At 65.1% G+C, this 43,483-nt stretch carries 36 protein-coding genes; 15 read left to right on the top strand and 21 right to left on the bottom strand.

Features of this window, described 5'->3' with window-relative positions; genetic code table 11:
* Positions 1-254 precede the first annotated feature (254 nt).
* On the bottom strand, positions 255-1,274 hold the full coding sequence (locus tag F6X61_RS23950; RefSeq protein WP_153788826.1) for a LacI family DNA-binding transcriptional regulator: 1,020 nt from the start codon (positions 1,272-1,274) through the stop codon (positions 255-257).
* 208 nt (positions 1,275-1,482) lie between these two features.
* Between F6X61_RS23950 and F6X61_RS23945 the strand changes: the two genes are divergently transcribed.
* The 3 genes from F6X61_RS23945 to F6X61_RS23935 all read left to right on the top strand — a co-directional run bounded on the left by F6X61_RS23945 (position 1,483) and on the right by F6X61_RS23935 (position 3,887).
* Positions 1,483-2,022 (top strand): gluconokinase, encoded by a 540-nt coding sequence (locus F6X61_RS23945; protein WP_153788825.1) that lies wholly within the window; start codon positions 1,483-1,485, stop codon positions 2,020-2,022.
* Positions 2,023-2,135: 113 nt separating this feature from the next.
* On the top strand, positions 2,136-3,488 hold the full coding sequence (locus F6X61_RS23940) for a GntP family permease (RefSeq protein WP_110994462.1): 1,353 nt from the start codon (positions 2,136-2,138) through the stop codon (positions 3,486-3,488).
* Positions 3,489-3,593: 105 nt separating this feature from the next.
* A complete protein-coding gene (locus F6X61_RS23935; protein ID WP_153788824.1) occupies positions 3,594-3,887 on the top strand; it encodes a hypothetical protein in 294 nt (97 codons plus the stop codon).
* Positions 3,888-3,997: 110 nt separating this feature from the next.
* Here the strand turns inward: F6X61_RS23935 and F6X61_RS23930 are convergent, their stop codons facing one another.
* The 4 genes from F6X61_RS23930 to F6X61_RS23915 form a co-directional block, all read right to left on the bottom strand.
* Positions 3,998-5,425: a sigma-54 dependent transcriptional regulator gene (locus F6X61_RS23930; RefSeq protein WP_153788823.1), complete on the bottom strand. Its 1,428-nt coding sequence runs from the start codon at positions 5,423-5,425 to the stop codon at positions 3,998-4,000.
* Entirely contained in the window at positions 5,394-6,887 is a 1,494-nt protein-coding gene (locus tag F6X61_RS23925) for a HAMP domain-containing sensor histidine kinase (RefSeq protein WP_153788822.1), read from the bottom strand. The genes F6X61_RS23930 and F6X61_RS23925 overlap by 32 nt, the downstream gene beginning before the upstream one ends.
* Before the next feature lie 239 nt (positions 6,888-7,126).
* Positions 7,127-8,575, bottom strand: coding sequence for a PAS domain-containing sensor histidine kinase (locus F6X61_RS23920; protein WP_153788821.1), 1,449 nt, complete (start codon positions 8,573-8,575; stop codon positions 7,127-7,129).
* Positions 8,576-8,693: 118 nt separating this feature from the next.
* Positions 8,694-9,308 (bottom strand): lytic transglycosylase domain-containing protein, encoded by a 615-nt coding sequence (locus F6X61_RS23915; RefSeq protein ID WP_153788820.1) that lies wholly within the window; start codon positions 9,306-9,308, stop codon positions 8,694-8,696.
* 174 nt (positions 9,309-9,482) lie between these two features.
* Between F6X61_RS23915 and gspG the strand changes: the two genes are divergently transcribed.
* Both gspG and F6X61_RS23905 read left to right on the top strand, forming a co-directional pair.
* Entirely contained in the window at positions 9,483-9,908 is a 426-nt protein-coding gene (gene gspG, locus F6X61_RS23910) for a type II secretion system major pseudopilin GspG (protein WP_110994457.1), read from the top strand.
* Positions 9,909-9,919: 11 nt separating this feature from the next.
* Positions 9,920-11,110, top strand: coding sequence for a type II secretion system F family protein (locus tag F6X61_RS23905; protein ID WP_153788819.1), 1,191 nt, complete (start codon positions 9,920-9,922; stop codon positions 11,108-11,110).
* 4 nt (positions 11,111-11,114) lie between these two features.
* Here F6X61_RS23905 and xerC read toward each other — a convergent pair whose 3' ends face one another.
* Entirely contained in the window at positions 11,115-12,029 is a 915-nt protein-coding gene (xerC, locus tag F6X61_RS23900; RefSeq protein ID WP_153788818.1) for a tyrosine recombinase XerC, read from the bottom strand.
* Between the two features lie 210 nt (positions 12,030-12,239).
* Between xerC and F6X61_RS23895 the strand changes: the two genes are divergently transcribed.
* Together F6X61_RS23895 and F6X61_RS23890 are read left to right on the top strand one after the other, a co-directional pair.
* Positions 12,240-13,421: an NnrS family protein gene (locus F6X61_RS23895; RefSeq protein ID WP_153788817.1), complete on the top strand. Its 1,182-nt coding sequence runs from the start codon at positions 12,240-12,242 to the stop codon at positions 13,419-13,421.
* Positions 13,422-13,569: 148 nt separating this feature from the next.
* Positions 13,570-14,217 carry a DUF1345 domain-containing protein gene (locus tag F6X61_RS23890; RefSeq protein ID WP_153788816.1) on the top strand — a complete coding sequence of 216 codons (648 nt, stop codon included), beginning with the start codon at positions 13,570-13,572 and terminating at the stop codon, positions 14,215-14,217.
* Here F6X61_RS23890 and F6X61_RS23885 read toward each other — a convergent pair.
* Positions 14,143-15,372, bottom strand: coding sequence for a pyridoxal phosphate-dependent aminotransferase (locus tag F6X61_RS23885; protein ID WP_153788815.1), 1,230 nt, complete (start codon positions 15,370-15,372; stop codon positions 14,143-14,145). The two genes, F6X61_RS23890 and F6X61_RS23885, sit on opposite strands and share 75 nt — an antisense overlap.
* Positions 15,373-15,671: 299 nt before the next feature.
* Between F6X61_RS23885 and F6X61_RS23880 the strand changes: the two genes are divergently transcribed.
* Entirely contained in the window at positions 15,672-15,935 is a 264-nt protein-coding gene (locus F6X61_RS23880; protein WP_153788814.1) for a DUF1652 domain-containing protein, read from the top strand.
* Here the strand turns inward: F6X61_RS23880 and F6X61_RS23875 are convergent.
* On the bottom strand, positions 15,932-18,010 hold the full coding sequence (locus F6X61_RS23875) for a bifunctional diguanylate cyclase/phosphodiesterase (protein ID WP_153788813.1): 2,079 nt from the start codon (positions 18,008-18,010) through the stop codon (positions 15,932-15,934). The two genes, F6X61_RS23880 and F6X61_RS23875, sit on opposite strands and share 4 nt — an antisense overlap.
* Before the next feature lie 328 nt (positions 18,011-18,338).
* Here F6X61_RS23875 and F6X61_RS23870 point away from each other — a divergent pair, with 328 nt between their 5' ends.
* Positions 18,339-18,626, top strand: a complete 288-nt coding sequence (locus F6X61_RS23870) for a hypothetical protein (RefSeq protein ID WP_153788812.1) — start codon at positions 18,339-18,341, stop codon at positions 18,624-18,626.
* Between the two features lie 4 nt (positions 18,627-18,630).
* On the opposite strand, the gene F6X61_RS23865 is transcribed toward F6X61_RS23870, so the two are convergent.
* From F6X61_RS23865 to F6X61_RS23820, 10 genes are all read right to left on the bottom strand, one after another.
* Complete coding sequence (locus F6X61_RS23865; protein WP_153788811.1) at positions 18,631-19,314, bottom strand: alpha/beta hydrolase; 684 nt, start codon at positions 19,312-19,314, stop codon at positions 18,631-18,633.
* A gap of 124 nt (positions 19,315-19,438) precedes the next feature.
* Positions 19,439-20,245 (bottom strand): ABC transporter substrate-binding protein, encoded by an 807-nt coding sequence (locus F6X61_RS23860; RefSeq protein ID WP_153788810.1) that lies wholly within the window; start codon positions 20,243-20,245, stop codon positions 19,439-19,441.
* Between the two features lie 170 nt (positions 20,246-20,415).
* Positions 20,416-21,906 carry an efflux transporter outer membrane subunit gene (locus tag F6X61_RS23855; RefSeq protein ID WP_153788809.1) on the bottom strand — a complete coding sequence of 497 codons (1,491 nt, stop codon included), beginning with the start codon at positions 21,904-21,906 and terminating at the stop codon, positions 20,416-20,418.
* Complete coding sequence (locus tag F6X61_RS23850; RefSeq protein WP_153788808.1) at positions 21,903-25,013, bottom strand: efflux RND transporter permease subunit; 3,111 nt, start codon at positions 25,011-25,013, stop codon at positions 21,903-21,905. The genes F6X61_RS23855 and F6X61_RS23850 overlap by 4 nt, the downstream gene beginning before the upstream one ends.
* Positions 25,010-28,108 carry an MdtB/MuxB family multidrug efflux RND transporter permease subunit gene (locus F6X61_RS23845; RefSeq protein ID WP_153788807.1) on the bottom strand — a complete coding sequence of 1,033 codons (3,099 nt, stop codon included), beginning with the start codon at positions 28,106-28,108 and terminating at the stop codon, positions 25,010-25,012. The genes F6X61_RS23850 and F6X61_RS23845 overlap by 4 nt, the downstream gene beginning before the upstream one ends.
* Positions 28,105-29,394, bottom strand: coding sequence for an MdtA/MuxA family multidrug efflux RND transporter periplasmic adaptor subunit (locus F6X61_RS23840; protein WP_153788806.1), 1,290 nt, complete (start codon positions 29,392-29,394; stop codon positions 28,105-28,107). The genes F6X61_RS23845 and F6X61_RS23840 overlap by 4 nt, the downstream gene beginning before the upstream one ends.
* Before the next feature lie 293 nt (positions 29,395-29,687).
* Entirely contained in the window at positions 29,688-30,188 is a 501-nt protein-coding gene (gene tpx, locus F6X61_RS23835) for a thiol peroxidase (RefSeq protein WP_153788805.1), read from the bottom strand.
* A gap of 169 nt (positions 30,189-30,357) precedes the next feature.
* Positions 30,358-31,638, bottom strand: coding sequence for a serine/threonine transporter (locus F6X61_RS23830; RefSeq protein WP_153788804.1), 1,281 nt, complete (start codon positions 31,636-31,638; stop codon positions 30,358-30,360).
* Positions 31,639-31,918: 280 nt separating this feature from the next.
* Positions 31,919-33,118 carry an amino acid aminotransferase gene (locus tag F6X61_RS23825; RefSeq protein ID WP_153788803.1) on the bottom strand — a complete coding sequence of 400 codons (1,200 nt, stop codon included), beginning with the start codon at positions 33,116-33,118 and terminating at the stop codon, positions 31,919-31,921.
* 193 nt (positions 33,119-33,311) lie between these two features.
* Positions 33,312-34,337: an Ldh family oxidoreductase gene (locus F6X61_RS23820; RefSeq protein WP_153788802.1), complete on the bottom strand. Its 1,026-nt coding sequence runs from the start codon at positions 34,335-34,337 to the stop codon at positions 33,312-33,314.
* Between the two features lie 142 nt (positions 34,338-34,479).
* Here F6X61_RS23820 and F6X61_RS23815 point away from each other — a divergent pair, with 142 nt between their 5' ends.
* From F6X61_RS23815 to F6X61_RS23790, 6 genes are all read left to right on the top strand, one after another.
* Positions 34,480-35,355 (top strand): MurR/RpiR family transcriptional regulator, encoded by an 876-nt coding sequence (locus tag F6X61_RS23815; protein ID WP_153788801.1) that lies wholly within the window; start codon positions 34,480-34,482, stop codon positions 35,353-35,355.
* Between the two features lie 26 nt (positions 35,356-35,381).
* Positions 35,382-36,134 (top strand): transporter substrate-binding domain-containing protein, encoded by a 753-nt coding sequence (locus F6X61_RS23810; protein WP_153788800.1) that lies wholly within the window; start codon positions 35,382-35,384, stop codon positions 36,132-36,134.
* 194 nt (positions 36,135-36,328) lie between these two features.
* Complete coding sequence (locus F6X61_RS23805) at positions 36,329-37,048, top strand: ABC transporter permease (RefSeq protein WP_153788799.1); 720 nt, start codon at positions 36,329-36,331, stop codon at positions 37,046-37,048.
* Positions 37,045-37,755 (top strand): ABC transporter permease, encoded by a 711-nt coding sequence (locus tag F6X61_RS23800; protein ID WP_153788798.1) that lies wholly within the window; start codon positions 37,045-37,047, stop codon positions 37,753-37,755. The genes F6X61_RS23805 and F6X61_RS23800 overlap by 4 nt, the downstream gene beginning before the upstream one ends.
* A gap of 16 nt (positions 37,756-37,771) precedes the next feature.
* A complete protein-coding gene (locus F6X61_RS23795; protein WP_153788797.1) occupies positions 37,772-39,016 on the top strand; it encodes an FAD-binding oxidoreductase in 1,245 nt (414 codons plus the stop codon).
* 24 nt (positions 39,017-39,040) lie between these two features.
* Entirely contained in the window at positions 39,041-39,832 is a 792-nt protein-coding gene (locus F6X61_RS23790) for an amino acid ABC transporter ATP-binding protein (RefSeq protein ID WP_153788796.1), read from the top strand.
* A gap of 30 nt (positions 39,833-39,862) precedes the next feature.
* Here the strand turns inward: F6X61_RS23790 and F6X61_RS23785 are convergent, their stop codons facing one another.
* From F6X61_RS23785 to F6X61_RS23775, 3 genes are all read right to left on the bottom strand, one after another.
* Positions 39,863-41,965: a bifunctional diguanylate cyclase/phosphodiesterase gene (locus F6X61_RS23785; RefSeq protein WP_153788795.1), complete on the bottom strand. Its 2,103-nt coding sequence runs from the start codon at positions 41,963-41,965 to the stop codon at positions 39,863-39,865.
* A 125-nt stretch (positions 41,966-42,090) separates the two neighbouring features.
* Positions 42,091-42,591, bottom strand: a complete 501-nt coding sequence (locus F6X61_RS23780) for a GNAT family N-acetyltransferase (RefSeq protein ID WP_153788794.1) — start codon at positions 42,589-42,591, stop codon at positions 42,091-42,093.
* A 113-nt stretch (positions 42,592-42,704) separates the two neighbouring features.
* Positions 42,705-43,121 (bottom strand): RidA family protein, encoded by a 417-nt coding sequence (locus tag F6X61_RS23775; RefSeq protein WP_153788793.1) that lies wholly within the window; start codon positions 43,119-43,121, stop codon positions 42,705-42,707.
* Between the last annotated feature and the right edge of the window lie 362 nt (positions 43,122-43,483).

The following is a 43,483-nucleotide window of genomic DNA, read 5'->3' as shown; positions in this document are numbered from 1 at the left end:
GCAAGTCGGAGGCCGCGCGGGCCCGGAAGACGCCGGAGCGAAGGGACCCCGAAGCGCAGCGTAGGGGCCGTATGATGGAGCGAGCGGTTTTTGGTTACTTTTTTCCAAGAAAAAAAGTAACCCGCCGTAAGGGCGGAAAGGTGACTACGCGTCGACATCACAAATGAATGCACATACAACTATCAAAACCAACAAAAAACAAAACCCAAAAACTTAAAACCTGAAACTTGAAACTTGAAACTTGAAAGCAACGGTCAAGAACTCTCCCGCTGCATCAACTCAAACCCCAGATCCTGCTGCTCAGCCACCACCCGCTTACCATCAAGCATCGCCAGCAACGCCTGCGCCGCCCCCCGCCCAACCGCCGCCCGCGGCGTACGAATCGACGTCAACGGCGGCACCATGTGCGCCGAAGCCGGCAAATCGTTGAACCCGATCATCGCCACCCGCCCAGGCACCGCAACCCCCTCACGCAGCGCCTGCAGCACCGCCCCCTGCGCCAGGTCATCGTTACAGAAGAAGACCCCATCGACATCCGGCGCCTGCGCCAGCAAACGGCTGAACAACTCACCGCCCAAACCAATCGACGAAGGCTGCGGATCGAGCATCTCCAGCTCCGGCGCCTGCAACCCAGCCTCCGCCAGCGCCTGACGGAAGCCCTCGGCACGCTGCATCACCCTCGGGTCCAGTTGCGCCGCGATGAACCCCAGGCGTCGCCGCCCACGCGCAATCAGATGCTGCGCCGCCGCACGCCCGGCCTGATGCTGGGAAAACCCAACCGACAAGGCGCCCTCTTCACCGCCCAGCTCCATCATGTGCACGCACGGCACATGGCTGGCCGCAAGCAGCTGTCGCGAACCCTCACTGCGCTCGAAACCGGTGAGCAACATGCCACAAGGCTGATAGGCGAGATAGTTGCGAATCAGGTTCTCTTCCTCGGCAATATCGTAGTGATAGTTGCCGATCAGCACTTCCAGACCACGCGGGCGCATGACCTCGTGAATGGCTTCGAGGGTGTCGATGAACAGCTGGTTCGACAATGACGGAATCAGTACCACCACCGATTGACTGCGCGCCGAGGCCAAGGCCCGCGCCGCCGGATTGGCAACGTAGCCCAGGCTGCCAGCTGCCGCCACGACCTTGGCCACCAGCTCCGGGGCCACAGTGCTGACCCCGCGCAGGGCGCGGGAAGCGGTAATCGGGGATACCCCGGAAAGCCTGGCGACTTCCGCCAGAGTGGGACGACCTGTGGTGCGCGAGCCGATGCGAGACATGAATGTTGTAATTTTACTACTTGCAGGAATGGGGAACGGTCACTAAGGTAGCGCTGTCTCTGGACGCAGGCAATGCAATCTTGGTAGCAGCCATGCAGGTAGCGTCCATACTGCCTAAGACAAAATCAATAACACCCGGGAGGGTGGCGCTCGCACTCTCGTTTCGCCTTGGTCGAGACAGCGCTATCTCACCCAGCAGGAGGTACCGATGAACTTTCCCCTGTCCGCGATAGTGGTGATGGGTGTAGCTGGATGCGGCAAAAGCAGCATCGGCGCCGCCATCGCTGCGCGCAGCGGCGGTCGCCTGGTCGAAGGCGATGCCTTCCACCCCGCCAGCAACATTGCCAAGATGAGCGCCGGCATCCCCCTGGACGATGACGACCGCGCCGGCTGGCTGGTGCGCCTGGGCGAAGAGTTGCAGGCCATCATCAAAGCCGGCGAGCGCCCGATCCTCACCTGCTCGGCACTCAAGCGCCGCTACCGCGAAACCTTGCGCCTGGCCGTGCCCGAACTGGGTTTCGTCTTCCTCGAGCTGACCCCGCAGGAAGCCGAAAAGCGCGTACTCGCCCGCCCCGGCCACTTCATGCCGGCCAGCCTGATCGACAGCCAGTTCGCCGCCCTGGAATCGCCGATCGGCGAACCCCTCACCCTGGCGCTGGATGCCACCCGCCCGATCGAGGCCCTCGCCGAGACCGTGCATGACTGGCTAAAGCCTTGCGGTGAGCGGCCCCTGGCGCGGACTGCCTGACCCGGCGGTTTTCCGGCTCACCAAAGATAGCGCTATCTCGCCACCTGAAAGCGGCGAACGCTCAAAACCAAGCTACGCCAAAACAACAACGACAAGACCGAGGCTTACGAACCATGTTCGGACTGGCTACTGATACCTTCCTGCTGCTCGACGCGATGGTCACCATCATCGGGCTCATCCTGCTGATCACCCATTTCAAGGTCCACCCCTTCGTTGCCCTTACCCTGGCCGCAGGCTTTCTTGGCCTGACCTCCGGCATGCCGGTGGCCAAGGTGATGAAATCGTTCCAGGACGGCTTTGGCGGCGTGCTGGGCTTTGTCGGCATCGTCCTTGCGCTGGGCACCATGCTCGGCAAGCTGATGGCCGACTCCGGCGGCGCCGACCAGATCGCCCAGACGCTCATCCGCGCGTTCGGCAAGCAGAAAGTGCACTGGGCAATGATGTTCGCCGCCTTCCTGGTGGGCATCCCGCTGTTCTTCGAAATCGGCTTCGTGCTGCTGATTCCCCTGGTGTTCATCGTCGCCCGCCGCTCCGGGGTGTCGCTGGTGAAGATCGGCATCCCGCTGCTGGCCGGCCTGTCGGTGGTGCACGGCCTGGTGCCGCCGCACCCGGGGCCATTGCTGGCGATCGGCATCTTCCATGCCGACATCGGCAAGACCATCTTCTACGGCCTGCTGGTCGCCCTGCCCACCGCCGTCATCGCCGGCCCGCTGTTCGGCAACTTCATCTCGCGCTACATCCCCGGCAACCCTTCCCAGGAGCTGATGGACCAGATCGCCCGTGAATCCGACCAGAAGAACCTGCCCAGCTTCAGCGTGACCTTGATCACCGTGCTGCTGCCAGTGGTGCTGATGCTGCTCAAGACCTTCGCCGATGTGGTACTGCCGGCCGAGCACATCGTGCGCCAATGGATGGACCTGATCGGCCACCCGATCACCGCCCTGCTCGCCGCCCTGCTGCTGGCCTTCTATACCTTCGGCTCGGCGCGCGGTTTCAGTCGCCAGCAGATCATGAAGATGCTCGACCAGAGCCTGGCCCCCACTGCCGCGATCGTGCTGATCGTCGGCGCCGGCGGCGGCTTCAAACAAATGCTGGTGGATACCGGTGTGGGCAACGTGATCGGGCAAATGGCCGTGCAGGCCGATATTTCGCCGATCATGCTGGCCTGGCTGGTGGCGGCGGTGATCCGCATTGCCACAGGTTCGGCGACAGTCGCCACCATCACCGGCGCCGGCATCGTCGCCCCGGTGATCGACCTGGTGCCGGGTGTCAACCGCGAACTGCTGGTGCTGGCCACCGGCGCCGGCTCGCTGATCCTGTCCCACGTCAACGACGCCGGTTTCTGGCTGGTCAAGCAGTACTTCAACATGACCGTGGCCGAGACCTTCAAGACCTGGAGCATGATGGAGACCATCCTCTCGGTGGTCGGCATCATCTTCATCATGTTGCTGGCCCAGGTGGTGTGACCGTTGATCAGGTTCATGGCAACTTGCTGACCAGGGCATGGCCCAAGTGAGACAGCGGCCCCGCGCAAGCGGGGCCTATGCCTTTGTGTCGCAAGGAGCTGCCCGATGAACCGTTGCTTCCTGTTTGCCGCCCTGCTTGCATCGCCCCTGGCGCTCGCCGCCGGCACCGGTGCCACCTACCCCGACGATCCGCACAACCCGGCACCACAGCCGGGCGTGGATAGCACCCTCAATCCGATCGAGAAGCCCATGCCACGGGATACCGACCCACGGATCAAGGGCAAGGACCCGGACAGTCCCGCAGCCCGGCAGAATGATGATCGCGATCTTCCGGGGCTGGGGGAAAGCGGCTCAGAGGGCATGGGCCGCCAAGGTGAAGGCGCCAGCGGCAAGCCCTGAGGCAACAGCCTGCCCCGCAGCTTGCTTGGCATGGCCCTGAGTCAACCAGTAAGGCCCATATCGCGGGGCAAGCCCGCTCCCACGCTCTCTGTCAGGGCCCATATGCCACCTCACCACTGCCGCTTGTCCGGCCGTGTCAGCCCCAGTTTTTCGATCTTGTAGCGCAGCATGTCCCGCGACAGCCCCAGCAGGCGTGCCGATTTGGTGACATTCCAGTCGGTGCGGTCGAGGGTGCGGCAAACCATGTCGCGCTCCATGTCCGGCAGGCTGCCAGCGGTTTCCGGTTCATGCCGGGGCAGTTCGAAGATGGTCGCTGACGCCGGTTGGGCCACGGGTTCGTCAACCAGGGTCAGGCACAGGTTCAACTGGTGCGCACCGATCACCTCGCTGGGTGCCAGCAATACGGTCTGCTCAAGCATGTTGCGCAGTTCGCGCACATTGCCCGGCCAGCTGTAGCCGAGCATCATCGCCTCGGCCTCGGCGGAAAAACGCAGCCCTGGCTTGCCGTAGCGCCGCCCATGGTGGGCAAGGAAGTGCCGCGCCAGGCGCAGGATGTCCTGGCCACGGGCATACAGCCGGGGCACCTTGAGGGCGATGATGCGCAGGCGGAAGAACAGGTCGCGACGGAACTTGCCCTGCTGCACCATCTGTTCGAGGTTGCAGTTGGTGGCGCTGATCACCCGCAAATCGACCTTGCGCTCCTTCACCGCGCCAATGCGGCGAATACTGCGATCTTCGAGCAGCTTGAGCAGCTTGGCCTGCAGCACCAGGTCCATCTCGCCGATCTCGTCGAGGAACAGGGTGCCGCCATCGGCCGCCTCGACCAGGCCCACGCGGCGGTCCTTGGCATCGGTGAAGGCGCCCTTTTCATGGCCAAACAGCTCGGCTTCCAGCAAGTTGGCCGGGATCGACGCGCAATTGAACTCGATGAAAGGCCCCTTGGCGCGGCTGCCGTCGAAATGCAGGGCGCGCGCCACCAGCTCCTTGCCGGTGCCCGTCTCGCCTTCAACCAACACGGGCGGAAGATCGTCGCTGGCCATGCGCCGTTCGGCATCGAGCACCTGGCGCAGGGTGTGCTTGAGCTCGAGCATGGCCGGTGACTCGCCGATCAGCGCCTGCAAACCGGACTTCTGTGCCTCGCGCTCCTGATAGAACGACAGCGTGCGCTCCATGCGCTCGGTAGCCAGGGCCTTGTCCAGCATCAGCTTGAGCTCGGCCAGCACCACCGGCTTGGTGAGGTAGTGGAAGGCGCCCTCCTTCATGGCCAACACGGCGTCCTCGACGTTGCCGTAGCCGGTCATCATGATCACCTTGAGCTCCGGGGCCTGGGCCACCAGGGTGCGCAACAGGTCATGGCCGCTCATGCCGGGCAACGAGTTGTCGGTGATGACCGCGTCTGGCTGGGCCCGCTTGATCTGCTCCAGGGCCAGCTCGGCGCTGTGGCACACCGTCACCTCGAAACCTTTGAGTTTCAGGTAGGTGCAAATGTTGTCGGCGAGGATTTCATCATCCTCTACCACCAGGATGCTGTGATCCATGGTCCCCTCCCGCTGCAAGGTTGAAAGTAAGGCTGACGCGGGTTCCTTCCTCTTCGCGGCTGCTCAGTTCGACCGAGCCGCCAAAGCGCTCCATGATGCGTTTGACCAACGCAAGGCCCACACCCAGGCCGCCCTGCTTGGTGGTGAAAAAGGGTTTGAACACCATGCGTTTCTGCTGCTCGGTCATGCCTTTGCCGGTGTCGCTGAGCAGCAGCCGGGCCTGCTGCCCATCCAGCATCAGCACCTCGGCACGCAACGCGCCACCCAGCGGCATCGCTTCCAGCGCGTTGGCGAACAGGCTGTTGAGGATCTGCGTCAGCTGCAACGGCTGGCTGGCCACCCACTGCTCGGCGGGCCCGATGAAGCTGAAGCACACACCGTTACGCTGGATCTGTGGAGTGAACGCCTGCCGTGCATCCTCGATGGCGGCAACCAGGTCGACGGCTTCGGGCTCGTCACTGGCCGGGCGCAGCGACACCAAAAGGTCGCGTACCCAGCGTGACATGCGGTCGACCTGGGTAACGATGTCGCCGATATTCTTCTGCGCCGCCGGGTTGGCGATCTCCTGGGCCAGCTCGGCGCTCGAGCGTATGTTGGCCAGCGGATTGCGCAGGCTGTGGGCCAACGCCGAGGACATCTCGCCCAGGGCGGCATAGGTCTCGCTCGCCACCAGGCGGTCCTGCTGGTGGTGCAGCATGCCCGCAGCCCGGCGCACGATCCAGAACAGCCCGAAGTAGATCAGTGCCCCGCCTGCCAGGGTCGAGCCCCAGATCAGCACGTAGCCACGCTGGATGCGCCGCACCAGGTCCTGGGGCTCCTTGTAGATCTCGACCATGGCCAGCACCTGCTCGCCCTGGCTGTCGAACAAGGGAATGTAGTTCTCGATGAACAGGTGGCGCGGCTCGCGCTCGAACTTCTGCTCTTCGCGGTCCTCGTCTGCCTTGTGGTAACTGGCCGAGACCGATTTGCGCGAGCGGAAGGCATGCTCGAGGTCGTCATCTTCATCGATGCGCTTGCCGATCAGTTGCACATTGGTCGACCAGACCACCGTACGGTCCCGGGCATAGACGTTGGCCAACAGCGTGTCGGGCAGGTGCTCGACATGGTCGAGGAACTCCACCCGGGTCGACTCGGCGAGTTGCGGGGTGAACTGCAGGTGCTGCTGGTCGAGCCGTGGGTCGAGCAGCTCGCCCATGGTGATGCCCGGCGGCAATTGCGAATGGCGTACCTCGGCCTGGGCCATGGCCTGGATGAACTGGGCGGTGAGCATGGCATCGCGCTCGACGCTGTCACGCACCACAAAGCGTGTCGAGGCATAGCCAAGGCCAATGGCCACCGAGGCGATGATCAGCAGGCTGACCAGCGAAAACCAGCGCAGCAGGTTGAACTCGCGCAGCGGCGCAGCCTGCCCGGTCGAGGGCGCAGCGGATTTGTCGGGGGCTTCGTCCTGCAGTGTCTGCATCGCCTGGTTCCCGCCTGGAGACTGCCGAGGATGGCCTGCGCTACGCGCGGTAGCACATTGATAACTGCCGACCAAGATGACGGCCTTGGCCGATGGTTGGATGATGGGAAAGCAAGATCTTGGCCAGCACTCGGCTTATTTGAGCAATCGTTAATAATCAGTCAGTTATCAATTATTCTTAAAGTAAAGTAGATAAATATTCCCCACATCTGGGTAATGTTCACCCACCGGTCCCCGTGTCATGGCTGAGCCAGGCGGAAGTTGAGCGACACCCGGGTGCCGACACCTTCATGACTGCTCAACCTGACCGAGCCGCCAAAACGCTCCATGATCCGCTTGACCAGCATCAACCCCACCCCCAGGCCACCCTGCTTGGTGGAGAAGAACGGCCGGAAAGCCAGGCGCTGTTGCTGCTCGCTCATCCCCCGGCCAGTGTCTGAAAGGCGCAGCGTCAGGCTGCGCCGATCGTGGCGCACCAGCTCAACACGTAGCTCGCCGCCCTGCTCCATCGACTCCAGGGCATTGGCGATCAGGCTGTTGAAAATCTGCCCGAGCAACACCGGCTGCCCAAGCACCTGCACCGCCGGCAATTCGGCCAGGCGCACCTGCACGCTGCTGCGCCGCAGCGCCGTGTCGTAGGCTTGCAGGCTGGTCTGCAGGGCCTGGCCCAGGTCCACCGGCACCGCCTCTTCACTCAAGGGGCGCAGCGACTGCAACAGCTCACGCACCCAATGCGACATGCGGTCGACCTGATTGATGATGTCGTTCACATGCTTTTGCGCCGGGCCCTCGTCGAAGGCCTGGGCCAGCTCGGCGCTGGAGCGGATGCTGGCCAACGGGTTGCGCAGGCTGTGGGCCACCGCCGAAGACACTTCGCCCAGCGCAACGAACGTCTCGTTGCCGATCAGCCGCTTCTGCTGCACGGCCAGCAAGCGCGCGGCCCGGCGCATGATGCCGTACAACCCGGCATAGACCAGCCCGGCGCCCACCACCACGGCCAGCCAGATCAACAACAGGCCATGCTCGATGCGCACGATCAGGTCGTGGGGCTCCTTGTAGATCTCCACCATGGCGGTGACTTGATCGTTATCGGCATCGAACAGCGGGATGTAGTTTTCGATGAACAGCTGTTCAGGCGGGGTGACGAACTTCTGCTCACTGCGCGCTTTATCGAAATCGTGGTAACTCGCCGACACCCGCATCTTGTACTCGAACGCCCGGTCGAGGTCGTCGTCACCCTCGATCAGCTTGCCCACCAGCGCCGGGTTGCTCGACCAGATCACCGTGCGGTCGGGGGCATAGATGTTGGCCAGGAGCATGTCCGGCAGGTGGGCGATATGGTCGAGAAATTCGCCTCGGGCCTTGCGCCGGGCCTCAGGGTCGACATCCGGCAGGCCGTGATCGGTACGCGCGTCGAGCAGCTCGCCCATGGTGCGCACATTGGGGATCGACACATGGCGCACCTCGGCGTCGGCAATCGAGGTGATGAACTGGGCGGTCAGCAACGCATCGCGCTCGACGCTCTCGTCGATGATGTAGCGGCTGGAGATCAGCCCCAGCCCCACGGCCACCGAAACGATGAACGCCAGACTGACCCAGGCATACCAGCGCAGCAGGTCGAATGGCCGGCGCGCCGCGCTGGCCTCGGCGGCAGGCATGAGTGTGTCGGGACGGGGGGCGAGGTCCATGGCGGGCTCCGCGGCTGGGCACCTGTTTCAAGGTTATAGCCCAGAGTTGGGGAATCCATGATGGTTTTACGCCACTGCCCGGTACTTTCGCGACCAAGGGGCCCGCCAGGCCAGCTGGCTACAGCGGCGAATCTTCGGCCAAGCCCCGCAACAGGCGGTAATCACGCAGCACGTTGGGCACATAGCGCCGCGTCTCGGCAAACGGCGGCACCACCTTGCCGCGGCTGAGCACAGCTTCGGGCCCGGCGTTGTAGGCGGCGACAGCCAGGGTGATGTCGTTGTCGAACAGGGTCAGCATGCGTTTGAGATAGCGCGCCCCGCCCTGCACATTGGACTTCGGGTCGAGCACGTCCTTGACCCCCATCTCCTTGGCCGTGTCCGGCATCAACTGCATCAGCCCCGCCGCGCCCTTGGGCGAACGCGCCTTGGGGTTGTAACCCGACTCGGCCTTGATCAGCGCATGCAGCAGTGCCTGGGGCACATCGTTGGCCAAGGCAGCAGCGGCCACCAGATCGGCGTAGGGTCGGCCCGTGACCAGTTGTGCGTTGGCCGGCCCGCCGTCCGCCATCGACTCACTGATCACCCGCTCGTACTGCCGGCCTGGCCGGTGCACATTGGACAGGATGAAGCCGCCCTTGCCGTCGCTGGCGATGTACACGTCGGCTATCGCCTCCGGCATCACCGCTGACGCCATCAATCCCGCTGCCAGGCCAAGAACACTCAGTCCACGCATGTCGTTCGCCTCCCACCGTGGCCCCCGATGTGGGGGAAATGCCCCGGAAAACCCGGGTGTACGAGGCATGACGCAAGCAGCGTGCCGCTTGCCATCCCGCATGGCGCAAGGCCCCGGCGCAGACGTGCACGGCTGTTGCATGGCAGCTGTTCACACGCAACGGAGGGTTTCCCCATGCAGCGCAGAATCCATGCCCAACAGGGTTTCACCCTGCTCGAACTGCTGGTGGTGCTGGTGGTACTCGGCCTTCTGGCCGGTATCGTCGCGCCCAAGTACTTCAGCCAGCTCGGCCGTTCCGAGGCCAAGGTGGCGCGGGCGCAGATCGAGGGCCTGGGCAAGGCCCTGGACCTGTACCGCCTGGAAGTCGGCCATTACCCCAGCAGCGAACAGGGCCTGCAGGCGCTGACCGTGGCCCCCAGCGGCGAGGCGCGCTGGTCCGGGCCTTACCTGCAGAAAGCCGTGCCGCAGGACCCCTGGGGCCGCCCCTACATCTACCGGCAACCCGGCGAGAACGGCGGCGAGTACGACCTGCTGTCGATGGGCAAGGACGGCCAGCCGGGCGGCGATGGCGAGAACGCCGAGATCACCAGCTGGCAATAAGGAGCCCGGCCATGCGCTTTCAGCTCAAGGCCCTGGGCAGCCAGGGCGTGGTGCAACTGCAGGTGGAGGCCGAAGACCTCGAACAGGCGCGGCGCCAGGCCGAAGACCAGGGCCTGAGGGTGCTCAGCGCGCGCAGCATGGGCCTTGGGCTGCGCGCCCTGCCCTGGCGTCGCGCGCCGGCGTTCGACCTGGTGCTGTTCAGCCAGGAACTGACCACCCTGCTCAATGCCGGCCTGCCGCTGATCGACGCGCTGGAAAGCCTGGCCGAGAAATCGCCCGCAGGCGGCGCGCGCAAGACCCTGGAACAGCTGGTGCGCCAGCTCTATGAAGGGCGCTCGTTGTCCCAGGCCCTGGCCCAGCAGCCACGGGTATTCCCCACGCTATATGTGGCGCTGGTGCAGTCCAGTGAGCGCACCGGGGCACTGGGCGATGCGCTGACGCGCTATATCGGCTACCGCCAACGCCTGGACCTGGTGCGCCAGAAGCTGGTGGGTGCCTCGGTCTACCCACTGCTGCTGTTGCTGGTGGGCGGTGGCGTGGTGCTGTTCCTGCTTGGCTACGTGGTACCGCGCTTCAGCCTGGTGTTCGAGGGCATGGGCACCGAGCTGCCGTGGCTGTCACGCGTGCTGATGCAGATCGGCCTGTTCCTGCACGCCCAGCAACTGCCCCTGGGGCTCGGCACGCTGGGCGCCATCACCCTGCTGGTCACCCTGCGCCGCCATCCGGCCGTGCGCCGCTGGGCCAGCCGCCAACTGCGCCGTGTCCCGGCCCTGCACCAGCGCCTGGTGATGTACGAGCTGGCGCGTTTCTACCGCTCGCTGGGGATTCTGCTGCAGGGTGGCATCCCCATCCTCACCGCCTTGGGCATGGCCCAGGGGCTGCTGGGCAGCGCCGCCGCCGAGGGCCTGGAACAGGCCAGCCGGCGCGTGGCCGAAGGCTTGCCGCTGTCCGATGCACTGGAAGCCGGGCAACTGGTGACACCGGTATCACTGCGCCTGCTGCGGGCCGGCGAGCAGTCGGGCAACCTCGGCGAGATGCTGGAACGCTGCGCCGACTTTCACGACCAGGAGATCGGGCGCTGGGTCGAGTGGTTCGTCAAACTGTTCGAACCGCTGCTGATGACCTTCATCGGGTTGTTGATCGGCCTGATCGTGATCCTGATGTACATGCCGATCTTCGAACTGGCTTCGAGCATTCACTGACGATTCAATAGTCGAAGCGCTCCACCGCCCGGCGCCGCTCGTTGTCATCGCGTCGGTCATAAATCGCCGTGGTCTGGATATTCGCGTGGTGCGCCAGCTTCTGGGCGATCGAAAGGTCATGCTCCTCGATCACCCGGGTGATGAACGCCCGGCGAAAATCGTGGGGCATGATCTTCGCCCCCACCTGCGCCCCGCGCTGGCGGGCGATGTAGTAGATGGCGTGCTTTGTGATGCGCGCGCGGGTGATGTGGCTGCCGCGGCGGATGCGGTTGAACAGGAAACTGTCGTCGCGCTCGCCGGCCGGCAGGTGCTGGCGGCGCAGCTCGAGCCAGGCCGACAGCTTGTCGAAGGCCCAGGCCGGGGCGTACTTGAGCAACTGGCGATTGCCCTTGCCCAGCACCTGCACGCAGCGCTCCTGGAAGTCCACCTGGGCCAGGTCGATGTCCACCGACTCCGATTTGCGCATGCCGGTGCCATACAGCAGCGCGAGGATCGCCGCATCGCGCACGCCCTGGGGCCGCGGGTCGGCGGCGCAGACCTCCATCAGCTCACGGATCAGGCTACGCCGCAGGTTGCGCCCTGGGGGCAGGCGGCTGCCGCTGGCAGGCTTGGTCTCGCGGATCTTCAGCAGTTGCTCATGCTCGATCAGCCCCAGCCGCCAGGCTTCGTTCATCACCCCGCGCACGGCATTGACGTACAGCGAAGAGGTGTTGGGGGCAAAGCCGTCGGCACGCAGGGCAGCAACCAAGGCGATCACATGGCCGGGCTCGAGGTGGTGCCACGGCACATCGGCGATGTCGGCATCGATGAAACCCAGGCGGTCGGCCGCGTCCTGGAGGATATAGCGCATGGTCAGCTGACTGGACGGGGCCAGACGGGCCAGGTACTGCAGCAGCGGGTTGCGCACGAGGTCAATCACAACGGGGATCCTGTAGCGAAGCCTTGCTCATGGTGAGGCAAAGCGTGAAGCGAGTCGTTATGACGCATGAAGATGTCAAAACGACAACAAAATAATCAGGTCAATATGACTCGATGAAGTGCCATCACCTTGATATTCAAGGGCTTGAGCGCTGGCACGGATCGTGATGTTACCCCATTCAACCTCTCCAATCGAACCAAGGGTCCCGCCATGCTTGTCCAGCCGATAGCCGCCCGTCCGCGCCAGGCCCTCTGGGCCCTGGCTTTTCGACCGTTCTTCCTTGGCGGCAGCCTGTTCGCCCTGCTCGCCCTGTTGCTGTGGGCCGGCGTGCTCAGCGGCGCACTGCATGCCCAAGCCCCGGGCGGCATGCTCGCCTGGCACCGGCACGAGATGCTGTTCGGCTTTGCCGTGGCGATCGTCGCCGGCTTCCTGCTCACGGCGGTGCAGAACTGGAGCGGCCTGCCCGGCCTCAGCGGGCGCTGGCTGCAGGGGCTGTTCCTGCTCTGGCTGCTGGGGCGCGCCAGTTGGTTCCTGGCGCTGCCGCCAGCGCTGCTGGTGGCGGTGCATGGCGCGTTCTTGCCGCTGGTGGCGCTGGCCCTGGCGCGGCCGATCATCCAGCGGCGTTTGCGCAACAACTACCCGATCGTGGCGCTGGTGCTGCTGCTTGCCGGCTGCCAGTGGATCACCCTGCTCGGCTGGCTGAACCAGGACGAGGCGTGGCAACGGCGCGGCGTGCTCGCCGGGTTGTGGCTGGTGGCGGCGATGATGAGCGTGATCGGCGGGCGGGTGATCCCCTTCTTCACCCGCCGCGGCCTGGGCAACATGAGCCCCGCCCCGGCCCGACCCTGGCTCGACCGCGCCTGCCTGCTGGGCAGCGTGGCCCTGCCGATCAGTTATGTGCTTGGCCTCGACGACACACCACACCCGGCCATGGCGGTGCTGTTCGCCACCCTCGCCGTGCTGCACGCGGTGCGCCTGGCGTTTTGGCACGACCGTGGCCTGTGGCGGCTGCCGCTGTTGTGGTCGCTGCACCTGGCCTATGCCTGGCTGATCCCGGCCTGCCTGGGCCTGGCCCTTTGGCATGCGGGCACTGCGCTCAACCCCAGCCTGCCAGCCCACGCGCTGACGGTGGGGGCGATGACCGGGCTGATCGTGGCAATGATGGCACGGGTCAGCCTGGGGCATACCGGGCGGCCTTTGCAGGTGCCGCGCAGCATCGGCTGGGCGTTTGCCCTGATCCAGCTGGCCGCGGTTGCACGGGTGCTGGTGACGCCCTTCACGTCGCTGGGGCTGGGGCTTTCGGTGGTGTTCGGCTGCGCAGCGTTGATGCTGTTCGTTTGGCACTACTTGCCGATGCTGATGCGGCCGCGGGTGGATGGGATGCCGGGTTAGCCAAGCCAAATCCTTCGCGGGCAGTCCAGGTATTCGCGATCCACTGTAGGAGCGTACCGGTCAAGAAATGCGCCCTCTGTGGGACCGCCACGAAGGGCGGCAGAGTGGGCTACAGTTGAACGGCATTCCTCTTCAACAACGAGACCGCATGGCCTTCCACCACCTGACCCGCACCCACCCCCGTCTCACCCTCGCCACCTTGGCCGGCCTTGCCGGCGCCTGGCTGATCCCGGCCGACGACACCGTGCAGCACATCCTCGCCGGCTGGAACCTCGGGGTCTGGCTGTACCTGCTGATGGTCCTCTGGCTCAGCCTGCGGGCAACGCCCGACAGGGTGCGCAAGGTGGCCCGCGTCGAGGACGAAAACGCCGGCCTGGTACTGGTCGCCGTGAGCGTCGCCGCCATCGCCAGCCTCGCCGCGGTGACCCTGCAACTGGTTTCAAGCCGCGGCCTTGCGGGCAACGCCCTGGCCCTGCACTACCTGTACACCGGCCTCACCGTCGCCGGCTCGTGGCTGATGATCGGCTGCATCTTCAGCCTGCATTACGCCCGGCTGTTCTACACCGGCAACAGCCACGAACCACCCCTGCGCTTCGCCGATGGCGAGCGCAACCCGGACTACTGGGACTTCCACTATTTCTCGTTCACCATCAGCGTCGCCGTGCAGACCTCGGACGTGGGCGTCGGCGGGCGCGCCATGCGCCGGGTGGTGCTGGCCCACTCACTGGTAGGCTTCGTGTTCAACACGGCGATCCTCGGTTTCACCATCAACATCGCCGCTGGCCTGCTCGGCTAGCAGACGCCGCGCACAGGCGGCGATCCGTCGGCAGACCTGCTCCAGCACCTCGGCTTCCAGCACCAGGCCCAGACGTACATGCCCGGCAGCGCTCGGCCCGAAGGCATCCCCCGGCAGCAGCGCCACGCCTTCTTCGTCGAGCAGGCGCTGGGCGAAGGCCTGGGCGCTGAGCCCGGTGTTGCGAATGTCGAGCATCACGAACATGCCTCCGGCCGGCCGGTGGGCCTGCACGCCTGGGCAACCTTCGAACACCGCACACACCCGATCGCGCCGCTGGCGGTAAGCCTCGCGCATGCTCGCCACTTCGGGCAGTTGCTGCTGCAGCGCCACGCAGGCGGCCTGCATCACGAACTCCGGCAGGCCGAACAGCATCGCCATCGCCAGGTTGGTCAGGTGCTCGGCCAGCGCCGGCGGCCCGATCACCCAGCCAATCCGCCAGCCACTCATCGCATGGGTCTTGGACAGGCTGTCGATCACCACGCAGCGCTCGGCCATGCCCGGCAGGCCCAGTGGGCTGGGCGCCTCGCCTTCATATAACAGGCCCCGGTAGACCTCGTCGCACACCAGCCACAGGTCATGCTTGCGACACAATTGCGCCAAGCGACGCAGGTCTGCCGGCGGGATCACCGCGCCGGTGGGGTTGTGCGGGCTGTTGAGCAGCAGCCCGCGGGTGCGCGGGGAGATGGCGCGGGCCACCGCGTCGGGGTCGAGGCGAAAACCCTGCTCCGGCCGCACGGCCACCTGCACCGCCTGCGCCCCGCACGCACTGAGCACGCCGTGATAAGTCACATACATGGGCTCGGCGACTATCACCTGGTCACCGGCTTCGAACAGGCACTGGAAGGTGGCGTACAAGGCGCACTGGGCGCCAGCAGTGACCACCACCTGGTCGGGGTGCAGCGCCAGCCGGCGCTGGCGCACGATCGCCTCGCGCAGGGCCAGGCTGCCGCGCACATCGCTGTAATGGGTGTCGCCCCGGCGCAGGCTGCTCACGGCGGCTTCAACCACCGCCGCGGGGGTATCGAAATCCGGGTCGCCCACCGACAACAGGAATACCTCACGGCCTTGCTTGCGCAGGGCCTGGGCCTGGTAGTGGATGTCCCAGGCGGCAGCAGCGTCGCCGGCGATACGTTGAGTGAGCGTGGCGTAACGCATGACTGTACTCCCTGTCTGCCCGGCAGCGCCGCTGGTCCGAAACGCGCTGTCGGTAAACATAGCAGAGCAAGTACCGACGCCAGCCCCTACCCCTGCGGGAAAACGTTTGCCCAGGCAGGCGGCCGCCAGCCGGTCGCCAAATGGCCATTGTGACGGCCGTCATGCATTAACACATTTGTCATGTTTTGCGCGGAACGTTGCCGTGGCGGCTGCTATGGTTAGATTCCGACGGCCAGGTAAGGCCCGTCTGATTTCTAAAGTCGACATCACCCCGTTCAGCAACGAACAAGGAGGCTGGCATGAACAAGATGACGTTCCCCAACGCCTGCCAGGTGATGCGTTGGCATTTCCATCCCCTGGGTTTCGAAGCCAGCATGGATGCGCCGCGCAGCATGGTCGCCCGTCTATTCGACCGTGCCAGCGGTGAAACCCTGCTGGCTATCGCCGGCATCCCGTGCACGGCGATCATGGCCGCCACCGATGTCGAGCGCATCATCGAAGCGGTTGAGGCCGAAATGGAGACATTCGACCTGCGCTTCAACCCGTTACGCAGCGCGGTCTAGCCTACCGTCTCACGCCGTGCGCCCAGCCCGTTCATGAACTGCTCGGCCGGCACCGGCTGGCCCAGCAGGTAACCCTGCAGCGAGTCACAGCCCAGGCGGGTCAGGAAGTCCTGCTGACGGTCCGTTTCCACTCCCTCGGCGACAATCCGCAGCCCCAGTGCCTGGCCCAGCGCAACGATGGCCGAGACGATCGCCGCGTCATCGCTGTCCTGCTCCAGGTCGCGGACGAAACCTCGGTCGATCTTCAGTTCGTTGGCCGGCAGGCGCTTGAGGTACATCAGGCTTGAATAGCCAGTTCCGAAATCATCGATGGACAGGTCCACGCCCATGTCTGATAGCCGCTGCAGCACCATCAGGCTGGCATCGGCATCACGCATTGCGGTGGTTTCGGTGATTTCCAGGGTCAGCCGGTTGGCCGGCAGGCCGTTATCGGCGAGGGCCCTGGCGACGCTGTCGACCAGCCCGGCATGGCAGAACTGGATCGCCGACAGGTTGACCGCAATACGCCAGTCCTCTCGCCCCTCGCCCAGCCATTGGCGCATCTGCCGACAGGCCTCGCCCAGCACCCACTCGCCGATGGGGATGATCAACCCGGTCTTCTCGGCAAGGCCGATGAAGCGGTCCGGCAGCATCAGGCCATGTTGCGGATGCTCCCAGCGCAGCAGGGCCTCGGCGCCGATGGGTTGGCGCGCGACGGCGTCGAACTTGGGCTGGTAATGCAGGCGGAACTGGCCCTGCTCCAGCGCCGTGCGCAGGTCCTGCAGCAATTGCAGCTGCTGGCGTGCGTTGCTGTTCATCGACGCGTCGAAGAAGCTGTAGCCGTTCTTGCCGGCACTCTTGGCGTGATACATCGCAGCGTCGGCGTTGCGCAGCAGCTCATGCTGGTCCAGGCCGTTGCCCGGGTAGAGCACGATGCCCAGGCTGGCCGACAGCATCAGGTCATGCTCGGCCACCCGGAACGGCTTGGCCATCAGGTTGACCTGCTTGGCCGCGACGTTCATGGCATCGTCCGGCTCGCCAAGCTCGACCAACAGCACGAACTCGTCACCGCCGATGCGCGCCAGGGTGTCCTGGCTGTGCAGGTGGCCGCGCAAGCGCGCCGCCACCGCCTTGAGCAGCAGGTCGCCGATATGGTGGCCAAAGGCATCGTTGACCGGTTTGAAGCCGTCCAGGTCGATGAACATCAGGGCGAAGCAGCCGCCCTGCTCCGCCACCCGGCCCATGGCCTGCTCGATGCGGTCGGCCAGCAGTGTGCGGTTGGGCAGCCCGGTGAGGGTGTCATGCAGGGCCAGTTGGGTCAGTTCCTGGTTGGCCAGCGTCAGCGAGCGCGCCAACTCCGCCGTGCGCGCTTCCAGACGCGCGTCCAGCACCGAGGTGAGCAGTGCCACCGCCAACACCGCCAGGGTGGTGATCAGCACCAGGTAATCGAGGCCATCGCCCGCCAGGCCATCGGCCAGCGCACCGCAGAAGCTGCCCTCGGGGAAGTTCGCCGCCGCCATGCCGGTGTAGTGCATGCCGACGATGGCGATACCCATCACCACCGCCGCCACGCCACGCACCTGGCGTACATACGGGGTGTGCTGGCGCAGGCGGAAGGCGATCCACAGTGCCGCGGCCGATGCACCTACCGCTATGGCCAGGGAGGCGCCGAACAGCGTCGGGTCATAGTCGATCCCAGGTTGCATGCGCAAGGCGGCCATGCCCATGTAGTGCATGCAGGCGATGCCGGTGCCCATGATCAGCGCACCGAAGCCCAACTGCAGCCACGGCAACTTCGGCTGGCTCACCAGCCACAGGGCAAAGCCCGACGACAGCACCGCGATCAGCAGGGACAGCGCCGTCAGCGCGGTGTCGTAACCCAGGCTGATCGGCAGGCTGAAGGCGAGCATGCCGATGAAGTGCATCGACCAGATGCCGATACCCATGGCCAGTGCCCCGCCCCCCATCCACAGATGCACCGCACGCCCTTTGGCCGTGGCGATGCGCCCGGTCAGATCGAGGGCCGTATAGGAGGCAAGAATGGCCACGCACAGCGAGATCAACACCAGCGAGGAGGAGTAACTACCGATCAGCATGTGCACTTCCAGGAGCAGGGCCAAGGAGAGCCCGGAAAAGCCGATGATTGTACTCAAGCTTTGACGAAACGCACGGGGTTTTCGCCAGCCAGAATGGATCCAATAGCTGCCAGAAAGCGACGTGATAGCTGTGCTAGAGCCTTTTAACGAGCAGATACCGGCAGATTGCCACTTGTCGTCTGTCGCACCACTGCCAAAATCATCGGCCATTGCCAGACTTGCACGTGGCAGCGTTGGTCGGGCACCCTCGAACGCGCGCCAAGCCAGGCCACTCCAGCTAATCTGTACAAGCTGACACAACTTTCTACCACTGTTTCAGGAGCTCTCGATGGCCACCCGGTCCGGGCACATACCCTTGCTCGCCCTCCCCCTGCTCGCCCTGAGCCTGGCGCTCACAGCCGGCTGCTCGAGCAAACATGCCAGTACCCGTTACGCCACCCAAGGCGCCAACTGTTACGCCAAGGCCATGCCCAGCAGCGGCGAAGGCGGCCTGGCGTTCGGCCCGACCCTGGCCACGGCCAGCCGCAAGTCGCTGGACAGCTGCATGCGCTATGCCGGCCGCTCGGGCGGTACGCCGAAGACCTGCCAGGTGGTGCTGGCCAAGTGCAAGAGCTGAACGGCTAACCGAGTGCTTCCTCGATCAGTGCCGCAACCTCCCTTGCGTGGGACGCCAGCGAGGCATGGCTGGCGTCCAGGGTGATGACCCTGCGGGGCTTCATCCGCGCCGACATCATCTGCTGGTTGGCCGGTGCGATCATATGGTCCTGGCTGGAGATCTGGTACCAGGATGGCTTGTGCCGCCACGCCGGGTTGCTGATGTTGTCGCCAAAAGTGCTGGCCAGCGGCGCCTTCTGCGTCACCGCCATCACCAGCGCATCATCAGCCGACAGGTCCTGGCAGAAGCTCTCATGGAACTTGTCGGCCTTGATCCACAGGTAGCCATCGCTGTCCGGCTCAAGGTTCGGCGCCGCCACCGGCAGGTGCTGCTGCGTCAGGCCCCCGGGGCTCTCCCCGGCATCGGGGGCGAAAGCGGCGATATACACCAGCCCCATCACGTTCGCTGCATTACCCGCCTCGGTAATCACCGCGCCGCCGTAGGAATGCCCCACCAGCAGCACCGGCCCCTGTACCTGCGCGACCATCTTGCGCGTGCGCTCGGCGTCATCGGCCAGGGAAGTCAACGGCAGCTCCACTGCCCGCAACTCAGTGATTCCTCTGCGTGACAGTTCGACGATCACCCTGCCCCAATGGGCGGCGCCGCCCCAGAAACCGTGGACGAGAACGACTGTAGGCCTGGTGCTCATGGGCTTGCCTCTTCGCTGGATGATCGAGGGACTTGGATATCGCTGAAACAGCATAGGCGACCGCCAGCCACGCTTTAGATGAAAGGTGGCAGGCGCCAGCCCTGTTCATGACCAAAAAGCTGCTTCACTCCCCGGTTTGCTGGCGCTTCCAGCGTTCCAGGTTCTCGGTCATCAGTTGCTCGGGCAGCGGCCCTGCGACCAGCGCTTTGAGCTTGAGCGCCAGTTGCTCACGCAGTTCGGGCGTATTGCAGGGAGACTTGTGCGACAGCGCCAGGTACAGCCCTTCGCTGGAGACCGGCGGCTCCAGTATCTCCAGCTGCTGCTCCTTGCCCAGCGTGCGGGCCAGGGCCAGGCCCGGATAGTGTTCGAAAATCACGTAGTCATTGCGTTTGCGCAGCAGCTTCTCGAAGGCCTGGGTGGCGCTGGGCACCGCTTCAAGGCTGAGTTGCGCGCGGGCATAGTCGTCGAAGGCCTGGCCATGGCTGTTGTTGACCAAGGTCCCGCCGCGCCGGCCCTTCAGGTCGGACCAGTCGCCATAGGCAAAGCCCTCGCCCTTGCGTACCCAGACCACACTGGAGTTGAACAGGAACGGCGGGCTGACGTAATCCACCCACTGCTCCCGGGCCTGGGTATGGAAGTAGCCGGCCATCAGGTCGATGCGCCCGGTGTTCAGCTCTTCCTGGGCCCGCGACCAGGGGCCGGTGTAGAGGATCTCAACCGCCAGCCCGAGCTCGCTGGCCACGTGCTTGAGCAGGTCGGCATTGGCACCGATCAACTGCTGGGGGTTGTGTGGGTCGCGCCAGAGGTAAGGAGGGTATTCCGGGTTGCCGGTGGCGGTCAGCTGCCGACACGGCTCATCGGCAAGGGTGAAGGCCGGCAGCAAGGCCAAGGCGAGCCATAGCACCGACCGGTACCGACGTTGTGCGCTCATTGCGACCCTCTCGCTCCTGCGTGTCTGACAGAAATGGCCCTAGGGCGCTCCCTGCGCCGGCCTGGTCAACGCGCCCAAACTGCAGTGGCAGTAAGTCAAAACTGGCCCAATACAGTGTGCACCAGAAATAGCAGATCGCCACGCACTCATTTGGATGGGCGCCTATGAGTTCAGTCCCCCTGGTCCGCCAGCGCCTGCTGCTCATCCCAACCACCACCCAACGCCGCAATCAACTGCACACTCGCCAACAACCGCCCTTGCAGCAGCGTCAGCACACTACGCTCATTGCTCAGCGCCGTGGTCTGCACGCTCACCACATCCAGGTAGCCGATCAACCCGGCCTTGTACTGGTTCTCGGTCAGGCGCAGCGACTCGCGTGCCGCATCCAGCGCTTCCTGGCGCACCACGGCCTCGTCGCCGTACACCTTGAGCTGCACCAGGTAATTCTCCACTTCCTTGAACCCATCCAGCACGGTCTGCCGGTACTGGGCCACGGTCTGGTCATACACGGCCACGGTGCGGTCCACTTCGGCGCTGCGCTTGCCGGCATCGAACAGCGTCAACGCCAACTGCGGCCCCACGGACCAGTAGCGGTTGGGCAACTCGATCCAGTTGTTGAAGCTGCTGCTGGAATAGCCGCCGTTCATGCTAAGCGACAGGTCGGGGAAATAGGCCGCGCGGGACACGCCGATGTTCGAGTTGGCCGCCATGACCTTGCGCTCGGCCGAGGCGATGTCCGGGCGACGCTCCAGCAACTGCGACGGCAGCGACAGCGGAATATCGGGCAATGCCGGAATCGCCTCGGTCGCAGCCAGGGCAAAGTCGGCCGGCGCCTTGCCCATCAACACCGCGATGGCGTTCTCGTACTGCGCCCGCTGCCAGGCCAGGTCGATCAGGTCGGCCTGGGTGCTCTTGAGCTGGGTGCGCGCCTGGGCCACGGCATCCGGCCCGGCCACGCCGGCACGGTACTGGTTTTCGTTCATCTTCAATGAACGCTCGTAAGCAGCGACGGTTGCTTCGAGCAGGCGCTTCTGCGCATCGATCACCCGCAACTGCAGGTAGTTCTGCACCAGCTCCGACTGCTGGCTGAGGCGGATCGCGGCCAGGTCGGCGAGGCTGGCCTGGGCGCTGGCCTCGTTGGCATTCAGGGTTTCGCGCAACTTGCCCCACAGGTCGATCTCCCAGCTGACACCAAGCTGGGCGTTGTAGGTGTCGCGGATACCGCTGCTGTTGTTCGACAGGCTTGAGCTGGAGCTGCCGGTGCCCTGGGCCGACCGGGTCTTGCCAACGGACAGGTCCAGCGAGGGGAACAGCGAAGCCCGGCTGCTGCGCACCAGGGCCTGGGCCTGGCGGTACTGGGCCGCGGATTGCGCAACGGTCTGGTTGCTGCGGTTGAGTTCCTCGACCAGCGAATTGAGCTGCACGTCGCCGTAGATCTCCCACCAGGCGCCGCGGGCGATGGCGTCGGACGGTTTGGCCTGGGTCCAGCCTTCGGCCTGCTTGAACTGCGCCGGGGTGCTCAATTCTGGGCGGTGATAGTCGGGGCTCAGGGTACAAGCGCTGAGCATCGCCACGCACAGCCCGGCGCCAACCAGGCGCGAGCCGCGCCCGTGGGTCAGGCGCATGAGGGCACGGTGCAGGCGGGTATGGGCAAAGTTCATAGCGGGGTATCCAGGGCAGCGTCGGTGCGCACGCCGCGCCAACGGTTGAAACGGTGGCGCAGGCGGTCGAGGTAGAGGTAGACCACAGGCGTCGTGTACAGGGTGAGCATCTGGCTGAAGACCAGGCCGCCGATGATGGTCAGGCCCAGTGGCTGGCGCATTTCGGCGCCTTCGGCCTGGCTGAGCAACAGCGGCAGCGCGCCGAGGATGGCAGCCAGGGTGGTCATCAGGATCGGCCGCAGGCGCAGCAGGCAGGCACGGCGGATCGACTCTTCGGGCGACAGGCCGTCGTTGCGCTCCAGTTGCAGGGCCAGGTCGATCATCAGGATGGCGTTCTTCTTGACCACGCCGATCAGCAGGAACAGCCCCAGCAGCGAGATCAGGCTGAACTCGCCGCCGGTCAGGTACAGCGCGAGCAAGGCGCCGACACCGGCCGAGGGTAACGTGGAAAGGATGGTCAAGGGGTGGATGTAGCTTTCGTAGAGAATGCCCAGCACCAGGTACACCAGCACCAGGGCGCCGAGGATCATCAGCGGCTGGCCTTCGGTGGTCTTGGCGAAGGCATCGCCAGTACCGCCCAGTTTGGCGATCACCGACTCCGGCAAACCCAGCCTGGCCACCGCACGTTCCAAGGCAGCCAGGGCCTGGTCGGTGCTGTAGCCTTCGGCCACATCGAACGAGATGTCTTCGGAGGCGAACTGGCCCTCGTGGCTGACGCGGTCGTTGGCCAGGCTGTTCTCGTAACGGGCGAAGCTGGACAGCGGCACACGGGCACCATCGGCGGTGATCACCTGCACCTGCTCCAGGGTGCTCGGGTCCCAGGCATATTTGGGGTTGATCTCCAGCACCACCTGGTACTGGTTGAGGCTGTCGTAGATGGTCGAGATCTGCCGCTGGCTGTAGGCGTTGTTGAGCACCGAGGTGACCATGCTCATGTCGATGCCCAGGCGCTTGGCCTGGTCACGATCCACCACCAGGGTCACCTGTTGGGTGCCGGCGCCGTCGCGGGCATCGATGGCGGTCAGTTCAGGCAGCTTGCGCAGCTCGGCGGCCACCTTCGGGAACCATTCGCGCAAGGCGGCCAGGTCACCGCTCTGCAGGGTGTAGAGGTACTGCGAAGTACTCTGGTCGCGGCCACCACCGCCCAGTTGCAAGTCCTGGTCGGCCATCAGGAACAGCCGGCCGCCGGGCACCTTGGGCATTTCCTTGCGCAGGCGTTCGATAACCTTTTGCGCGTTCTCTTTGCGCTGGGTGATTGGCTTGAGCCGCACCAGCATGAAGGCATTGTTGGTGCCGCTGTTGCCGCCGATGAAACCGGCGACGCTCTCCACGGCCGGGTCCTTGAGCAGCGCCCGGCGGTAGATCTCCATCTTCGGCTGCATCACGCTGAACGACAGGCCGTCGTCGCCCCGCACGAAGCCCTGCAACTGGCCGGTGTCCTGCTGCGGCATCAGCGTCTTGGGCACCACCACATACAAGGCAATGTTGAGGCCGATGGTGGCCAGCAGGCTGAACAGCGTCAGGCGCTTGTGGCGCAGCGCCCAGCCCAGGCTGCGATCGTAACCGGCGACCATGCGCTGGTGGATGCGGTCGCTCAAGCGCTGCAGGCGGGTCTGCTGCTGCGGGCCATGCACCTTCAGCCAGCGTGAACAGAGCATCGGCGTAAGCGTGAGCGACACCACCAACGAGACGATGATCGCCGCCGCCAGGGTGATCGAGAACTCCTTGAACAGGCCGCGCACGATGCCGCCCATGAACAGGATCGAAACGAACACCGCCACCAGCGAAACGTTCATCGACAGCAGGGTGAAGCCGACCTCCTGCGCGCCCTTGTAGGCAGCGCGCATGGGGTTCTCGCCGTTCTCGATATGCCGGGAGATGTTCTCCAGCACCACGATGGCATCGTCCACCACCAGGCCGGTGGCCAGGATCAGCGCCATCAGCGACAGGTTGTTCAGCGAGAAGCCGCACAGGTACATCACCGCAAAGGTGCCCACCAGCGACACCGGCACGGCCAGGCTTGGAATCAGCGAGGCGCGGAAGTTGCCGAGGAACAGGTACACCACCAGGATCACCAGCGCCACGGCGATCAGCAGGGTGTGCTCGGCCTCCTTGAGGGTGGCCTTGATCACCGGCGAACGGTCCATGGCCACGTCCAGCTTGACGCTGGCCGGCAGCAGCGACTGCAGGGCCGGCAGCTCGGCCTTGATCTGCTCGACGGTCTGGATGATGTTGGCGCCGGACTGGCGGTTGACCACCAGCAGCACTGCGCTCTGGTCGTTGAAGAAGCCGCTGTTGTAGCGGTTCTCCACGCCATCGGTGACCTTGGCCACGTCGGACAGGCGCAGGATCGCGCCGTTCTGCTGGCGGATCACGATCGGTTTGTAGTCTTCGGCCTTCTCCAACTGATCGTTGGCGCGCACCTGCCAGTTGCGTTCCTTGTCCTCGACAAACCCCATGGGCCGGCGCTGGTTGGCGTTCGCCACGGCAGTGCGCACATCGTCCAGGGCCAGGCCGTACTGATTGAGCAACTGCGGCTCCAGCTCGATGCGCACAGCCGGCAGCGAACTGCCGCCGATCTGCACCTCCCCTACCCCGCTGACCTGGGACAGGCTCTGGGACAGGATGGTGTCGGCCAGGTCGTACAACTGCCCCTTGGACAGCACTGAGGAGGTCAGCGACAGCACCATGATCGGCGCTTGCGAAGGGTTGATCTTCTTGTACGTGGGCATGCTGCGCATGCCGCTGGGCAACAGGTTGCGGGTGGCGTTGATCGCCGCCTGCACTTCACGCGCGGCGCCGTCGATGTCACGGCCCAGGTCGAAGCCGATGATCACCCGGGTCGAGCCCTGGTTGGAGCTGCTGGTCAGGGTGGTGACACCAGCAATCGCGCCGAGCTTGCGCTCCAGCGGCGTGGCCACGGTGGAGGCCATGACCTCGGGGCTTGCACCGGGCAGGCTGGCCTGCACCACGATCACCGGGAAGTCCATCTGCGGCAGCGGCGACACCGGCAGCAGGCCAAAGCTCACCCCGCCCAGCAGCATGATCGCCAGGCTCAGCAGCATGGTCGCCACCGGCCGGCGGATGAAAGGACCGGACAGGTTCATGCGTCGGCCTGCTGTGCGTCAGCCGCTGGGCGCCAACGGCGGGCCAGGCGGTCGAAGTACAGGTAGATGACCGGGGTGGTGAACAGGGTCAGCACCTGGCTCACCAACAGCCCGCCGACCATCACCAGGCCCAGCGGCTGGCGCAGTTCGGCACCGGAACCGGTGGCGAGCATCAATGGCACGGCACCGAACAGCGCCGCCAGGGTGGTCATCAGGATCGGTCGGAAACGCAGCAACGCGGCCTGGTAGATCGCATCACGCGGGCTCATGCCCTGGTGGCGCTCCGCCTCCAGGGCAAAGTCGATCATCATGATCGCGTTCTTCTTGACGATGCCGATCAGCAGGATGATGCCGATGATCGCGATCATCCCCAGATCGTTGCCGCTGAGCAGCAATGCCAGCAAGGCACCCACCGCCGCCGAGGGCAGCGTGGAGAGGATGGTCACCGGGTGGATATAGCTCTCGTAGAGCACGCCCAGCACGATGTACATGGTCACCACGGCAGCCAGAATCAGCAGCAAGGTGCTCGACAACGACGCCTGGAATGCCTCGGCGGCACCCTGGAAGCGGGTCTGCACGCCAATCGGCATGCCGATCTCCTGTTGCATCTGTTCGATCACCTGCACCGCCTCGCCCAGGGACGCGCCATGGCCGAGGTTGAACGACATCATCACTGCCGGGAACTGGCCGATGTGCGAGATGGCCAGCTGGGCCTGGCGCTGTTCGATGCGCGCCAGCGCCGACAGGCGCACCTGGCCGCCGTCGGTGGCCTTGACGTGGATCGACTCCAGGGCCTGTGGGCCGAGGCTGGCAGCGGTCTGCGACTGCAGCACCACACGGTACTGGCTGGCCTGGGTGTAGATGGTCGAGATCTGCCGCTGGCCGAAGGCGTCATACAGCGCGTTGGTGATCTGCGACACGCTGATGCCCAGGCGGCTGGCCATGTCGCGGTCGATCACCAGATACACCTGAAGGCCCTTGTCCTGCAGGTCGCTGGCCACGTCCTGCAATTCGGGGCGCTGCTGCAGGGCCTGGACCAGCTTGCCGCTCCACTGCGCGAGCAGCTCGGCGTCGGGTGAACTGAGGCTGAACTGGTACTGGGTGCGGCTGACCCGGTCCTCGATGCTCAAGTCCTGCACCGGCTGCATGAACAGGCGGATTCCTACCAACCGGTCGAGCTGTGGCTGCAGGCGGTTGATCACCTGGCTGGCGGTCACGTCGCGCTCGCCGTGGGGCTTGAGGTTGATCAGCAGACGGCCACTGTTGAGGGTGGCGTTGTCGCCGTCCACGCCGATATACGAGGACAGGCTCTGCACCGCCGGGTCCTGGAGAATCACGCCGGCCAGCGCCTGCTGGCGCTCGCTCATGGCGGCGAACGAGGTGGATTGCGGGGCTTCGGAGATACCCTGGATCACGCCGGTGTCCTGGGCCGGGAAGAAGCCTTTGGGCACCGCCAGGTACAGCACCACGGTCAGCGCCAGGGTGGCCACCGCCACCAGCAGCGTCAGTGGCTGATGCTTGAGTACCCAGGTCAAGGCGCTTGCGTAGTGCTTGATCAGCCAGTCGATCCAGGCGCCGCTGGCACGGTAGAAGCGGCCCTGCTCTTCTTCCTTGGGCTCGCGCTTGAGCAGGCGTGCGCACATCATCGGCGTCAGGGTCAGCGATACCACCAGGGAAATCAGGATCGCCACCGCCAGGGTGATGGCGAACTCGCGGAACAACCGCCCGACCACATCGGCCATGAACAGCAACGGGATCAATACCGCGATCAAGGAAAACGTCAGCGAGATCAGGGTGAAGCCGATCTGCTTGGCGCCCTTGAGCGCCGCCTGGAAGGGTGTCTCGCCCTCTTCGATATGCCGGGAGATGTTCTCCAGCATGACGATGGCGTCGTCCACCACGAAACCGGTGGCAATGGTCAGGGCCATCAGCGTGAGGTTGTTGACCGAGAAGCCGGCCAGGTACATCACCCCGAAGGTGCCGATCAGCGACAGCGGCACGGCGATGGAAGGAATGATCGTGGCGCTGACCCGGCGCAGGAACAGGAAAGTGACCATCACCACCAGGGCGATGGCAAACAAGAGCTCGTGCTGCACGTCGCGCACGGCGGCGCGGATGGTCTGGGTGCGATCGGTGAGCACCATCACGTCCAGGCCCGCCGGCAGGTTGTCGGTGATCGACGGCAGCAGTTCCTTGATCCGGTCGACCACTTCGATGACGTTGGCACCGGGCTGGCGCTGGATATTCAGCAGCACCGCCTCGTTCTGGTTGGCCCAGGCCGCCAGGCGTTCGTTTTCGGCGCCATCGACGATCTCGGCGACGTCCTTCAGGCGCAGCGGCGCACCGTTGGTGTACTTGAGGATGAGGTTGGCGTACTCCTCGGGCGAGCGCAGCTGGTCGTTGGCGTCGAGCATCGACACCCGGGTGGGGCCGTCGAAGTTGCCCTTGGGCTGGTTGACGTTGGACGCGCCGATCAGGGTGCGCACGTCATCCAGGTTCAGGCCGTTGGCGGCCAGGGCATCGACGTTGACCTTGATCCGTACGGCCTGGCGCTGGCCGCCGGCGATGCTGACCATGCCCACGCCGCTGATCTGGGCGATCTTCTGCGCCACGCGGGTGTCGACCAGATCGTTGAGCTTGGGCAACGGCATGGTTTTCGACGAAATCGCCAGGGTCAGCACCGGGGTGTCGGCCGGGTTGACCTTGTTGTACACCGGCGGTGCCGGCAGGTCGCTGGGCAGCAGGTTGCTGGCGGCGTTGATCGCGGCCTGCACCTGTTGCTCGGCAACGTCCATGTTCATGTCGAGGTTGAAGCGCAGCGTGAGTACCGAAGCGCCACCGGAACTGGTCGAGGCCATCTGCTCCAGGCCCGGCATCTGCCCGAACTGGCGCTCCAGCGGCGCGGTGACGGCACTGGTCATCACCTGCGGGCTGGCGCCGGGGTACAGGGTCATGACCCGGATGGTCGGGTAGTCGACCTGGGGCAAGGCCGCCACTGGCAGCATCTTGTAGGCAATCAGGCCGGCCAGGACGATGGCCAGCATGCTCAGCGTGGTGGCGACCGGCCGCAGGATGAACAGGCGGGAAAGGTTCATGCGCCCGCCTTGGAGCTCGATTTACCGGTCTGGGCCGCGCCTTTGGCGTCCTGGCCCTGCAGGTGCTGGCCGGGGGTGGTTGGCACTTGCGAGCTGTCTTCGACCACATCGACCTTGGTGCCTTCACGCAGGCGGTCGGTGCCTTCGAGCACCAGGCGGTCACCGGCGGCCAGGCCTTCGAGGATCACGCTGTGCTGGCCATCGCTGGCCCCTACCTTGAGCTTGCGGATATTGACCTTGCTGTCCTGGTTGACCACATAGGCGAAGGTGCCGTCGTTGCCGAACTGGATCGCCGCGGCCGGGGCCAGTACCACCTGTTTGAGGGTGTCGGCCAGCAGGCGCACGTTGACGAACTGGTTGGGGAACAGTGCGTGGTCCTTGTTCTGGAACGCGCCCTTGAACTTCAGGGTGCCTGTGGTGGTGTCGATCTGGTTGTCGAGGCTGCCCAGCACGCCGGTGGCCTGTAGCTTGCGATCGCCACGGTCCCAGGCTTCGACTGGCAGGCTGGCACCGCTGCGGTAGCGGGCAAGCACGGTGTCCAGTTCGGTTTCCGGCAGGGTGAAGGCGACGTTGATCGGCTCGGTCTGGGTGATCACCACCAGCGCGGTGGTGTCGTTGGCGGCGACCAGGTTGCCCAGGTCCAGCTGACGCAGGCCCAGGCGGCCGTTGATCGGTGCACGGATCTGGGTGAAATCGAGGTTCAGGCGGGCGTCGTTGACGGCGGCCTGGTTGGTCTTGACCAGCCCCTGGAACTGCGCCACCTGGGCTTCGGCGGTGTCGAGGGTCTGCTTGGCGATGCTGTCTTCGGCGTACAGGCCTTTATAGCGGGCCAGGTCGACCTGGGCGTTCTTCAATTGCGCCTGGTTCTGCGCCAGGGTGCCTTCGGCCTGCTGCAGGGCAATGCGGTACGGGCGTGGGTCGATCTCGGCGAGCAGGTCGCCGGCCTTGACCTGCTGGCCTTCCTGGAAGTGGATCTTGACCAGCTCGCCAGCCACCCGGCTGCGCACGTTGACGGTGTTGGTCGCGGTGACGGTACCCAGAGCCTTGTAGTACAGCGGGAAGTCACCGACTCGCACAGGCTCCACACGCACCGGCACCGGGTCGCTAGAGGCGCCGAAGCCCGGGCGCCCACCCATGCCCATGCCTTTGCCCGGTCGGCCACCGCCAGTCGCTTCCTTGTGGACGGGCGCTGCGGGCCACAGCCACCAGGCCAGCAGGGCCACCAGCAGCAGGATCAGCAGGCCGAACAGCCAGCGACGGGGGGAACGGGAATTGGACACTTGCATGGGACGAACGAACCTTGTTCAGAGAAAGACGGCGGGAAGAGCGTGAACGATAAGCACTGGCATCGGATTAGCAAAGGAGCTTTACCCGTGCTTTACCTTCGGCTGACGTTGGCCAGGGGGTGCACTTTAAATGAAAACGGCCTGGAACGTTGTCCAGGCCGTTTACCGGGTGTAACCCAGTCGTGGGAGCGGGCTTGCCCCGCGATTGTGCCTTGAAGGCTGACATCACACCCTGATAAGACGCCATCGCGGGGCAAGCCCGCTCCCACGCCGCCCCAACGGGCGCGCGGTTGTTACTTCAGAACAGCCAGCGCCGCCTCGTAGTTCGGCTCGTCGGCGATTTCGCCCACCAGCTCGGCGTGCAGCACTTTGTCGTTCTCATCCACCACCACCACGGCACGTGCGGCCAGGCCGGTCAGCGGGCCGCTGGCGATAGCCACGCCGTAGTTCTCCAGGAACTCGACGCCACGCAGGGTGGACAGATTCTGCACGTTTTCCAGGCCTTCGGCGCCGCAGAAGCGTGCCTGGGCGAACGGCAGGTCGGCGGAGATGCACAGCACCACGGTGTTGGCCACGTCATTGGCCTGGGCGTTGAACTTGCGCACCGAGGTAGCGCAGGTCGGGGTGTCGACGCTTGGGAAGATGTTCAGCACCTTGCGCTTGCCGGCGAAGTCCTTGAGCGACTTGTCGGACAGGTCGCCTGCGACCAGGGAGAAGGCTGGAGCGGCGGCGCCGGCTTTGGGCAGTTCGCCTTTGACCTGAACCGGGTTGCCTTTGAGAGTCACTTGAGCCATGGCAGAAATCCTTATACGGGGTTTGAAAAGGACCCTGAGTTAAGCATGAAGCCGCGCAAGTGCCTATAAGCAAACATGAAATTGTTCCATTCTCAGAAAATTCCTGTGAACAAAAAAATGTCCGGGTGGCGACAACCAACCCGGACATTTCTTATTGCAAGTGGTCGTTTCAGCCGATCAGGCCATACACCACCGAGGTCAGGGCCACCAGGCCGATCACCACCACGAACAGGTTCGACAGCGCGCCGCTGTACTTGCGCATCGACGGCACGCGACGGATGGCGTACATCGGCATCAGGAACAGCAGCACGGCGATGATCGGACCACCGAGGGACTCGATCATGCCGAGGATGCTCGGGTTGAGGGTGGCGACGATCCAGCACACCACCAGCATCAGCGCCGCGACCATGCGGTCCAGGGCCTTGGCGCCCGGGCGCAGGCCGGTCTTGACGATCATGCCCTTGAGGCCTTCGCTGGCACCGATGTAGTGGCCCAGGAACGACTTGGCGATGGCGATGAACGCGATCAGTGGCGCGGCAAAGGCGATGGTCGGCTGGTCGAAGTGGTTGGCCAGGTACGACAGGATCGACAGGTTCTGCGCCTTGGCTTCGGCCAGCTGGGCGCTGCTCAGGGTCAGCACGCAGCTGAACACGAAGAACAGCACCATGAGCACCATCAGCAGGTGAGCGCGGCGCAGGATCTGGCCGCTGCGCTCGTCGGCATGTTCACCGTAGCGGCGCTTCTGGTCGACGGCGAAGGCCGAGATGATCGGCGAGTGGTTGAACGAGAACACCATCACCGGAATGGCCAGCCACACGGTGTGCAGGAAGGCAGAGCCCGACGGCACTTGCGAGGCGGTGTCGAGGATGCCACCGGTCCAGTGCGGCACCAGGTACAGGGCCAGCAGCGCCAGGGCGACGATGAACGGGTAGACCAGCAGGCTCATGACCTTGACCGTGGCCTGCTCGCCGCAGCGCACGATGGCCAGCAGGCCGAGGATCAGCACGAACGACAGGATCGCCCGCGGCGGCGGCGCGATGTGCAGTTGGTGCTCCATGAAGCTGCTGACGGTGTTGGTCAGGGCCACGCTGTAGATCAGCAGGATCGGGAAGATGGCGAAGAAGTACAGCACGGTGATCAACGCACCGGCCTTGATGCCGAAGTGCTCTTCCACTACCTGGGTGATGTCACCGCCGTTGCGCCCGGACAGCACGAAGCGGGTCAGGCCGCGGTGGGCGAAGTAGGTCATGGGGAACGCCAGCGCCGCGAGGATCAGCAGCGGCCAGAAGCCGCCGAGGCCGGCGTTGATCGGCAGGAACAGGGTTCCGGCGCCGATGGCTGTGCCGAACAGGCCCAGCATCCAGGTGGTGTCGTGACGCGACCAGCTGCCGAGGGTGGCGGGGGTCGATTCTGCAAAGCGTTGTTCAACGCTTGGGGCCTGCTCATTCATTCCGGGTGAAGCTCCACTCGCAAGACTGCAACAGGCTGAGAATGGCGAAATAGACGTTTCGCCCAACTCAACCGGGGAAGAGGGGCGCGATTGTGCATGCAAAGGTTGCACTTGGGGAAGCCCCGTCCGAGGGACGGTTGCACTTGTCTGTACAACAAATCTGATTTTTGGGTTGCACAAAAGATCGCGGGGCAAGCCCGCTCCCACGTCTACCCGCATTCAAGAGGTCGGCGTGGGAGCGGGCTTGCCCCGCGATAAAGCCAGATCGGCCAGTGGTGACTCAGCCCTTTTGCACGGCGGCAAACGCCTCGGCCACCTGGCACAGGTTGGCCGGACGCAGCCCGGACATGCACACCCGGCCGCTGTCGATCAGGTACACGCCGAACTCGTCACGCAGGCGACGCACCTGCTCGACGCTGAAGCCGGTGTAGCTGAACATGCCGCGCTGGCGCAGGAAGAACTGGAAATCCTGGCCCGGCAGCAGCTCGCCGAGCAGGTCGACCAGGCCTTGGCGCATGTCGAGGATGCGCTTGCGCATCACTTCAACTTCCGCCGCCCACTGGGCATTGAGCGCGGCATCGCCGAGCACGCCGGCCACCAGCTGGGCGCCGAACGCGGGCGGGCTGGAGTAGTTGCGGCGCACGGTGGCCTTGAGCTGGCCGAGCACGCTGACCGCGGTGGCGGCGTCGTCACAGACCACCGACAGGCCCCCTACCCGCTCGCCGTACAGCGAGAAGATCTTCGAGAACGAGTTGCTGACCAGGCACGGCACGCCGGCACGGGCCATTTCGCGGATGGCGTAGGCATCCTCGACCAGGCCTTCGCCGAAGCCTTGGTAGGCGATGTCGAGGAACGGGATGAGCTGACGTGCCTTGACCACTTCGACCACTTGCTGCCACTGGCTCTGGTCCAGATCTACGCCGGTGGGGTTGTGGCAGCACGGGTGCAGCAAGACGATGCTGTTCGCCGGCAGGGTCTGCAGGGTCGCCAGCATGCCGGCGAAGTCGACGCCACGGGTGGCGTTGTCGAAGTATGGGTAGGTATGCACCTTGAAGCCCGCGCCTTCGAAGATCGCCCGGTGGTTGTCCCAGGTCGGGTTGCTCACCCAGACTTCCGAGCCTGGGAAGTAGCGCTTGAGGAAGTCGGCGCCGACCTTCAGCGCGCCGGAACCGCCCACGGTCTGCACGGTGGCCACACGGCCATCGGTCACGGCCGGGTGATCGCTGCCGAACAGCAGCGCCTGGATCGCCTGGCGATAGGCGGCCAGGCCTTCCATCGGCAGGTAGAGGGAGGCTTCGTGAGGCTGGCCGGCCAGGCGCTTCTCGACTTCAGCCACCGCTGCCAGTTGCGGCACCACGCCGGCTTCGTCGTAGTACAGGCCGATACTCAGGTTGACCTTGTCGGCGCGGGGATCGGCCTTGAAGGTCTCCATCAGCGAGAGAATCGGGTCGCCGGCATAGGCATCGACATGTTTGAACACAGCGTGCAGCTCCTTGGAAATCAGGACAGTTCAGAAAAGGCTGCAGCGAGGATACCCGCAGACAGGCGTCAGGAACATCACTGATGTGCAAGGGATTCAATGCAAGCATGCACAGGCCAGGAAAGCATCGCGGGGCAAGCCCGCTCCCACGCATATTCACGTGGGAGCGGGCTTGCCCCGCGATGGCCATTGCTCAGCCTGCCAATGCCTGCAGGCCTTGCAACTCCTGCTCGGTCAACGCCACCCCTTCCCTCCCCGCCACCTCGCGCTCCCGGTAACGCCGCTCCCCCGGCATGCGCGACAGCCCCACCGCCTGCATCTGCCCCACCAGTTCACGGCTGCGCTGGGCAAAGCGCTCGCCCTCGGCCTTGCTCGGGTCGATCACGATGATCAGTTGCCCGGTCCACGGCGTCTTCGCCCCCGGGTGCCCGGACCAGTCGAACTCCCAGGAGAAGTGGCCACCAGTCAGCGCCGCTGCCAGCAACTCGACCATCATCGACAGCGCCGAACCCTTGTGCCCGCCGAACGGCAGCAGCGCACCGCCTTCAAGAATCGCCCTCGGATCGGTGGTGGGCTGCCCGCCGGCATCCACACCCATGCCTTCAGGCAATTGCTGGCCGGCTCGGGCGGCAATCTGCACGTCACCGTGGGCCATGGCGCTGGTGGCCATGTCGAACACGATCGGATCGTGCCCGGCGCACGGCGCGGCAAAGGCGATGGGGTTGGTGCCGAACAACGGCTTGCGCGCACCGTGGGGCACCACGCAGGTCATGCTGTTGACCACGCTCAGGGCCACCAGGCCTTCATCGGCGAACGGCTCGACATCTGGCCACAGGGCCGCGAAATGGTGCGAATTGTGGATCGCCAGCACGGCGATACCGGCGCTGCGGGCCTTCTCCACCAGCAGCGCACGCGCCGCCGCCAGGGCCGGTTGGGCAAAACCGCCACCGGCATCGACCCGCACATAGCCCGACGCCACGTCGGTCACCTGCGGCACGGCCGTGCCATCGACCCAGCCGCTGGCCAGGGTCGAGACGTAACCGGGAATACGGAACACGCCATGACTGTGGGCGCCATCGCGCTGGGCGCTGGCGCAGTTATGGGCAAGCACGGCGGCCACCGCTGCGCTGCAGCCATGGCGTTGGAGGATCGCTTGCAGCAGCGCCTGCAGCTCGGCAAAGGGCACGCGCACGGCAGGGCTGGTGGACGGTGCGGACATCTGAAGCTCCTTTCTTGGTATTGGAATGGCTACAGCGCAACGCCCTGACTTTCCCGTGAATGACAGCTATCTGTCAAATATTGACTTGATGACAGAAAACAGCCATTTTCTTCTCCACGCCAGAAATCAGCCGGAGCGCTTCATGAGCCAATCGATCAAGCAGCGCCTGGAAAGCAGCCTCGACAGCGCTGCCGCCTCTGGCCGCAAGATCGCCAGCTACATGCTCGCCAACCTGCACGAGCTGCCGTTCCAGACGTCGGCGAGCATCGCCGCCAAGCTGGACGTCAGCGAATCGAGTGTCGGCCGCTTCTGCCGCGCACTGGGCTACGCCCACCTCAAGGCGCTCAAGCAGGATTTGCAGAACGACCTCGGTGATGGCCCCTGGCTGGTCGGTGACCGCCTGCAGGAGTTTCGCCAGCAACCCGAAGACGACCGCGAACACGCCGGCAGCCTGGAGCTGGAAATGGCCGCCCTGGTGCGTGTGCACGAACACAGCCGCAGCGAGGCCTGGCGCCAGGTGGCCCGCCGCCTGGCCGACAAACCCCAGGTGTTCATCGCCGGTTTCCAGACCGAGCGCGGCATCGCCCTGTGCATGACTCACCTGCTGCAGTACCTGCGCAATGGCGTGCACTGCGTGGATGGCAGCGCCGGGCACTTCGGCGAGGTGCTGCTGGGCAAGCCCGAGGACCTCACCCTGGTGGTGTTCGAAGCCCGCCGCTACTCGCGCCACGCCCTGCAGCTGTGCCAGAAGGCGCGCGCCCTGGGCATCCCGGTGACGCTGGTCACCGACACCTTCTGTGACTGGGCCGATGCCAACGCCGACGAGGTGTTCCGCATCCCCACCGAATTCAATCTGTTCTGGGACTCCACGGCGGCGATGCTGTCGTGGGTGCACCTGATGGTCAACGAGGTCTGCAAGAAGCTCGGGCCGGATGTTGAAAAACGCTTGGAAGCAACTGCCGCTCTACATAACGAGTTCGTCGGCTACACCTCGTGGCCGGCGGGCAAACAACAATAGCAAGAGTGTTGGTACAGAGGTGCGAGATGAAAAGATCCATGGCTGTGGTGGGTGCGTGCGCCCTGCTGCTGGCGGGTGCCGCCAGCGCCGAAACCCTGCGCTTTGCCACCGAAGGCGCCTACCCGCCCTTCAACTATGTCGATGCCGATAACAAGCTGCATGGCTTCGATATCGACATCACCCACGCCCTGTGCGAGCAGATGAAGGTCGAGTGCACCCTGGTGGCGCAGGACTGGGAAGGCATCATCCCCGCCCTGATGGCCCGCAAGTACGACGCCGTGGTGGCGTCGATGATCGACACCGAAGAACGACGCAAGAAGATCGCCTTCACCGACCACTACTACCGCACCCCGCTGACCGTGGCCGTGGCCAAGGACAGCAAGATCACCGACGCGCAGACCGACTTCGTCGGCTACACCGTCGGCGCCCAGTCCTCCTCCACCCAGGCGATCTACGCCGAAGACGTGTACGGCAAGGCCGGCGCCGACGTGAAGCTGTACCCGACCATGGACGAAGCCAACGCCGACCTTGCCGCCGGGCGCCTGGACGGGGTGATCGCCGACAAGTTCCCGCTGCACGAGTGGCTGAACAAGAATGGCCAGGACTGCTGCAAGATCCTCGGCGACGTCAAGGACACCAAGGCCGATGCGGCGATTGCTGTGCGCAAGGACGACGAGGCGCTGCGCACGCGGTTGAACACGGCGCTGGCGGCGATCGTGGCCAATGGCACGTACCAGAAGATCGCCAGCAAGTATTTTGCCTTCGATATCTATAACTGATGTGCCGTTGAGAGCAGCTTGGGGCGGCTCATTCATCTGCTGACTGCCCCGGCCCTATCGCTGGCAAGCCAGCTCCCACAGGGATAAGCACACACTCTGTGGGAGCTGGCTTGCCAGCGATAGGGCCAGCCGGAGCAACTCCACAGTCGAAGGTGCCCCGCAAGCCAAACCCAACCGAACTGGGGACTCCACCCATGCTCGATCAACTGTCTCTACTGTCCTTCGCCAGCGGCGGCTGGGGCCAGGCGCTGCTGGCCGGCGCCCTGGTGACCGTGTCGCTGGCCCTGGCCTGCCTGCCCGTCGGCCTGCCGCTGGGGCTGCTCGTGGCCCTGGCCGCGCGTTCGCGCAAACGCCTGCCACGGGCCTGGGCCACCACGTTTTCCACGGTGTTCCGCGGCCTGCCCGAACTGCTCACCCTGCTGATCATCTACTACGGCTGCCAGATCGCCGCGCAGAAGATCCTCGCCGCCCTGGGCTACCCGGGCGAGGTGCTGATCAACACCTTCCTCGCCGCCATGGTCGCCTTCAGCCTGGTGTTCGCCGCGTTTTCCAGCGAAATCTGGCTGATGGCCTTCAAGACCCTGCCCAAGGGCCAGCTGGAGGCCTGCTCGGCCCTGGGCCTGAGCAAGCGCACCGGGTTCTTCAAGGTGGTGCTGCCGCAGCTCACGCGCATCGCCCTGCCGGGGCTTTCGAACAACTGGCTGAGCCTGCTCAAGGACACCTCGCTGGTGTCGACCATCTCGCTGATCGACCTGATGCGCCAGACCAACCTGGCGGTCAGCGTGACCAAGGAGCCGATGTTCTTCTACGGCGTGGCCTGCCTGGCCTACCTCCTGTTCTCGGCAGTCTCGGGCCGGGTCTTCGCCGTGCTTGAAAAGCGCAGCAACCGCCACCTGCAAGGAGCCCGCACATGAGCCTCGAACAACTGCTGGCCTACGTGCTCGACCCGGACCTGCTGGAGCGCTATGGCCCGCGCTTCGTCGACGGCCTGCTGGTCACCGCCAAGCTGGTGGCCATCTCGTTCACCCTGGGCGCGCTGCTGGGCATGCTGCTGGCCCTGGCGCGGATGTCGCGCAGCCTCGTGCTGCAGCGCCTGGCCGCCGGCTATGTGTACTTCTTCCGCGGCTCGCCACTGCTGGCCCAACTGTTCCTGCTGTACTACGGGCTGGGCTCGCTCAAGGGCTTCTGGCAGGACGTCGGGCTGTGGTGGTTCTTCCGCGAGGCATGGTACTGCGCCCTGCTCGCCTTCACCCTGAACACGGCGGCCTACCAGGCAGAGATCTTCCGCGCCAGCCTGCTGGCCATTGCGCCCGGGCAGTACGAGGCGGCCAAGGCGCTCAACCTCAAGCGCTCGACCACCTTCTTCAAGGTGATCCTGCCGCAATCGCTGCTGGTGGCCATCGGCCCGCTGGGCAACGAGCTGATCATGATGATCAAGGCCAGCGCCATCGCCTCGCTGGTGACCATCTACGACCTGATGGGGGTGACCAAGCTGGCCTTCTCGCGCAGCTTCGACTTCCAGATCTACCTGTGGGCGGCGGTGCTCTACCTGCTGATCGTCGAGATCGTCCGGCGCACCCTGAAACACCTGGAGGCCCGCCTGGGCCGCCACCTGAACTGATTGAAGGAAACGTTCCATGCATTGCCAAACCATCGTTCTGGGCGCCGGTATCGTCGGCGTCAGCACCGCACTGCACCTGCAGGCGCGCGGCCGCCAGGTGATCCTCGCCGACCGCGACGAGCCGGGCAGCGGCACCAGCCACGGCAACGCCGGGCTGATCGAGCGCTCCAGCGTGATCCCCTATGCCTTCCCCCGGCAGTTCGGCGCACTGCTGCGCTACGGCCTCAATCGCCAGCCCGACGTGCGCTACAGCCTGCTGCACCTGCCCAAGGCCGCGCCCTGGCTGCTGCGCTACTGGCAGCAATCGGCGCCGAACCGCGTGGCCGAAGCCGCGGCGGACATGTTGCCGCTGGTGCAACGCTGCGTCGAGGAACACGACGCCCTGATCGAGGCCGCCGGGCTGCAAGGCCTGGTGCAGGCCAAGGGCTGGATCGAGGTGTACCGCGACAGCGCGCTGTTCGAGCAGGCCAAGCAGGATGTGCTGGGCCTGGCGCGTTATGGCCTGAAATACGAGTTCCTCGACCGTGGGCAACTGCAAGCCCGCGAGCAGGGGCTTGACGGCGGCGTGGTCGGCGGCATCCACTGGCTCGACCCGAAGACCGTGAGCAACCCCGGCGGCCTTACCCGTGGCTATGCCGCACTGTTCGTCCAGCGTGGCGGCCAGTTCCTCCACGGCGACGCCCGCACCCTGCAACGCACCGAGGGCGGCTGGCAGGTCGACACCCAGCGCGGCGCGGTGATTGCAGACGAAGTCGTGGCCTGCCTCGGCCCGCAGTCGGGCGAGCTCTTTGAGCGTCTGGGCTACCACTTCCCGCTGGGGATCAAGCGCGGCTACCACATGCACTACAGCACCCGCGACGGCGCTCCACTGCAGCACTCGGTGTGCGACACCCAGGGCGGCTACGTACTGGCGCCGATGGCCCGGGGCGTGCGCCTGACCACCGGCATCGAGTTCGCCGCCAGCGATGCGCCTGGCAACGAAATCCAGCTGCGCCGCTGCGAAGCCCTGGCGCGCAAATTGTTCCCGGCCCTGGGTGAACGGCTGGACGACAAACCCTGGCTGGGCCGCCGCCCATGCCTGCCGGACATGCGCCCGGTGATCGGCCCGGCGCCTCGGCACCAGGGCCTGTGGTTCAACTTCGGCCACGCCCACCATGGCCTCACCCTGGGCCCGGTCAGCGGCCGTCTGCTGGCCGAACTGATGACCGGCGAGCGCCCTTTCACCGACCCTGCGCCCTACAGCGCCGCACGCTTCGACTGAACCTTGAGCGGGAGAACAACAACGATGTCCGCACCTTCCAGTCTTGCCAGCCTTGCCACCCCGCAACCCACTCCAGATTTGCGCCCGGAGCTGATCCGCATCGAGGGCCTGAACAAGCACTACGGCGCGTTTCACGTGCTGCACGATATCGACCTGTCGGTGCGCGAGGGCGAGCGCATCGTGCTGTGCGGCCCGTCAGGCTCGGGTAAATCGACGCTGATCCGCTGCATCAACCGCCTGGAGATCGCCCAGCAGGGCAGCATTCAGGTGGCCGGCATCGACGTGGCCGGCACCGACCGCAAGGCCACCCAGATCCGCAGCGAAATCGGCATGGTGTTCCAGCACTTCAACCTGTTCCCGCACATGAGCGTGCTCGACAACTGCCTGCTGGCGCCCACCAGCGTGCGCGGCCTGTCGCGCAAGGATGCCGAGGAACGCGCGCGCATGTACCTGGCCAAGGTCGGCATCGAGAACCAGGCGCACAAGTACCCCAGCCAGCTTTCCGGCGGCCAGCAACAGCGCGTGGCCATCGCCCGGGCGCTGTGCATGAAGCCGCGGATCATGCTGTTCGACGAACCTACCTCGGCGCTCGACCCGGAGATGGTCGCCGAAGTGCTGGACGTGCTGGTTCAGCTGGCCGGCACCGGCATGACCATGCTCTGCGTCACCCACGAAATGGGCTTCGCCCGCCAGGTGGCCGAGCGCGTGCTGTTCCTGGAAGGCGGGCAGATCATCGAGGACAGCCCGCCCGAGGTGTTCTTTGGCCAGCCACGCACGGCCCGGGCGCAGGCGTTCCTCAAGCAGATCCTGCACTGAGCCGGTTGGCGCGGGGCATGCCCGCGCCGCTTACTGACCGGCCGGCGTGAGCTGTTTGAGGCGCTCGCTGGCCGGCGCCGGGCGCCCGTACAGGTAGCCCTGGAAGTGAGAGCAGCCCTCGGCCATCAGCCGCTGCATCTGCTCTTCCGACTCCACCCCTTCGGCCGTGGTCTTGATCATCAGGCTGTTGGACAGCTCGGTGATGGCGCGGATGATCGACATCGCCTCGCGGCTGTCGCACATGTCGTGGACGAACGACTTGTCGATCTTGATCCGGTCGAACGGGAACGAACGCAGGTAACCCAGCGACGAGTAGCCGGTGCCGAAGTCGTCCAGGGAGATCGACACCCCCAGGTCCTTCAGCGCCCTCAGGGTGCGCACGTTTTCCTCGCTGTTGCCCAGCAGCACCGATTCGGTGATTTCCAGTTCCAGGCGTGTGGCCGGCAGCCCCGAATCAGCCAGGGCCAGGGCCACGGTGTGGACCAGGTTGGCGTTCTTGAACTGCACCGGCGACAGGTTGACCGACACGGTCTGCTCGGTGCCCCAGCTTGCCGCTTCCTGGCAGGCCAGGTTGAGCGCGCGAACCCCGAGCTCATGGATCAGCCCGGTTTCTTCGGCAATCGGAATGAAGTCCATGGGCATGATCATGCCGCGCACCGGGTGCTCCCAGCGCAGCAGCGCCTCGTAGCCGGTGACGCTGTTGCTCTGCTGGTCGACCACGGCCTGGTAGTGCAGTTGCAGCTGGCCCAGGTGCAGGGCCGTGCGCAGGTCGGTCTCCACCAGGCGGCGCTGGCGGGCCGCCACGTCCAGTTCAACGTGGAAGCTCTCGAAACGGTTGCGGCCGTTGCGCTTGGCCTCGTACAGGGCCATGTCGGCGTAACCGAGCAGTTGTTCGGCGCTGTCGTGATCGTCGGGCGCGATCGCCACCCCGATGCTCACCCCCACGCTGAATTGGTGGCCCTCGATATGGAACGGCGGGCTGATTGCATCGATCAGGCGCTGCGCGGTGTTGCGCGCGGCCTCGCGGTTATCCAGCCCGACCAGCACCACGGCAAACTCGTCACCGCCCAGGCGCGCCAGGGTGTCGTGCTCGCGCAGCTCGCGGCGCAGGCGCTTGCCGAGGGCGCGCAGCAACTTGTCGCCGAAGGCGTGGCCGAGGGTGTCGTTGATGTTCTTGAAGTTGTCCAGGTCCAGGCACAGGGTGGCGGTCAGCTTGCCGCTGTCCTCGCCGCGCAGCAGGGCCTGCTTGAGCCGTTCATGGAACAGCGTGCGGTTGGGCAGCCCGGTCAGCGCGTCATGGTGGGCCATGTGGTGAATCTGGGCGTGGGCGGCCAGTTCCTCGGTGGCATCCTCGGCCACGTACAGCACGTAGTCGCCCTGCCCGGCGCGGCCCTCGCAACGCAGGGTGCGGCTGCGCAGGGTGCGCGGGCCGCTGGCGGTGTCGACGCGGGTTTCGGCGACATAGCCCTTGCTGCTGCGCGCGCCGCGGGCCAGTTGCTGTTCCAGGTACTCCGCCGCCTCCGGGGCCAGGCCCTGCCCGGGCAACTGGCCGACCAGGCTGACGCCCTGGCCACCGAACAGGCGCTCGGCCTGGGGGTTGGCCAGCAGGATCTGCTCGCTTGCCAAGTCCTGCACGATGACGCTGGCCGGAATATTGCCGATCACCGAGTCGAGGAACTGCGACAGGCTGGTCATCTCCTGGCTGTATTGCTCGGCCAGTTCCTTGGCCTTGAGCAGTTCCAGCTCCTGCTGGCGGCGTTCGGACATATCGCGGGTGATCTTGGCAAAGCCGATCAGCTGGCCGCTGCCTTCGTCGACGATCGGCTCGATCACCACACTGGTCCAGAAGTGCGAACCGTCCTTGCGCTGGCGCAGGCCGTCTGCCTGGAAGCGCCCGGCTTCCAAGGCGGTGGCCAGGCTCAAGGCCGGCAAGCCGGCATCGCGGTCGGCGTCGGTGTAGAACACCGAGAAATGCTGGCCGACGATTTCCTCGGCGCGGTAGCCCTTGGCCCGCTGCGCCCCCGGGTTCCAGCTGGCGACGACACCCTCGGGGGTCAGCAGGTAGATGGCGTAGTCGACCACGCTCTGGATCAACAGGCGGGACAGGGTGTCTGGGCTTGCAGCTAGCGGCATGGGATTTACCTGAGCAAGGAAGCTTCCGGACTTCGCGTCAGACCAGTCCGAAAATACGAATTACTGGCATTATGCCGCCAGACGAACGGTTTTTGTGAAGTGCGTCACAAAAAAATCCCGTGCATTCAATGGCGGTACGGCGTGACCAGAAAATTGCGCAGCTGCGGTTCATCGTCCAGCGCAATCTCGCGTACCGGGCGCGGCAGGTCGGCCAGCACGGCCTGGCAGAAGCTCATGGCCGGGGCATCCCCGGCATAGCAACGCAGCAGCCAGTCGCCCCGACCGTCGCTCAGCAACTGCAGGGCCACGGCTCGGCCGACGCCCTGGCGCCGATAGCGCTTGAGGATGAACAGGTCGGCCAGCTCCAGGGCATCGATGCCCGGCAGTTCGCTGCGTTCGACCAGCACGAAGCCGGCGATGAAGCCATCCACCAGCACCAGGTGGGCAGCCCAGTCGGGGGACTGCCAGTAGCGCTCGAAGTGCGGCTCGTGGAGATAGAAGCGCCCGTCCACCTCGACATCCTCCTGTTCCCAGTCGGACGATTCGTAGGCATAGAACTGGTAGAGGTTGCGTACCAGATCGGCCTGTTCGGGGCCGGTCTGGAGCAGTTCGATGGGGGTGGGCATCAAGGGCGCTCGGGCAGAGGGGAAGCGCGAGTCTAGCGCCAAGCGGGCGACTGCGCAGCACCCTGTGGCAGCAACTTTCTTGTGTCGCTCGCGCCGGCGATGAGGCCAGTGAGTTACCAACTCAGCGCCGCCACCGCATCGATTTCCACCAGCATGCCGTCCAGCGCCAACCGCGGTACCGGGATCAAGGTGCAGGTCGGGGTCATGCTGCCATCCCAGGCGCGGGTAGCGGCGGCCACCCACTGCTGCAGCCGGGTTTCACTGTGGTCCACCACCAGCAGGGTGAGCTTGAACACGTCCTGCAGGCTGGCGCCTTTGGATGCCAGGGCGATCTTCAGGTTGATCAGCGCCTGACGCACCTGCGCTTCGAACTGTGGCGACAGCACGCCATCCAGACCCTCGCCGCCCTGCCCGGCCACATACAGCAGGCGACTGCCGGCACGGACTTCGGCGACATGGGAATAGGCGTTGCCGCTGGGGTCGTAGAGGCCTTCGGGGTTGGACAGGGTAAAAGCGCTTGGTTGGGTCATGGGCACGCTCCATCGTTGGTCAGAGCGGGCGAGTATCAGACCTCAGGTTTGGTTGAGGTCAAGCACAGGCGCGACCGGAATTTGTCCACGGTGCGATGAGGGCTGCGGGGTGCCCGGCGGGAGATTTGCAGCGCCTATCAGATCGAGCGCCGCCCGCGCGGCGCTTCGCGGGTAAACCCGCTCCCACATCTGTTTCGGGCCAATTATTCCTGTGAAAGTACCGCTGCCCGCCTTGGTGCATGTCTTGAGTCATGTGAAGCAGCATTAGCGACCACGCCAAAACAGCGTCGTACCAACAAGGCGGACCAGGTGATGGCACAGGAGAGACTGGCCCGAAACAAACTGTGGGAGCGGGTTTACCC

The organism is Pseudomonas sp. EMN2, from assembly GCF_009650555.1.
GTDB classification, from domain to species: Bacteria; Pseudomonadota; Gammaproteobacteria; order Pseudomonadales; family Pseudomonadaceae; genus Aquipseudomonas; species Aquipseudomonas sichuanensis.
This window is presented reverse-complemented; position numbering and strand designations above follow the sequence as displayed.

Excerpts from the sequence above, each read along its gene's own strand:
- tpx (WP_153788805.1), bottom strand. The coding sequence starts at position 30,188 with ATGGCTCAAGTGACTCTCAAAGGCAACCCGGTTCAGGTCAAAGGCGAA.
- F6X61_RS23950 (WP_153788826.1), bottom strand. The coding sequence starts at position 1,274 with ATGTCTCGCATCGGCTCGCGCACCACAGGTCGTCCCACTCTGGCGGAA.
- F6X61_RS23775 (WP_153788793.1), bottom strand. The coding sequence starts at position 43,121 with ATGACCCAACCAAGCGCTTTTACCCTGTCCAACCCCGAAGGCCTCTAC.
- F6X61_RS23885 (WP_153788815.1), bottom strand. The coding sequence starts at position 15,372 with ATGCGTTACGCCACGCTCACTCAACGTATCGCCGGCGACGCTGCTGCC.
- F6X61_RS23800 (WP_153788798.1), top strand. The coding sequence starts at position 37,045 with ATGAGCCTCGAACAACTGCTGGCCTACGTGCTCGACCCGGACCTGCTG.
- F6X61_RS23830 (WP_153788804.1), bottom strand. The coding sequence starts at position 31,638 with ATGAATGAGCAGGCCCCAAGCGTTGAACAACGCTTTGCAGAATCGACC.
- F6X61_RS23890 (WP_153788816.1), top strand. The coding sequence starts at position 13,570 with ATGGCCTTCCACCACCTGACCCGCACCCACCCCCGTCTCACCCTCGCC.
- F6X61_RS23790 (WP_153788796.1), top strand. The coding sequence starts at position 39,041 with ATGTCCGCACCTTCCAGTCTTGCCAGCCTTGCCACCCCGCAACCCACT.
- F6X61_RS23935 (WP_153788824.1), top strand. The coding sequence starts at position 3,594 with ATGAACCGTTGCTTCCTGTTTGCCGCCCTGCTTGCATCGCCCCTGGCG.
- F6X61_RS23915 (WP_153788820.1), bottom strand. The coding sequence starts at position 9,308 with ATGCGTGGACTGAGTGTTCTTGGCCTGGCAGCGGGATTGATGGCGTCA.
- F6X61_RS23850 (WP_153788808.1), bottom strand. The coding sequence starts at position 25,013 with ATGAACCTGTCCGGTCCTTTCATCCGCCGGCCGGTGGCGACCATGCTG.
- F6X61_RS23880 (WP_153788814.1), top strand. The coding sequence starts at position 15,672 with ATGAACAAGATGACGTTCCCCAACGCCTGCCAGGTGATGCGTTGGCAT.
- F6X61_RS23815 (WP_153788801.1), top strand. The coding sequence starts at position 34,480 with ATGAGCCAATCGATCAAGCAGCGCCTGGAAAGCAGCCTCGACAGCGCT.
- F6X61_RS23920 (WP_153788821.1), bottom strand. The coding sequence starts at position 8,575 with ATGGACCTCGCCCCCCGTCCCGACACACTCATGCCTGCCGCCGAGGCC.
- F6X61_RS23840 (WP_153788806.1), bottom strand. The coding sequence starts at position 29,394 with ATGCAAGTGTCCAATTCCCGTTCCCCCCGTCGCTGGCTGTTCGGCCTG.
- F6X61_RS23780 (WP_153788794.1), bottom strand. The coding sequence starts at position 42,591 with ATGCCCACCCCCATCGAACTGCTCCAGACCGGCCCCGAACAGGCCGAT.
- F6X61_RS23855 (WP_153788809.1), bottom strand. The coding sequence starts at position 21,906 with ATGAACTTTGCCCATACCCGCCTGCACCGTGCCCTCATGCGCCTGACC.
- F6X61_RS23820 (WP_153788802.1), bottom strand. The coding sequence starts at position 34,337 with ATGTCCGCACCGTCCACCAGCCCTGCCGTGCGCGTGCCCTTTGCCGAG.
- F6X61_RS23945 (WP_153788825.1), top strand. The coding sequence starts at position 1,483 with ATGAACTTTCCCCTGTCCGCGATAGTGGTGATGGGTGTAGCTGGATGC.
- F6X61_RS23865 (WP_153788811.1), bottom strand. The coding sequence starts at position 19,314 with ATGAGCACCAGGCCTACAGTCGTTCTCGTCCACGGTTTCTGGGGCGGC.
- F6X61_RS23810 (WP_153788800.1), top strand. The coding sequence starts at position 35,382 with ATGAAAAGATCCATGGCTGTGGTGGGTGCGTGCGCCCTGCTGCTGGCG.
- F6X61_RS23795 (WP_153788797.1), top strand. The coding sequence starts at position 37,772 with ATGCATTGCCAAACCATCGTTCTGGGCGCCGGTATCGTCGGCGTCAGC.
- F6X61_RS23805 (WP_153788799.1), top strand. The coding sequence starts at position 36,329 with ATGCTCGATCAACTGTCTCTACTGTCCTTCGCCAGCGGCGGCTGGGGC.
- F6X61_RS23870 (WP_153788812.1), top strand. The coding sequence starts at position 18,339 with ATGGCCACCCGGTCCGGGCACATACCCTTGCTCGCCCTCCCCCTGCTC.
- F6X61_RS23940 (WP_110994462.1), top strand. The coding sequence starts at position 2,136 with ATGTTCGGACTGGCTACTGATACCTTCCTGCTGCTCGACGCGATGGTC.
- F6X61_RS23925 (WP_153788822.1), bottom strand. The coding sequence starts at position 6,887 with ATGCAGACACTGCAGGACGAAGCCCCCGACAAATCCGCTGCGCCCTCG.
- F6X61_RS23785 (WP_153788795.1), bottom strand. The coding sequence starts at position 41,965 with ATGCCGCTAGCTGCAAGCCCAGACACCCTGTCCCGCCTGTTGATCCAG.
- F6X61_RS23930 (WP_153788823.1), bottom strand. The coding sequence starts at position 5,425 with ATGGATCACAGCATCCTGGTGGTAGAGGATGATGAAATCCTCGCCGAC.
- F6X61_RS23860 (WP_153788810.1), bottom strand. The coding sequence starts at position 20,245 with ATGAGCGCACAACGTCGGTACCGGTCGGTGCTATGGCTCGCCTTGGCC.
- F6X61_RS23905 (WP_153788819.1), top strand. The coding sequence starts at position 9,920 with ATGCGCTTTCAGCTCAAGGCCCTGGGCAGCCAGGGCGTGGTGCAACTG.
- gspG (WP_110994457.1), top strand. The coding sequence starts at position 9,483 with ATGCAGCGCAGAATCCATGCCCAACAGGGTTTCACCCTGCTCGAACTG.
- F6X61_RS23875 (WP_153788813.1), bottom strand. The coding sequence starts at position 18,010 with ATGCTGATCGGTAGTTACTCCTCCTCGCTGGTGTTGATCTCGCTGTGC.
- F6X61_RS23845 (WP_153788807.1), bottom strand. The coding sequence starts at position 28,108 with ATGAACCTTTCCCGCCTGTTCATCCTGCGGCCGGTCGCCACCACGCTG.
- F6X61_RS23895 (WP_153788817.1), top strand. The coding sequence starts at position 12,240 with ATGCTTGTCCAGCCGATAGCCGCCCGTCCGCGCCAGGCCCTCTGGGCC.